General features: G+C 55.3%; 54 protein-coding genes and 1 pseudogene (1 of these 55 running past the window's edge). 32 read left to right on the top strand and 23 right to left on the bottom strand.

Annotation, left to right across the window (positions count from 1 at the left end; genetic code table 11):
* From ACUTJJ_RS05260 to ACUTJJ_RS05240, 5 genes are all read right to left on the bottom strand, one after another.
* On the bottom strand, positions 1 to 463 hold the 5' portion of the coding sequence (locus ACUTJJ_RS05260) for a recombinase family protein (protein WP_445541513.1). Its footprint begins 173 nt before the window's first position; only the first 463 of its 636 coding nucleotides appear in the window; the start codon lies at positions 461 to 463; the stop codon falls past the left edge of the window.
* 179 nt (positions 464 to 642) lie between these two features.
* Entirely contained in the window at positions 643 to 1320 is a 678-nt protein-coding gene (locus ACUTJJ_RS05255) for a hypothetical protein (protein ID WP_445541512.1), read from the bottom strand.
* Between the two features lie 124 nt (positions 1321 to 1444).
* Positions 1445 to 2620, bottom strand: a complete 1176-nt coding sequence (locus ACUTJJ_RS05250) for a hypothetical protein (RefSeq protein ID WP_445541511.1) — start codon at positions 2618 to 2620, stop codon at positions 1445 to 1447.
* 73 nt (positions 2621 to 2693) lie between these two features.
* Positions 2694 to 3008, bottom strand: a complete 315-nt coding sequence (locus ACUTJJ_RS05245) for a hypothetical protein (RefSeq protein WP_445541510.1) — start codon at positions 3006 to 3008, stop codon at positions 2694 to 2696.
* Complete coding sequence (locus ACUTJJ_RS05240) at positions 3005 to 3385, bottom strand: hypothetical protein (RefSeq protein WP_445541509.1); 381 nt, start codon at positions 3383 to 3385, stop codon at positions 3005 to 3007. The genes ACUTJJ_RS05245 and ACUTJJ_RS05240 overlap by 4 nt, the downstream gene beginning before the upstream one ends.
* Positions 3386 to 3983: 598 nt before the next feature.
* On the opposite strand from ACUTJJ_RS05240, the gene ACUTJJ_RS05235 reads away from it, so the two are divergent.
* A complete protein-coding gene (locus ACUTJJ_RS05235; RefSeq protein WP_445541508.1) occupies positions 3984 to 4724 on the top strand; it encodes a hypothetical protein in 741 nt (246 codons plus the stop codon).
* A gap of 25 nt (positions 4725 to 4749) precedes the next feature.
* On the opposite strand, the gene ACUTJJ_RS05230 is transcribed toward ACUTJJ_RS05235, so the two are convergent.
* The 3 genes from ACUTJJ_RS05230 to ACUTJJ_RS05220 form a co-directional block, all read right to left on the bottom strand.
* Positions 4750 to 5064: an endodeoxyribonuclease gene (locus tag ACUTJJ_RS05230; RefSeq protein ID WP_445541507.1), complete on the bottom strand. Its 315-nt coding sequence runs from the start codon at positions 5062 to 5064 to the stop codon at positions 4750 to 4752.
* Positions 5061 to 5513: a lysozyme gene (locus ACUTJJ_RS05225; protein ID WP_445541506.1), complete on the bottom strand. Its 453-nt coding sequence runs from the start codon at positions 5511 to 5513 to the stop codon at positions 5061 to 5063. The genes ACUTJJ_RS05230 and ACUTJJ_RS05225 overlap by 4 nt, the downstream gene beginning before the upstream one ends.
* Before the next feature lie 114 nt (positions 5514 to 5627).
* Entirely contained in the window at positions 5628 to 6116 is a 489-nt protein-coding gene (locus ACUTJJ_RS05220; protein ID WP_445541505.1) for a hypothetical protein, read from the bottom strand.
* Between the two features lie 594 nt (positions 6117 to 6710).
* On the opposite strand from ACUTJJ_RS05220, the gene ACUTJJ_RS05215 reads away from it, so the two are divergent.
* The 9 genes from ACUTJJ_RS05215 (at position 6711) to ACUTJJ_RS05175 (ending at position 12114) form a co-directional block, all read left to right on the top strand.
* Positions 6711 to 7547 (top strand): hypothetical protein, encoded by an 837-nt coding sequence (locus ACUTJJ_RS05215; RefSeq protein WP_445541504.1) that lies wholly within the window; start codon positions 6711 to 6713, stop codon positions 7545 to 7547.
* Positions 7544 to 8278, top strand: coding sequence for a hypothetical protein (locus tag ACUTJJ_RS05210; protein WP_445541503.1), 735 nt, complete (start codon positions 7544 to 7546; stop codon positions 8276 to 8278). The genes ACUTJJ_RS05215 and ACUTJJ_RS05210 overlap by 4 nt, the downstream gene beginning before the upstream one ends.
* Positions 8279 to 8552: 274 nt before the next feature.
* Entirely contained in the window at positions 8553 to 8858 is a 306-nt protein-coding gene (locus tag ACUTJJ_RS05205) for a hypothetical protein (protein ID WP_445541502.1), read from the top strand.
* Between the two features lie 682 nt (positions 8859 to 9540).
* Entirely contained in the window at positions 9541 to 10188 is a 648-nt protein-coding gene (locus ACUTJJ_RS05200) for a hypothetical protein (RefSeq protein ID WP_445541501.1), read from the top strand.
* Between the two features lie 124 nt (positions 10189 to 10312).
* Complete coding sequence (locus ACUTJJ_RS05195; RefSeq protein ID WP_445541500.1) at positions 10313 to 10600, top strand: hypothetical protein; 288 nt, start codon at positions 10313 to 10315, stop codon at positions 10598 to 10600.
* Positions 10597 to 11082: a hypothetical protein gene (locus tag ACUTJJ_RS05190; RefSeq protein WP_445541499.1), complete on the top strand. Its 486-nt coding sequence runs from the start codon at positions 10597 to 10599 to the stop codon at positions 11080 to 11082. Before ACUTJJ_RS05195 ends, ACUTJJ_RS05190 begins: the two co-directional genes overlap by 4 nt.
* Complete coding sequence (locus tag ACUTJJ_RS05185) at positions 11082 to 11501, top strand: hypothetical protein (protein ID WP_445541498.1); 420 nt, start codon at positions 11082 to 11084, stop codon at positions 11499 to 11501. The genes ACUTJJ_RS05190 and ACUTJJ_RS05185 overlap by 1 nt, the downstream gene beginning before the upstream one ends.
* Positions 11498 to 11731 carry a hypothetical protein gene (locus ACUTJJ_RS05180; protein WP_445541497.1) on the top strand — a complete coding sequence of 78 codons (234 nt, stop codon included), beginning with the start codon at positions 11498 to 11500 and terminating at the stop codon, positions 11729 to 11731. The genes ACUTJJ_RS05185 and ACUTJJ_RS05180 overlap by 4 nt, the downstream gene beginning before the upstream one ends.
* Before the next feature lie 32 nt (positions 11732 to 11763).
* The gene (locus ACUTJJ_RS05175) at positions 11764 to 12114 is read left to right on the top strand and encodes a hypothetical protein (RefSeq protein ID WP_445541496.1); all 351 of its coding nucleotides are present in this window, start codon (positions 11764 to 11766) and stop codon (positions 12112 to 12114) included.
* Between the two features lie 726 nt (positions 12115 to 12840).
* On the opposite strand, the gene ACUTJJ_RS05170 is transcribed toward ACUTJJ_RS05175, so the two are convergent.
* Entirely contained in the window at positions 12841 to 13179 is a 339-nt protein-coding gene (locus tag ACUTJJ_RS05170) for a DUF2958 domain-containing protein (protein WP_445541495.1), read from the bottom strand.
* Complete coding sequence (locus ACUTJJ_RS05165; protein ID WP_445541494.1) at positions 13176 to 13325, bottom strand: hypothetical protein; 150 nt, start codon at positions 13323 to 13325, stop codon at positions 13176 to 13178. Before ACUTJJ_RS05165 ends, ACUTJJ_RS05170 begins: the two co-directional genes overlap by 4 nt.
* 268 nt (positions 13326 to 13593) lie before the next feature.
* On the opposite strand from ACUTJJ_RS05165, the gene ACUTJJ_RS05160 reads away from it, so the two are divergent.
* The 4 genes from ACUTJJ_RS05160 to ACUTJJ_RS05145 all read left to right on the top strand — a co-directional run bounded on the left by ACUTJJ_RS05160 (position 13594) and on the right by ACUTJJ_RS05145 (position 18942).
* The gene (locus ACUTJJ_RS05160; RefSeq protein WP_445541493.1) at positions 13594 to 14757 is read left to right on the top strand and encodes a M20 aminoacylase family protein; all 1164 of its coding nucleotides are present in this window, start codon (positions 13594 to 13596) and stop codon (positions 14755 to 14757) included.
* 479 nt (positions 14758 to 15236) lie between these two features.
* Positions 15237 to 16490 carry a glycosyltransferase family 4 protein gene (locus ACUTJJ_RS05155; protein WP_445541539.1) on the top strand — a complete coding sequence of 418 codons (1254 nt, stop codon included), beginning with the start codon at positions 15237 to 15239 and terminating at the stop codon, positions 16488 to 16490.
* Positions 16487 to 17749 carry a glycosyltransferase family 4 protein gene (locus ACUTJJ_RS05150; protein WP_445541492.1) on the top strand — a complete coding sequence of 421 codons (1263 nt, stop codon included), beginning with the start codon at positions 16487 to 16489 and terminating at the stop codon, positions 17747 to 17749. The genes ACUTJJ_RS05155 and ACUTJJ_RS05150 overlap by 4 nt, the downstream gene beginning before the upstream one ends.
* Before the next feature lie 17 nt (positions 17750 to 17766).
* A complete protein-coding gene (locus tag ACUTJJ_RS05145; RefSeq protein WP_445541491.1) occupies positions 17767 to 18942 on the top strand; it encodes a glycosyltransferase in 1176 nt (391 codons plus the stop codon).
* Here the strand turns inward: ACUTJJ_RS05145 and ACUTJJ_RS05140 are convergent.
* The 6 genes from ACUTJJ_RS05140 to ACUTJJ_RS05115 all read right to left on the bottom strand — a co-directional run bounded on the left by ACUTJJ_RS05140 (position 18906) and on the right by ACUTJJ_RS05115 (position 25422).
* Positions 18906 to 19514, bottom strand: a complete 609-nt coding sequence (locus ACUTJJ_RS05140) for a putative colanic acid biosynthesis acetyltransferase (protein ID WP_445541490.1) — start codon at positions 19512 to 19514, stop codon at positions 18906 to 18908. The two genes, ACUTJJ_RS05145 and ACUTJJ_RS05140, sit on opposite strands and share 37 nt — an antisense overlap.
* A gap of 3 nt (positions 19515 to 19517) precedes the next feature.
* The gene (locus ACUTJJ_RS05135) at positions 19518 to 20795 is read right to left on the bottom strand and encodes a hypothetical protein (RefSeq protein ID WP_296067897.1); all 1278 of its coding nucleotides are present in this window, start codon (positions 20793 to 20795) and stop codon (positions 19518 to 19520) included.
* Positions 20792 to 21418: a YdcF family protein gene (locus tag ACUTJJ_RS05130; RefSeq protein ID WP_445541489.1), complete on the bottom strand. Its 627-nt coding sequence runs from the start codon at positions 21416 to 21418 to the stop codon at positions 20792 to 20794. Before ACUTJJ_RS05130 ends, ACUTJJ_RS05135 begins: the two co-directional genes overlap by 4 nt.
* A 79-nt stretch (positions 21419 to 21497) precedes the next feature.
* Entirely contained in the window at positions 21498 to 22646 is a 1149-nt protein-coding gene (locus tag ACUTJJ_RS05125) for an MraY family glycosyltransferase (RefSeq protein WP_445541488.1), read from the bottom strand.
* A gap of 252 nt (positions 22647 to 22898) precedes the next feature.
* On the bottom strand, positions 22899 to 24245 hold the full coding sequence (locus ACUTJJ_RS05120; RefSeq protein ID WP_445541487.1) for an apiosidase-like domain-containing protein: 1347 nt from the start codon (positions 24243 to 24245) through the stop codon (positions 22899 to 22901).
* Positions 24223 to 25422 carry a glycosyltransferase family 4 protein gene (locus tag ACUTJJ_RS05115; protein WP_144577597.1) on the bottom strand — a complete coding sequence of 400 codons (1200 nt, stop codon included), beginning with the start codon at positions 25420 to 25422 and terminating at the stop codon, positions 24223 to 24225. The genes ACUTJJ_RS05120 and ACUTJJ_RS05115 overlap by 23 nt, the downstream gene beginning before the upstream one ends.
* 269 nt (positions 25423 to 25691) lie before the next feature.
* Here ACUTJJ_RS05115 and ACUTJJ_RS05110 point away from each other — a divergent pair, with 269 nt between their 5' ends.
* The 3 genes from ACUTJJ_RS05110 to ACUTJJ_RS05100 all read left to right on the top strand — a co-directional run bounded on the left by ACUTJJ_RS05110 (position 25692) and on the right by ACUTJJ_RS05100 (position 29613).
* The gene (locus ACUTJJ_RS05110) at positions 25692 to 26924 is read left to right on the top strand and encodes a polysaccharide pyruvyl transferase family protein (RefSeq protein ID WP_445541486.1); all 1233 of its coding nucleotides are present in this window, start codon (positions 25692 to 25694) and stop codon (positions 26922 to 26924) included.
* A gap of 221 nt (positions 26925 to 27145) precedes the next feature.
* Positions 27146 to 28657 carry an oligosaccharide flippase family protein gene (locus ACUTJJ_RS05105; RefSeq protein ID WP_445541485.1) on the top strand — a complete coding sequence of 504 codons (1512 nt, stop codon included), beginning with the start codon at positions 27146 to 27148 and terminating at the stop codon, positions 28655 to 28657.
* Entirely contained in the window at positions 28654 to 29613 is a 960-nt protein-coding gene (locus ACUTJJ_RS05100; protein ID WP_445541484.1) for a glycosyltransferase family A protein, read from the top strand. Before ACUTJJ_RS05105 ends, ACUTJJ_RS05100 begins: the two co-directional genes overlap by 4 nt.
* Positions 29614 to 29642: 29 nt before the next feature.
* Here ACUTJJ_RS05100 and ACUTJJ_RS05095 read toward each other — a convergent pair whose 3' ends face one another.
* Together ACUTJJ_RS05095 and ACUTJJ_RS05090 are read right to left on the bottom strand one after the other, a co-directional pair.
* A complete protein-coding gene (locus ACUTJJ_RS05095; protein ID WP_445541483.1) occupies positions 29643 to 31910 on the bottom strand; it encodes a response regulator in 2268 nt (755 codons plus the stop codon).
* Positions 31911 to 31947: 37 nt separating this feature from the next.
* A complete protein-coding gene (locus tag ACUTJJ_RS05090) occupies positions 31948 to 32175 on the bottom strand; it encodes a hypothetical protein (RefSeq protein WP_445541482.1) in 228 nt (75 codons plus the stop codon).
* A gap of 488 nt (positions 32176 to 32663) precedes the next feature.
* Between ACUTJJ_RS05090 and ACUTJJ_RS05085 the strand changes: the two genes are divergently transcribed.
* The 4 genes from ACUTJJ_RS05085 to ACUTJJ_RS05070 all read left to right on the top strand — a co-directional run bounded on the left by ACUTJJ_RS05085 (position 32664) and on the right by ACUTJJ_RS05070 (position 37556).
* Complete coding sequence (locus tag ACUTJJ_RS05085) at positions 32664 to 33392, top strand: LuxR C-terminal-related transcriptional regulator (RefSeq protein ID WP_144577587.1); 729 nt, start codon at positions 32664 to 32666, stop codon at positions 33390 to 33392.
* 215 nt (positions 33393 to 33607) lie between these two features.
* A complete protein-coding gene (locus tag ACUTJJ_RS05080) occupies positions 33608 to 35011 on the top strand; it encodes a glutamate-1-semialdehyde 2,1-aminomutase (RefSeq protein ID WP_445541481.1) in 1404 nt (467 codons plus the stop codon).
* Positions 35012 to 35128: 117 nt separating this feature from the next.
* Positions 35129 to 36199 (top strand): NAD-dependent epimerase/dehydratase family protein, encoded by a 1071-nt coding sequence (locus ACUTJJ_RS05075; RefSeq protein ID WP_445541480.1) that lies wholly within the window; start codon positions 35129 to 35131, stop codon positions 36197 to 36199.
* A 13-nt stretch (positions 36200 to 36212) separates the two neighbouring features.
* On the top strand, positions 36213 to 37556 hold the full coding sequence (locus ACUTJJ_RS05070; RefSeq protein WP_445541479.1) for a DUF4910 domain-containing protein: 1344 nt from the start codon (positions 36213 to 36215) through the stop codon (positions 37554 to 37556).
* Positions 37557 to 37560: 4 nt separating this feature from the next.
* Here the strand turns inward: ACUTJJ_RS05070 and rfbC are convergent, their stop codons facing one another.
* Positions 37561 to 38088: a dTDP-4-dehydrorhamnose 3,5-epimerase gene (gene rfbC, locus ACUTJJ_RS05065; protein ID WP_144577579.1), complete on the bottom strand. Its 528-nt coding sequence runs from the start codon at positions 38086 to 38088 to the stop codon at positions 37561 to 37563.
* A 306-nt stretch (positions 38089 to 38394) separates the two neighbouring features.
* Here rfbC and ACUTJJ_RS05060 point away from each other — a divergent pair, with 306 nt between their 5' ends.
* The 7 genes from ACUTJJ_RS05060 to ACUTJJ_RS05030 all read left to right on the top strand — a co-directional run bounded on the left by ACUTJJ_RS05060 (position 38395) and on the right by ACUTJJ_RS05030 (position 45816).
* The gene (locus ACUTJJ_RS05060; RefSeq protein WP_445541478.1) at positions 38395 to 39687 is read left to right on the top strand and encodes a methyltransferase domain-containing protein; all 1293 of its coding nucleotides are present in this window, start codon (positions 38395 to 38397) and stop codon (positions 39685 to 39687) included.
* Complete coding sequence (locus tag ACUTJJ_RS05055) at positions 39684 to 40496, top strand: glucose-1-phosphate cytidylyltransferase (RefSeq protein WP_063950129.1); 813 nt, start codon at positions 39684 to 39686, stop codon at positions 40494 to 40496. The genes ACUTJJ_RS05060 and ACUTJJ_RS05055 overlap by 4 nt, the downstream gene beginning before the upstream one ends.
* Positions 40493 to 41146 (top strand): PIG-L deacetylase family protein, encoded by a 654-nt coding sequence (locus ACUTJJ_RS05050; protein ID WP_063950130.1) that lies wholly within the window; start codon positions 40493 to 40495, stop codon positions 41144 to 41146. The genes ACUTJJ_RS05055 and ACUTJJ_RS05050 overlap by 4 nt, the downstream gene beginning before the upstream one ends.
* 85 nt (positions 41147 to 41231) lie before the next feature.
* Positions 41232 to 41942 carry a response regulator transcription factor gene (locus tag ACUTJJ_RS05045; protein WP_445541477.1) on the top strand — a complete coding sequence of 237 codons (711 nt, stop codon included), beginning with the start codon at positions 41232 to 41234 and terminating at the stop codon, positions 41940 to 41942.
* Between the two features lie 54 nt (positions 41943 to 41996).
* On the top strand, positions 41997 to 44159 hold the full coding sequence (locus tag ACUTJJ_RS05040; RefSeq protein WP_445541476.1) for a GumC family protein: 2163 nt from the start codon (positions 41997 to 41999) through the stop codon (positions 44157 to 44159).
* 3 nt (positions 44160 to 44162) lie between these two features.
* Positions 44163 to 45422: a polysaccharide biosynthesis/export family protein gene (locus tag ACUTJJ_RS05035; protein WP_445541475.1), complete on the top strand. Its 1260-nt coding sequence runs from the start codon at positions 44163 to 44165 to the stop codon at positions 45420 to 45422.
* A gap of 79 nt (positions 45423 to 45501) precedes the next feature.
* Positions 45502 to 45816 (top strand): hypothetical protein, encoded by a 315-nt coding sequence (locus ACUTJJ_RS05030; RefSeq protein WP_445541474.1) that lies wholly within the window; start codon positions 45502 to 45504, stop codon positions 45814 to 45816.
* Between the two features lie 369 nt (positions 45817 to 46185).
* On the opposite strand, the gene ACUTJJ_RS05025 is transcribed toward ACUTJJ_RS05030, so the two are convergent.
* Positions 46186 to 47178, bottom strand: coding sequence for a GDP-L-fucose synthase family protein (locus ACUTJJ_RS05025; protein ID WP_445541473.1), 993 nt, complete (start codon positions 47176 to 47178; stop codon positions 46186 to 46188).
* Positions 47162 to 48232, bottom strand: coding sequence for a GDP-mannose 4,6-dehydratase (gmd, locus tag ACUTJJ_RS05020; protein ID WP_144577567.1), 1071 nt, complete (start codon positions 48230 to 48232; stop codon positions 47162 to 47164). The genes ACUTJJ_RS05025 and gmd overlap by 17 nt, the downstream gene beginning before the upstream one ends.
* 313 nt (positions 48233 to 48545) lie before the next feature.
* On the opposite strand from gmd, the gene ACUTJJ_RS05015 reads away from it, so the two are divergent.
* The 3 genes from ACUTJJ_RS05015 to cydB all read left to right on the top strand — a co-directional run bounded on the left by ACUTJJ_RS05015 (position 48546) and on the right by cydB (position 52357).
* Complete coding sequence (locus ACUTJJ_RS05015; protein ID WP_445541472.1) at positions 48546 to 49451, top strand: class I SAM-dependent methyltransferase; 906 nt, start codon at positions 48546 to 48548, stop codon at positions 49449 to 49451.
* Between the two features lie 487 nt (positions 49452 to 49938).
* Positions 49939 to 51363 carry a cytochrome ubiquinol oxidase subunit I gene (locus ACUTJJ_RS05010; protein ID WP_445541471.1) on the top strand — a complete coding sequence of 475 codons (1425 nt, stop codon included), beginning with the start codon at positions 49939 to 49941 and terminating at the stop codon, positions 51361 to 51363.
* Positions 51353 to 52357 carry a cytochrome d ubiquinol oxidase subunit II gene (gene cydB / locus ACUTJJ_RS05005; protein WP_144577560.1) on the top strand — a complete coding sequence of 335 codons (1005 nt, stop codon included), beginning with the start codon at positions 51353 to 51355 and terminating at the stop codon, positions 52355 to 52357. The genes ACUTJJ_RS05010 and cydB overlap by 11 nt, the downstream gene beginning before the upstream one ends.
* A gap of 400 nt (positions 52358 to 52757) precedes the next feature.
* Here the strand turns inward: cydB and ACUTJJ_RS05000 are convergent, their stop codons facing one another.
* Both ACUTJJ_RS05000 and ACUTJJ_RS04995 read right to left on the bottom strand, forming a co-directional pair.
* Positions 52758 to 53534, bottom strand: coding sequence for an MOSC domain-containing protein (locus ACUTJJ_RS05000; RefSeq protein ID WP_445541470.1), 777 nt, complete (start codon positions 53532 to 53534; stop codon positions 52758 to 52760).
* Between the two features lie 20 nt (positions 53535 to 53554).
* Entirely contained in the window at positions 53555 to 55240 is a 1686-nt protein-coding gene (locus tag ACUTJJ_RS04995; RefSeq protein ID WP_445541469.1) for an FAD/NAD(P)-binding protein, read from the bottom strand.
* Between the two features lie 552 nt (positions 55241 to 55792).
* Here ACUTJJ_RS04995 and ACUTJJ_RS04990 point away from each other — a divergent pair.
* A pseudogene (locus ACUTJJ_RS04990) lies at positions 55793 to 56177 on the top strand (hypothetical protein); the annotation flags it as partial.
* Between the last annotated feature and the right edge of the window lie 234 nt (positions 56178 to 56411).

The following is a 56411-nucleotide window of genomic DNA, read 5'->3' as shown; positions in this document are numbered from 1 at the left end:
CGATCTGCTTGCGTAGGCTAGGCTGAACACCACCCAATTTAACGCCACGATCCTTGGCCGCCTGTAACGCCGATTTTACCCGCTTGCCGATCTGCTCCCGTTCTTCTTGTGCCACCGCTGCAAGGATACGAATGAGCATCGGAGTTGCATGTTCGTTGTCACATGCGATGAAGTTCACGCCGCTCTCTAACAGGCAACTGACCAAGTGCGCGTTACGTGACAGGCGATCCATCTTTGCAATGACCAGCGTGGCATTGTTCGTCTTTGCGTGGGCCAGTGCGGCATCCAGTTGAGGTCTGTGGAACTTGCCACCGCTCTCGATCTCGGTGAACTCCGCAACGACAGTTCCCTTTGCTGCGGCATAATCCGCAACGGCTTTGCGCTGCGCTTCAAGTCCCAATCCGCTTTCGCCCTGGCGCTGCGTTGAGACACGATAGTACGCGACAAACTGCTGTGGTTGCATCGGTTGTATTCGCTCCATTACAATCAATTACTGTTGACTGTAATGCTGCCGAAAAACGTAAAGGGCAAACACATTGATAGGCTTGCCCTTTGATCGCAACGGCTTAACATTGCCTGTCTCTGGAAATTATTCCAGTTTATTGGTGCTGTTGGCTGGATGACAGTTGACAATTTTTTTTGTTATGAAGTTGATTTTTGGCAACCCACGTCGATACTATTAGGCAGTTTCAAGTATGGCTTAAACCGTTCGTAGAGCGGAGTTTCGCGAAGATTCTCGTATAAGAAAATCCGCAGATCGGTCTCTTCATCATAATAAGTCAGTAACAAGTTTTCGTCATCGACAGACCAAGATGGACGACCGCGCTTTGGTTCATTTACTTTTATGAATGCCGACTTGATCCGCAGGCTCACAGATTTGTTGAGCAACTCTATAATCCACTTATAGACCTCGTCCGGGTAGACGAACTGTGCGTCGTAGAGAGCGAGTTTCAGTTCAGTCAACATCTCGTCAGTGACGGTAGTCATGAACCCCTCGCTTGCAGCCACCAATCTATCGAAAACGAACTTTCGTTTGTCGTAAAGCGCGAGTTGATGATTTGCCTGAATGCTGGCGTAGTTTAGAGCCGCTTCCTTTACGCGTGCTTCTTGGTTTCTGTTGCTGTCCTCAATCGCAAGACGAAGTTGCTCGCGCTGCAAAATATAGGTCGCGGCTAAGCCGACGAATGCTAAAGGCGCGAAAACGCCCGCAAGGAAATCGCCCAAGTTTGAAAGGCCTGCGCAGTCGGTCAGCCGTTTCAGCAGAATCGGACCCTCGACGCATTGGAGATCGCCCACTGCATCCAGTTGAACAACGCGCATTACGATCAAGCCGAGGACCACTAGAATTACTGTCCCTATAATAGTGGCTTTTCGACCTACAACTTGGCCGTATGAATTATCGTCGCGGACCAATTGTTGCTCCATATTTTGGCTTTATGTTGAATTATCTAATTGGTGGCGGGTATCGTTCGACCTTCGAAACCATACCGCGCATCTGCTGTTCAAAACGAATATACCGTTGAATAAAGGCGCTGAAATTCATGTCATGAATGCGAAACAATTCCCCACAGCCAACACCGAACTCTAAGTGGACGTGGCTCAGCCACCCCCGGTGTTCGGGCTCGTCCATGAACAAATCTAGAATGCGTCGAGTAAGTGTTTCTGTGATCTGGGGATAAAGGCCGAAACCCGTAGCATAGATGTTTTTTGGTTGAGCGCTTCCGTTAAATGTGGGTTTTACCCGAAGCAGGTCCAAGTTTTGATTGTTAAAGCCAAACCCAAGGAAAATTAGATTTTTGCAGTCGTTGACGGCTTCATGGATGCTCCACACTTTGCCAGCGTCGTGGGCCTGCTCCGTGTACGTGTGGATGTTCTCCGCAATCTTCGAAATCTGGTCAGGCTGCCCAGAGCCCACGCCGAAACCGAGCCTATCTCTGCCGGGGCTTCCGGAAACTAATGCGAGTTCGCCTAGATAGCCGTATGGATGAACTATTCTGATATTTGCGTTTACGAGCCTCAGGCTGATGTCTATTGGGATTCGATAGGCATCCGAAATTGTTTCAGCCAGATAGACCTCTATACAACGATCGTAATTGAAGCAGATGATGGTGATGTTTTTACCAAGATCACTATAGTCTGCCACGCCGTCTGAGAGAATTCTAAAGAAGTGGCCTATCCACGTGTAGTCGGGGTTAACCAAACGCCGTTTCTCGTCACCAAGCACAAGGTTCGGATCTACCGCAAAATTTTTCCAAATATCAGGAGAGAGCGTCGAGTAACGTTCTGCCTTAAGAACCTCAAGCGCGATCAGGACCTTGCCCCAATACGAGATATTCTCGTCTGCTGCGTGGCGGTGGATGAAGGCATCTATACTAACCGCCGTTTGAATACCCTCGTGGATGTCCTTAAGCGCCTTCTCCGCCGCGACTTGGTCCGCTCCGACCGTGCATCGAGTGTATAGTAGTTCCCGCAACACATTTTGACTTAGGTTTTCGCGATCATAGGCCTCGATCATTGCCGTCTTTTTGATCTCCGCAGCGAGGCCGGTCCCTATCGGCAAGCCAAACTCAGCGCTCGCTCCAGCACCGATAACAAATGTTGTTTTCTCTCTAAAAGCCATAACACACCAGTCGCTGCAAACTTCGCACAGTAGTTGCGTAAGTTTCTTCTAAGTCAACCGTTTTGCAACGGCTTCAACAGGCAAGTTTGAATAGCATCGCGTCTGCTTTGCTGGCAAACTCAACCTCTGCATATGATTGCTCGCCGAGCCAGTACGCCTTTACAACTCGGCAATTGATCGTGTTGTCGCTAGTGCGGCAGATTAATGCGCGGACATGTGAGGCGACAAGGAACTCATAGAGCAGCGTGAATTGTGCGTCGTCCTGATAGTCTTCCAAAGTGATCATATCCCCTATCGGCTCACCGCTTGGATAGAACGCAAAGATGACTGCGAGGGCATCAGTTATGATCGTATTGTAGTCCACGCTGACGTTGATCGTGTGCGTCATTGATCGTCCTTGTCCTTGGACATGTCGAGCGCATCTCTTGCATCAGCGAGTATGCCGACCTTTGGGAGTTTAGGATTTGCTGCCCAACGCTGCGCTACACGAACAAGACCCTCAGCGATTGATAGCCCGATCATGCCGAGTACGAACGCAAGCCCGCTATTCGCCGCTGCATCCAGCAGATCGAGGCCAAGCCATCGTGCGACCAGCGGGGCCAAATAGACCGCGCATAGCGATCCTGCGAATGCGCCGCTGACCACTTCGAATGTGAACTTTTTACCTTGGATGGCGATGCGAACGATTGCACCGGCTAGGCCAGCGAAGAAGTGTGCGGGGTTAATTCCGATAGCCGCGAGAAGCGCGGTGAGTGTTTCAAACATGATGGGTTGCCCTTAAAATCGAACCCATCCGATTGAGAGTTCTGCTCGATTATTTAACGGGATCGAGCAGTTTGGTGCTTCTAAGATCGGCCATGCGTGGTTTGGCGACCAACAAGTGTTAATACTATATATAGTACGCTTGCCATTCCAGCGACGAGGTGTACGAAACAACTGTTCGCAGATCATAACTGCCGCACCGACAACAAATCGAGGCACCCGATGAAATGGATCTACTCAAAGGGACGAGGTTTCCAGTTAGAAATATCGCAGCGCATGGTCTTCACCATTTACGCGCTCACGATCTACTTAGTCCACGGCGGAAACGCATTGCCAGACCTCACATCGATCCGACGTGCGGTAGCGGTGGTATCGGGCTGGTAAAAAGACACCATTGCGACTTCGTTGCGCTCGCCAGACCTCCCACTCTTTCGCTTGCAAGTCTTCGTGCTCATGGAGACAGGTTGAGCAGTTGAACAAGCCATGAGCCTAATTCATTCACCTCTTGCTCTGGTAGTATTTTTCTGCTCATGTATCGCAGCAGTATATCAGTGAGAAATCTTTTTCATTATTCGAGCCGTTAATCTTGTTGAGGGGAAAAATGAGCATCTTTGCGAGAATCTTGTTGGCCTTTGCATTTACGTCATCCGCGACTTTGGCAAGCGCTACTGCGCCCGACGAAGAAATTATCGCCTTGATGGAGAAAAACGGATTCCACGGAGAGACGCCACACGTAAAGATGATTGGCAGGGAAGTAAAATTTAGCCAAGGCGGTGAATTTACCGCAATCGTCGATTACGTTGGTAGAGATGCATCAGTAAAGGTCAAGGGAGTTTTCTCGGACAATAGCCTAAAAATAGTTGACACGGATTTCGTGGGCAATGGAAAACGTATACAGGTCGGACTTGGTTGTAATTTTACTTTTACCGAAATGTACGACGAAAATGTCGGAATGGAAGGCACTTACACTGGCTGCGGGGGCGGCACAGCAGTTAAGAAGGTCAAACTGTGGTTTGGCACGAAAGAAGACGTTCAAAAAAAGATAGCGGCCTCAGACAACTCGTATTACAGCGAATATGCGGTTGCCGCAGTCGATTATGTTGAGAAGAATTGCGATTATCTGGCTATTGACGATGCACAATTCGGCGCCGCTTTAAGCAGCCGGGGATATAACGCAACGACTGCCCGTCAGGGCAAGTATTATAAAAGAAATTCGAAAAACTATCAGGATGCTAAAGCACAGGGCACCGATGTTTGCCATGAAATTCAAGCAGCATTCATAGTCACTGTACCAAAAGACATGCAGCGCATGATCTTGCGTCGCGACAACCCCTTTCGTTGATCTTTAGCGGCAACCTCGGCCTAACTCAGAGTTGCTGCCATTTGATCCCGTTGGCGTCGCACCAGTCGGCGTAGGTGGTCTTGCTTATCTTGGTGATCGTCTGCTGCGCATTCTGGAAAACGATGGTCACGTCCCAATCCGGGTGCTGCGCTTTGATAGCCTTGTGCTTGGATCGGTCTTCGGCTGTGAAACGGCCTTTCGCTTCAACAATCTTCTTCGCCTCAACGTCGATGAAGTCGGGCAGGTATTTCTTTTGGACCGTGTATGTGAGCCGTAGCGCCTCATAAGCGTATTCGGGTCCAAGGGTCTTTGCGACCTTCTGTTCGAACCTGTTCCTCATGGCTTTTTCCAGAGGGCAATTTCGGCCTGACGACGCCTCGTAAGACCAGCAAGCGGCTTGAGCACACCTTTCACCCTGGCCTTATTCCATTTGAGCCACGACCTCTCAATGTCGGCTGTATTGGCCTTAGCATTGATGAAGCCGAGTAGTGGAGAACCGGCAAGCTTGGCTTCTCCGAGATTGTACGTCCACGACACCAGAGCGCCGCGCTGGTTCTCGGTCAATTTGACCTTCACCAGTTCGTCTACGGCCTTCTCAAATCGGGCCACGTCCTCGACAAGCAAACGTGTTGCTTCTGCCTCGGTGATCGTCTTCCGACCTACATCGGCCCGTGTCAGACCCTTCGTGGTGCCATAGCCAATCGTCGGCACGTTAGCGGGGCAAAGGTATGCGGTGAGTTTCAAGCCTTCGAAGGACTTGATGAGATCAATGGATGCCTTGTTCAACATCGACTATTTAAGCCGACGTTGAACCTCTTACGTTTTGACCCACCATTGAAAAAGCGCGCTCTTTCGAACGGGCCTTACTGAGTCAACTTGTGAGTGAAGCTGCGCTATCAGATTTTAAAATGCGTCCAGATGGTAAGAAGACAGTTTGAAGATTTGTGCGTCAGCCGCATCAGGAAACCCAATGAATGCGAACGTGGATGCCCCTGAGTAAACGTTTGCCGTTCCAACATTGATTAGGATGCGCACGAATGACTTTTTGACACACATCATTTCAAGTTCGAGCAGCAGGCATTTTTGCTCAACGCTCAGATCGGTCAAGGGTCGACCACCGACTTCTGTGAAAAGTTCGAACAACATGTGTGTCGCGGGCAGCGCTGGTTCGACGCAGGCTTTGATCACATCCATCATTTGGAGCGGTGTGAGATTTAAGCCCCCATCAACATTCTGCAAATCCAGTTTGATGATTTGTTCGCTACCCACATAACCGTCGATTATGCAATAATTGCGTTGCTCGATCCCCATATTGAGAACCATTTCAATCTCAGCGAATGACGCGGTTTGAGTTAGATTTTGTCCCATGATTGTTCCTTCTGTATTGCCCAAGCGTATTGCCGTTGGGCTTATTATCGCAACCTAAAAATACCATTAGAATCAGGCTGTTACGGATCACTTTGCTCTCATGTTCCGTACACTTATTTATCTACATCGCTGCATATCGCGCTCAAACAGCATCAAAAACGGCCTTTTTGATTTGCGGAGAGAGCGACAGCGAACGTAGCTGCGCAGCCTTCACTTTGAGTGAAGTATTGAATAGATAAAATTATAATAAAATTCCAAATTTGATGTTAATTTCTCAACGCTCACTCAGCAGTGAAGAATTAAATGAATTTATACTGTATTTTTTTGTTGACGAAACCAAATTCCATGGTAGAACGCCCATGTCTGATTGAGAAATCAATCGACTGTTCTTTGAAAATTGACATTCGCGCGAGCATTCCACCGTCTGGGGTATGCCGTTCAAATCGGCACGACCCTCAACGTTTTGCGTTGAGGCGCATCGGAGGCGGGTTCGGATGACATTTGTCATTCGAAGCGGGCGCCAAACTTGGGGCACTCAGGACCGCGCTCATACAGAGCAAGTCTGCTTCCAAGGCCCACTGGCATGGTGCTGGTGGGGAGAGCGGAAGGAACGCGCAAATGTCTCCAGTAAAGAATACCTCTACAACCGCATTCGTTGTTGCGAATGCAAATTCCCTTTTGCAGCAGGCAAAAGAAGCCATCGTTGCGATGAACGCCGCCGAGGCCCGTAGCCGCAAGTCTATGGCCAAGATGGTCGCTTCTTTTGTTGAAATGGGCGAAGCCTACCTCAATATCGAGCAGGTCACTTCCGCAATCGATGCCGAATGCGTCAAGCATGGCATCGAGCCGGTAAATCTGGACAATGAGAAGTGGAAGGGTAAGAATCCGAACGTTTACCTACCTATGATGAGCATCATCGATGGTACGTGGCGTGACGTGACGAACTCCACCACTGGTAAGCCGGTCAAGAACGCAGATGGCAGCGTAAAAAAGAAATGGGCGCGTAATCGCTCTTTTGAAAAGTACGCAAGCGTCATCCGCTTCTTCGTCAGCAACGGGATCGGCCATGACAAAGTGGTCGATATTCTGACGGGTGACGATTGCATCCCGATCGAAGGCTTCGAGAAAGGTGTTAAACCACGCATCAGCGATATCGTTGCCGCTGATACAGTCCAGCAAAAAGGTGCGCGTCGCAAGACAACCATTTGGACCGAGGAAGCACAGACTGCCGTGAGCGTTTTCGAGCCAGTTGCCAAATTCAAAGTTGGCGACGACGCTCTGAAGTTGCTCCACGTCAGCAACGGGTATGCTGCTGTGATCGTTCACATCGAGAACGGCGAACTTTCAATCCTCTTCAATAGTGGACTTGAAGGCGATGCCCTTTATCGGGTGATCAACAAGCAGGTCAAATCTTTGAACGATGGCAGCGATGCTGCGATCCAAGAGGCGGCATGATGCGGTTTGGTAGAGGCAAAAACAGAGGGGCGGTTTATTCCGCCTCTTCTTCTATGTTCGTTAGCCCCTTCAACAAACGCGTCAAAGAGCAACTACGATTGAACAGGCTGCATGGTCTGCGAGGTCGGCTCTTGGCTGGACAACCCGTCAGGGAAGACGAGTTTGATCATATCTTCGATGGTGATGAACTTGAGGCAATAGATCGCCTCTGTTGTCAACTTCTGATGGATTACGGTCAACTGAGAAAGCCAGAAGACGTTTGCCCAGCGTATCTACGCAAGAACGTTTTCAGCGGCTATCACGTGGTCATCAACTTGCAACGGATCATTCGTGAGTTTGCGCAGCTGCGCAAACAAACATGGATGTCCGAGGAGAGATTGAGAGCGGCGAGAAATCGCCTCCGCAACGAGTTTCGTCGTGAGATGATCGAGGTTCGGTACCTGCGCTTTTTTAGCCAGACACTCACGGAAGACGACAGGTTCTACCTGCAAGACCCGCTGGCTCTCCCAGATGTGCCGGTTAAATGTGACTTTCCGAGTATCAGGACATCGCATGATTTTGCTCGTCGCTTTCCATGGCGGCTGCAATTTCGGTCGAAGTGGGACTTCAACAACTGGCCTCACCGCGACACACTCAAGATCCTGCCGTATCTCTGGTACGTCGAACACAGTCTCGATCTGCCTTACACGCATATCGACAGGTGGGACTTTAAACCGAAATTCAACTGGTGAATGGAAAGTCCCGACTTATTCGGGACTTTTCTCACGCCGTTTGTTGTGAAGCGAACGACATGTTGAAAAAGAAGAAGTCAGTCAAGCCCACGCTGGGAAGCGCAGGCACACAGCACCGTGGTAGGAACTCATCCTTATGAGGGACAGGCACTTAGACTTCGAATCGTCGCACGGTGCACCAAGTCAGCAAATTGCTGAGTTCAACAAAGGCGTCCAACTTGGAACCAACTGCTCGCGGTTGGTGGCGTTAGTTCTGCATAATAAGGAAGTTTCAATGCAGAATATAAAAACAAGTATCTTTGCGATCCCGGCTTTGGCCGGAATCGTAGGCTCGATTAGGTCGTACCCTGATCCAAATGGTCTATTGGTCGCGTTTCAGTTAACTAACGGATACGCTACAATTGGGTTTGCGAAAACACCGCTTGTCACTCTGCTACTTATGCAGTTGCCTGATGGCAGTTACAAATTCTGCAACGTACACCTGCATCCAACGGGTGCAGAGGTTGCGGCGTTCGACCTCGCGATAATTGATCGTGTTGCAGCAGGTATTATCGCTGACTTGTCGCTCTTCTATCCTTGAAAAAGGAAGGAACAACAACGTTCGGATTTTAGGTGAGCCTTAAATCGAATTGACTGACTTCATCAAAGAGGCCCCGGCTGACAGAAATGTCACCGGGGCTTTTTGCGTTTCTAGGCTTCTCGTAAAGTGAAGCAAAACGATGTTGCCCAAAAACCGGCACTCACTCAAACTCACTGGAAGCCGAGGAGCGGAGCGACCACAAACATCACGAAGTGGAGCGGAGCGACCAAAAGCAATGGCTATGCCGCTAGCAGCAAAGTGGAGTTCCCCAAATGGGAACGAGCGACAGCGATTGCGAGTAGCAGAGTAAGCGGGTTTGAGTGCCAACGAAAAACGCGAAGCGATGCGTGAAGCCGCATATGAAGTGCGGAGTGATATAGCCCAGAGGACTTCTATATCTATGATATAGATGTTCTTTGTGTTTTATTACTTCGTCCTACTCATTTATATTATAATGGCTCTAGGTCACCTACTACTCGACTGACGCTCAAATCCCCATCATGCGATAAATATCAACGACCACAGCGGCGGTCATAATCTCCATGCCCACTTGCCGGAACTGCTCTCTCAAAATTCTAGTTCCGGCATAATCATGAATAATAACATAGGTTTAGGTCATCTATCATAAATAGAGACAGAAGCGCGGTGAGAGAACGCTTCGATATAATAGATGGAGATTTCAATGAAACATATTCAACCCGACAATAAAATATCTGCGCAAGACGTATTCAATCGCATCCTCGAAAAAGAAGATGAGGCTGAGATTAAAGCAGCCGTCACAGATAAGTTGATGGCTCAATTCGGTCGTTCAAAAAGATATCAAGAAAATCGCGGTGTAACGTTCACGCTTACATTTGATGAGTTGCTTTCCAAGATCACACCCTCGCGCTGGAAGCGAATGGAAAACAAGATGCGAAGTGGCGAGTACGACGACTTCATGCGAAGCACGTATGGCTACGTCATCACATGGAAGAACCGTGAAGCGCTCAACTCCAAAAACATGAACGCCGAGACAGTCGCATTTCTCAATCGCGAAGATAGCAAACTAAACTCCCGCTTCATCAAGGGCGATAAACACTCGGATAAGGCCAAAGCCGCTATCGGCAATGCTCGTCGCGGCAAGAAGATGAGCGATGAAACAAAAGGCAAAATCCGAGCCAAGAAAGTTGGCGTGAAGCAGGATGCCGAAGTCGTAGCGGCCCGCGCTGCCAAACTCAAAGACAAGCCCAAATCGGGGGAACACAAGGCGCGTATGGCCGAAGCAGCGCGTCAGCGTTGGGCAAAAGTCCGAGAAGCAAAGGCCGCTCTTGGAACGTCAGAGCATAAATAAAACGAACGCAGCGTTGTCGGAAACTCGATGTGTTTCGAGTGGCGACGTGGTGTTTAAATCTTCTTTCTTGATGGACCCACACGCTTTCCGACAACGGCGTGTGGGTTTTTTCATGGAGGAAATAATGAATAACAAAACTGAAAACGAAGACCTTAAACGCGCTCTGATCGACGCACAGAACGCAATCGAAAAGGCGCTCAATCATTTTCGAGCAACGGCTGAAAGCCGCACACAGGCAGTTCTCAAGTCAGAGATAAAAAACGCAGTCAACGAAGTTCTTGATGAACGAAAAAAGAAAGAACAAGACGACGCATGGGCTCGTCTGCAAATGCTCCACGGCAATAAGATTTCAGATCAACAAATTTCCGCGGACCGAATTACAACAACTCACTTGGGAGGCAACCTAAGATGAGCATTTCAACGAACACATTTGAAGACATTTTCGAAGTCGTGCAGGTCGTCATCAAGACGCATCCAGATCATGTCGCACTTGATCCAATTGCGGACCTCAAGGCGAAATCAACAGTACGCATCCCCTACACACGTAAGCCGAAATTGAACGTTTCATCGGCGTTCATGACGATCAAGAAGTCTTATAAAAATTGGCTAGGTCTACTGCTCGGAGAGTTGCAGCATTTCGTTGTAGGCGCACAAGCCGACATCACGATCATGCATTCGAGTGCCAGCGCAAAGAGCAGCACCAAGCGTGCTGCGCAGACATGGTACGAATTCGTCAAAGAACTGTATGAGGACAAGATTGCCCATCGCGGCGATGTCAGCGAGGCGCAAGCGCGTCAGTTGGTCAAACTTATCGACTTACTTTCCAGCAGCGGTTTCAAACTCAAGGGCTGTGGTTCAATCGAGTTTGTCGATGAAAATGGGCAGGTGCTGTGATGATTAAATCTATTTGGCCCGCGTTCGAAAATCTCTTTGGTCCATCAAAGAAGGATCGAGATTACGAACAAATCATCAGAAACCAAAACGCGACCTCTCGCATCCACCTGATGCTCACATTCGCGACCTTCAACAGCGACATAATCAGCAACATTGCGATTAAAGCCGACTTCCTGAACACCTACACAAACAGACCTGATGCGCAACACTGGCACAGCCTCGCTGAAATCGTGCGGCGCTATGCTATTTCACCTCAACAGAAATCGGCCTTCTACCAGAACTACGATGATGTTGGGGCGAAAGAGTATTGTGATTTTACATACGCCCACATGAGCGAAGTCAAACATATGCTTGCGGCATTCGCAGATGGTCAACGCTTCATCGTCGCGAAACTTTCCTACGATGGAGGTGCTGCATGACGATATTAGTTCGACCGGAAGGAATAAGCGACCGTATTTGGTCGGCGATCAAAGCGGATCACGACGAGATCGTTGGGCGAAGGGCAATGTGGGGCTATCAGGAACTCGCTGACAAAGGGGGCGAGTTTCAGCGCCACTACAAAGAAATGTTCGAAATGCTTTGGGCCAAGTGGGCTACTGCCCAAGAGAAAGCGGAGCGAGAGGCCGAAACCATTCGAGGCTCATGCTAAAGGGGCTTCTGCCAAGCAAATGGGTGCTGCTGTTGATAGCAGCGCTCGTCGTCGCTTGCGTGTTTCTCTACCAGCGCAACGAAACAAATAAGGCCACCCTTCGCACGGCACAGGTCGAACTCAAGCAGGCGCAAAACGATCTCAAAATCCAGACGCAAACAATCCTGGCCTTGCAGCGTGATGCGACAGTTCAAGCCCACCTGATGCAGCGAGCAGACGCGGGTATAGCCGCTGCTAGAGAACTAGCCCGCAAAGACACACAGGCGCTCACACAGCGCGATCTGGGCCGGGAAGCAAACGTTGACGCACACGCGTTAGAGGCAGCGCTGAACACGCAATTCTCGCGATTGCTGCGCAACATCGAGGCGATCTCAACTAAATAAGTGCAGACGGATAAGAAAAACAACAACCGTTTGGCTGCTCGGCGGGGAGAACAATCAGTTCTCTCCGTAGTCATTTCCGACGACGCGAGCATAAATAATTCGCAGCAGTTTTGCTCATATACCTGCTGTTTCCTCCTGTAGCCCTCTCGACATGAAATACGGTCGGGAGGGTTTGTCTTGCCCTTTAGCAGCGCTGGAAACATGCTCCGCGCAATTTCAAAGGGAAAACAAAATGGCCGTATTAATCGAGTGCTTGAAATGCGTTGGGCTTGTCGTGATGACCGGCATCGAAAGGATCGTTGTCTACGCGATCTACACTGTAGTTGAAATGCAGGATCATACAGCGGGGGCTTTGTTCAGCGGCCTAGCGCTCTGCTATGTAGCGTATACGGGCTGGAACACTCTGTTGTTGCTCGGCACTCGTTGGATCGAGTTCGCAACAAGCCGAAATTGAACATTTCCACTCATGTTTGCAACGGCTTAGGACTTTGGTCCCTATTTCAGCGGAACCTAAATAGTCTCGACATGTTTTTGCGGTGGGGAACATAGGGACAATTTAATGCCAGATCAGCCATATCGCTTAACCCGATATTTGCGTCACGACCAGATAAAGCAGGCCGCAAAGCCCGCTTCGTCTAGAACCGTACAAACCGACGATGCCTTCAATGACCTGTTGAAGCGTTTGGCCGACGTTGATCCGGCCAAACTGCCCTGCGATAACGACAACTAGATCTCGACTACCTTGCGCTCACGACGCGCAGCGCTGGCATATTCGGACAGTGGCTTCGTGGGATTGAAATGTTCATCCCGCTCGATCTTCAGCCCATACGGGCCTTCAACGAACATCACTTCGCGCAGGCTCACATAGCCTAGTTCTGGCTCACCAAGGCCAAGATCACACAGGCCAAAGCAGGTATCACCATCCTGCTCCATTTCCGTGAGCAGCCATGTTGCAGCACCCCAAGGTGCGAACCATTTCACAACCGGTATCAAATCTGTGTCACGCGCTGTTGCGTTGTTTTGCAGGAGTTTTGCGCGGAGTTCAGGTGTAAGCAGAACACTCACGCTGTCACCTCAACGCTAGCCATTCCCATGACGACGATCGCAGCAATGCGCTCGATCAGTTTGCGCTCTGCACGCCACTCGGCTACGCTTGAAAACGTCTGATCAAACTGAGCACCATCAATCTTGCCCCAAACCCGAAAACCCATTCTCTTAACTCCTATAGGTTGCATTTACAACTCAGAGTTAAAGCCGTTTGATTATCAGGGCGAGCAAAGATTGCTTTGCAGATCAAATCTTTTCGCGGTAACAAATGAAAAGAAAAGTCAATCGATGCAACGGCTTAGCGCGGGTCTGTTTATGTTGTAAAGTTAGTATCTTGCAAGTACATTGATTACGTCAATTATGCGGCGCACTATCCACCACGGAGGATGGAGTTTTACGACACGCCGTACCGATGAACCCAGGAATGAACGAATGCCGATTTTGAACAGAGCCGCCGAACTCCAGCAGGAAGTCAGCGAATGGCGGCATCACCTGCATGAAAATCCCGAGATTTTGTATGACGTCGAGAACACCGCGGCCTTCGTTGCGGAGAAGCTGAAGTCCTTTGGCGTTGACGAAATCGTGACCGGGATCGGGCGCACAGGTGTGGTCGGAATCATCAGGGGCAATCTTACAGGCAACCGCACGATCGGCTTTCGGGCAGATATGGACGCGCTGCCCATCGTCGAGGAAACCGGCAAAGCCTGGGCATCGAAAACGCCCGGCGCCATGCACGCCTGCGGCCACGACGGCCACACCGCGATGCTTCTCGGCGCAGCGAAATACCTCACCGAGACCCGCAATTTTGCAGGCTCGATCGCTGTCATTTTTCAGCCGGCGGAAGAAGGCGGCGCCGGCGCGCTCGCCATGGTCGAAGATGGCCTGGTGGACCGCTTCGGCATCAACGAAGTGTATGGCATGCACAATATGCCGGGCATTCCGCTGGGTACCTTTGCCATCCGCAAGGGCGGCATCATGGCCGCACCTGATAAGTTTTCGATCACCGTCAAGGGCCGCGGCGGCCATGCTGCCCAGCCTCACCGGACCATCGATCCAATCACCATCGGCGCGCAGATCGTCGGCAACCTGCAAATGATCGCCTCACGCAACGCCGACCCCATCCGCTCGGTTGTCGTCTCCGTCACCCGGTTTCACGCGGGCTCCAGCCATAACATCATTCCCAACGAGGCGGTGATTGCCGGCACGGTCCGCAGTCTTGACGAAACGGTGCGCGATCTGGCGCAGGAGCGCATCAAGCAGATGGCGGAAGGCATTGCGCTTGCCAATGGCGCGGAAGCGGACGTCCTCTATGAGCGCTATTGCCCGGTGACGTTCAACCATTCCGAAGAGACAGATCACGCCATCGCCGTCGCTCGGGACGTGGCCGGTGAGCGCAACGTCGATCCCGATGTCGATCCGTCCATGGCAGGCGAAGATTTTTCCTTCATGCTGAAAGAACGCCCCGGTTGCTTCATCTTCATCGGCAACGGCGACTCAGCGGGCCTCCACAATCCCGGCTATGATTTCAACGACGACGCGATCGCTTACGGTATCTCCTATTGGGTCAAACTTGCCGAGCAACGGCTTGCGGCCTGATTGGGCTGGAGGACGCCGAGCGCGAGATAGTACGAACCTCAGCCGCAGTTTAAGTTGAGGTTCGATTGGCAGGCGAGCCAGATCGCGCCACCCAAGCGATGCTGGTGATGCCAGTGGGTTTGCCTGCATCGAGAAACAAAAAGCTGACGTCGACGGCAATGCTGAACCCGTGGGCAATCGGGTCTAGCGTGGGCCTGCCATGCCGGCTAATGGCGGCTGCACCCGGCAACGGCCCGAAAGCAGCGTGCAAAGGAGACCGAGCCTCTGCCTTTCAAATCGCTAGCATTTTTGTGGATTCGATAACCCATAAGGGCGTCATCCGGCATTCCGCTACCAAAAGGATAGGAAGGCGCCAACTTTGGAGTATGGGCCTCTCCGTATCGTGAGTTCATTAGTCCTTACGACCAGCTTGCCGCCCGTTTTAGCGTCGCCAAGAATGCTCCTTCAAACGGAAGATTTGGGGAGAAAAAAGCGTGAGGATGATCTTCCTGAACAGATACGGCTTTCCCGACCAGTCGGCAACGAGCCGCATGATATCATCGCTCGCCTTTTCAATGGCCCAGCGCGGACTGGATGTGATTGTCGTTGCAAGTCGCGAAATCCATGATCACCCGGGCAGCGTATTGCCCGCAACTGAGACAGTTCGAGGGATTGCTATCGTACGGCTGGCGAGCGGCCGTTTCGGTCGGCACAGCCTTATGCGCCGCAGCATTGATTATCTTCTCTTTCAGGTGCTGGCATTCGTTTGGCTCCTGCGCAACGTTCGGGCGACGGATACGGTGGTTGTCTGCACCGATCCTCCGCTCCTCTCCGTCATGAGCAGCGTTGCGATCCGCCTCAAGGGGGCGCTCATGGTGAACTGGATCATGGACCTTTTTCCGGAGACAGCAACGGAGCTTGGATTTTTCAGGAAACGCGCACGGTGGGTTGGGCCATGGCTGACGCAGCTGCGCAACTGGTCTCTGCGATCCCCCGGCATGGTTGTCTGCCCGACCGACAAGATGGCCGAATTCATTTTCACGCAAGGCATCTCAAAAGACCACGTCAGCGTCCTGCATCACTGGTCGGATGGGGAGGAAATCTATCCCGTCTCGCCCCAGGATAACAGCCTGCGGAAAGCGTGGGGACTGCAGGATGTGTTTGTCGTGGGTTATTCAGGAAACTTCGGGCGGGCGCATGAGTTCGGCACTATGCTGGCAGCGGCAAAACGTCTGGAGCACCGGGCAGATATTCGGTTCCTTCTGATTGGCGGCGGACACCAGCACGCGGCTGTGAAAACTGCCGTTCGGGATCTCGGTCTTCAGAACGTCATCTTCAAGCCGCTGCAGCCCGTCGAGAAACTGGCTGAAAGCCTCAGCGTTGCTGATGTGCATCTCGTCTCACTGCTGCCGGAACTGGAACATTGCATCATTCCAAGCAAATTCTATGGCATCCTGGCGGCCGGGAGGCCGACAATCTTCGTTGGCGATCATGATGGAGAGGTGCCGCGCGTTCTAAGAGCCAAAGGGTGCGGCAGCAACGTCGAGATCGGCGAGACCGATAAGCTCTGCGGCATCATCGAAAAGCTCTGCGACGACCCGAACACCACGGCGGCAATGGGGGATGCGGCAAGGCGGCTGCTTTGTACCGACTACTCCCGAGAAAGGGCGGCAGACGCCTGGGAAGGACTGATCGCCAGGCTGCGGACTGTCGCGCCTTCCGGGGCGCCTCTCGCTCAAGGTATCTCGCCATGAAAGACAAAGTCGTCGTCAGTCAGCTCGGCGCCCGCATGCATTATGCCGTACCGAGAATATTTGCATCCGCTGGCAGGTTGGCACATTTTTATACCGACATATGCGCGACCAAAGGCTGGCCGAGAATCGTCAATTCGTTTCCGGCGACGTTTTACCCGCCACCGGTCAGACGTTTGGCGGGTCGCCTGCCCAAAGGCGTGCCGACGGCGCTGACGACCGTGTTTTCCGGCTTTGGCCTCCGTTCCGTTCTGCGCCACATGCGCGCCAGAGACGTTGTGGAAGAGACCTCCCACGCGATCTGGGCCGGATCAGTTTTTTCAGAGATGGTGGCCCGGCGCGGCTTCCATGGCGCGGCTGGGCTCTATGCCTTCAGCGGCGACGCACTTGAACAGATGAGGGCAGCAAAGCAACAGGGCCTCTGGACCGCAGTCGAGCAGATGATCGCGCCCCGTGACGTTGTCGAAATGCTTTTGGCACAGGAGATGGCGCGGTTTCCCGAATGGACCGGCCCGGCGCAGGATAATCCGCACGCGCGCCTATTCGCCGACCGGGAGAAAGCGGAGTGGCAGCTTGCGGATGTCATTGTCTGCCCGTCGGAATTTGTTCGCAAGCACGTTGTCGCGTGCGGTGGGCCGCAAGCCAGGTGTGTTGTCGTTCCCTATGGGGTCAATGCTGCCGCTGCGATCGACAGACAGGCACGCATGCCAGGACCGATCAGGGTTCTGACCGTGGGCGAAGTCGGGTTGCGCAAGGGGTCGCCCTATGTCGTGGAAGCCGCCCGACTGATGGAGGATCGTGCCCGTTTCCGGATGGCGGGCCGCGTTCGCGCACACGATGACGTCAAGCAACAGATATCGCAGTGGGTTGAACTGAGAGGGATCGTGCCGCGCGCGCAGATCATCGAGGAGTTTCGGTGGGCGGATGTCTTCCTGCTGCCGTCGCTTTGCGAAGGGTCTGCGACCGCCGTCTATGAGGCGCTGGCAGCCGGCCTGCCCGTGATAACAACGGAGAACACCGGCACTGTCGTGCGCGATGGCATCGAAGGTTTCATCGTTCCTGTCTGCGATGCAGAAGCTATCGCAACTGCCGTGCGTGCGCTCGCCGACAATCCCGAGCTGAGGCGGACCATGTCCGCCAATGCCCTTCTGCGCGCGGCCGAACATACAGTGGAGTCTTATGGGGAACGGCTTCTCGCTGCGCTTTCCGGGCCACATCTGTCGAAGCCTTCGGGTCTTTGCCTGGCGGATGAAGCGCGATAGCTGGGGAGCAAAGACATATGAAGATCATCCACGTCATCGCTGCGATCGATCCCAAATACGGCGGGTTACAAGCCGTTGCCATGCGCCTTGCCGCCGCACAGGCGGGCCTCGGCCTTGATGTACATATCGTCAGCCATGGCGACGCCGCGATTGAGGCACAGGTCAAGGAAATCGGCCGCAGCATACCACATTTCGAGCATGTCCACTGGCACCTGCTGCCGCCGGCCGGGAGCATGGAGACGCTGTTCTGCTTCAGTGGCCGACGTGTACTGAAAGCCCTGCTGAAAGATGCCTCTTTCATGCATATTCACGGCGTCTGGGAGCCCTTTCTGCTCTATGCTTCCAGGCTCGCCCGCGCCGCTGGCGTACCCTACTGCATTTGCCCGGCCGGCATGCTGGATCACTGGAGCCTCGGGCAGCGATCGTGGAAGAAGAAGATCGCCTTGATGCTTTGCTATCGCAAGATGCTGAACGAGGCGGCGTTTCTGCATCTGCTGAACATCGATGAAATGGCAGCTGTTGCGCCGCTGAAATTCCACGCACGCAATCTGATCATACCGAACGGCGTCTTTGCCGAGGAGTTCGATCCTCTTCCCGCCCGGGGGCATTTCAAGCGGAAAATTGCCCTGGCGCATGGCAGGCGTTACATTCTGTTTCTGTCCCGCCTCCACGTCAAAAAGGGTATCGACATTCTTGCCTCGGCCTTTGCGGCTATCTGTGAAACCTATGTCGATGTCGATCTCGTCGTGGCAGGCCCACCGGGTGGAGCCGAGGGCCAGTTCATGCATCTGGTCAACAAGCTAAATATTCGCAACCGCGTCTTTATGGTCGGGGCCATTTACGGTGAAGCAAAGCTCCAAGCCATGGTCGATGCAGACTGCTTCTGTCTGCCAAGCCGACAGGAGGGTTTCAGCATGGCGATCACCGAAGCGCTTGCCTGTGCCACACCTGTGGTGATCACCGACCAGTGCCACTTTCCCGAGGTGGGTTCTGCCGATGCCGGGGTCATCGTCGCGGTTGACGCAGCCGAAGTTGCCAAGGGCTTGGCAACTGTGCTCAGCAACCCCGCCAAGGCGAGAACGATGGGTGAAAACGGTCGCCGGCTTGTGCTGGAAAAATTCACCTGGCCGTCTATCGCCCAAGCGACGCTGGAGGGCTATCGGCTGAGCGCCTTGGAGGCCGCCGCGTCTTGACGGCGGGAGCCGACGGGTCTTGCCGGGTTGCCGACATAGATCGTCCACGGCTCCAGAGACTTCGCCGTGACAGCGCGTGCGCCGAGCACTGCCCCCTTGCCGACGACGACACCGGGACCGACGTAGGCTTCCGCAGCCACCCAGGCGTCCTCCTCGATCACCAAAGGCCGCTTCACCAGTGGAAACGCGCTATCCTGAACATCATGCGACCCGGTGCACAGATGGGCACGTTGTGAAACCGAGGCATAGGGGCCGATGGTGATCATGTCGACGTTGTAGCAGATCACCCCAGGCCCAAGAGATGAATGACGCTCCATGACGAGGTGCCCCGGCCACCACACAATCACGCTGGAATACACCATTGCCGTGGCATCCAGGCGCGCGCCAAAACTGCGCAGGAGAAAATTGCGCCAACGGCGCATCGGCGGCGGCGTCCAGCTGGCGAGAAGCCGCCAGACGATCATCCATCCCAGCCGTTTCAATCGGAAATGCAATGCGAAGGTCGGACCTCCGAAACGCGGCAGGGGCGTCGTCGCATGCTGAAAACCGGGATCGTCGTATCGTGAACGCATCGCCTATCCTCCGGCCTGAGACGTCAAAGATGGTATTTCGTACCGACGCTGCTGTACGCGCGCGGGTATGACGGCAAATGCCAGCGCCGGCGCTGCGAACATCAGCATATGCACCCAGACCATGAGAACCCAGTCGGTCTGGTGCGATATGGCGTGCATGGAAGGGATGATAGACAGGAGATAGGTGAATTGCGCGGCGAACTCGCCCGTGTTGGCGGTCACCCAGATCCGGCGCACCAGATAGGCGAGCAGGAAAAATTTGAACGCTCCCAGATACCAGAACGATCCGAAGGCGTCCGCCATCCCGGTCTCCGTCGTGCCGAGGACCGGATTGTAGTCACGCGATTGTACCGGTACCGGCAGCATGAAGGATTGCTTGACCTCAACGCCCACGAGTTGCGCGGGCACGAAGTTGAATACCAGCCTGTTCCAGTGAAACTTGCCGTAATCGAATTGCAGCGTGTTTGCGGTATTGTCGATCCGCATGATCGCATTGCGCATCTCGTCGCCGCCATCCCGGAAGACTTTTTCAAGATTGCCGATGACATCTATTTTCTTGATGTCATCCCAGACCGGCGCGTCGTTGGCCTTGGTGATGGCGCGGTAATCGCCCATGCTGTTCATCGTGAGCGTGCCGAGAACAAGCGCAATGATGACGAAGATCCGCGGGATGGCCCATCCCTTGTAAAACCACCATGCCAGCGCGAACATCATGATGAGTTCCACGGCTTCGGCGCGCTTTCCGGTGATGACGATGCGATCCAGATAAAAGACCAGATCAAACGCAAGGACGGCCAGCGCCAGCCAGGAAAATCGTCGCGCAAGGCAAAGCACGGCAATGGCGAGACCATAGCTCAACAGCCGCGAAAAGAAGATGTACATGACAGGGACACCGGTCATCTGCACTGCGATGGTCAGCTCTCCCGGCAGTCGGCTCAGCATGAAATAGAAATAGGCGCCGGCGACTGAAAGAACGGCTGCGACGAGGAGCAAACGTGTCTCATCGAAATCGATCCGGAAGAATGCAAAGGGTCTCGCCTTTCTGCTCCATCCCCACCAGCACATGAAGAGGCACAGCATCATGAAGATGGCGGTTCTGGCAAACGCGCCTTCCGGCAGGAATCTTTCAGACGCAAGGCCGGGAACCTGGGGCAAGATGAAACTGAACGTGATGACGCCCGTCAGGAAAGGGAACTCGTAAATTCGTTCCCGGCGCATCATTCCCCAACAGATGAGCAGGACAACACCACCGAAGAGGCAAAAAACCAGAAGCGTGTTCATGAGGCAAGTCCCGCTTGAACCGGCGGCAAATCCCGCACGAAACTGCTCCTGAGGTCGTAAAAGACTGTTTTGGCGTATTCTTTGAAAACCTGCACACCGTCGGTGCTGAAGGCAAGCCGCCACAGCGGCACGGCTCTATGCGCAGGAAGCGAAATCCACTCGATTTGAGGCATCACAAACCGAAAACGCTTCACCGCGCGGCGTGAATGAAACCAGCTCGTGACGAGGATGGCGCGCCTTGCTCGCATTTCAATCAGTATCGGCTCTGCGAAGGTCGCGTTTTCCCACGTGCTGAGCGACAGACATTCTTTCGATATGGCTTGGACATTGACCCCCAACCGCACCAGCATGTCACGGATGAAGTCGCAATCCCCATAGCCCGTCACCAGAACGAGGGGCGCTAGTCCGTCATGCCAGAGTTTCGCCGCCTGAGTAGCTCGAGGAGGCCCGTCACCGCCGAGAACCACGATGACATCGGCTTGTGCGGGCGGATCCTCCACGACGAGAAGAGATCCTGCGGAAACCAGGGACAGCCCGTACAGGCCGACCGCACTGAAGATGATGATGCCGAGGCAGTTCCAGTTGCGTTTAGGCAGCCAGTTTTTTTCGATGTTGCGCGACATGCGCCAATGCCAGGTCCGTTGTTTCAAAACGGGCTTTGAGGGACTTCGCGTTCCGGGCCACGGCGATTTCATGATGCCATTACTCTTCACTCGGCGCTTGTATCGCCCTTGGCTCCGTCGCGGCGGTGGCAGCGACCGGGAGACGTGCTGCCTCGCGGTAGAGATCGAAGTTGCTGCCCCTGTGAAGCCAGGTTTTTGAGAAATAACCCGTCGCGGCAAGGACGAACGCGGTATGAAGAGCAATCGGTATCAGAAGGCCGGCTGCCATCATTTCCGCCGGAACACCGGCTTTTATTCCGGCAAAACCGATGCCGCCGCAGATGAAGGAAATAACGACCAGCGTGTTCGTTGCCGCTGCCGGCGTAAAACCGTAATCCAGAAGCAGATGATGAAAGTGCCAGCGATCGGCTGACATTGGACTGCGCCCGTGCATGATACGACGGACAATCAGGCTGAGCGTATCGGTGATCGGCAGAATAACGATCCACAACAAAGCCGGAAACGAGACGGCACTGCTCTTGGTCGCCAACAGGACGATCACATAGGCAATCGTCGCACCCAGCGCAGTACTGCCCGCATCACCGAGGAAGATGCTCGCCCGTGCACGCCATGGACCACGCATGTTGAAAACCAGAAAAGCACAGAGGCATACGCAGAGTGCCTGAAGCGGCGCGATGATGTCGCCGACACCGGCGAAAATCGCCACGATCATCAGCCAGATCAGCGAGACACCTGCCGTGCCGCCAGCAAGCCCGTCGACGCCGTCGAGCATGTTCCACGAATTCACCAGCCCGGTCACGAAGAGAACGCCAATGACGAAAAACAAAGGCAGGAACAGATCCGAATGCTGCGTGAAGAGAACGCCGACGGAGAGAGAGCCGATATTGGCGCCGCCTACGAGAGCAATCGCCATTGCCAGTTGCATGACAAGGCGTCCTGCTGCGGGCAACGGCCGGCGATCATCGACGACACCCATCAGCAGGATGACGGCCAGTCCGAGCCAGAAGTTCATGCCGAGAGCGGCGCTCCACCCGCCGACGAAGGCGGAAACAGCAAAAGCGGAAAAGATCGCTATTCCACCGCAAAGCGGAACGGCGCCGGTGTGGCGTTTACGAATTAGATCGGGGCGATCCACGAGCTGATAGGCGACGGTCAGGCGCCTGAGAACTACGATGAGGGACACGCACAGGACGAAAGTAGCGATGGTGTTGAAGAATATCCCCGACATGTCTGATCCCCCCGATGAACCTCGGCGGAGCATCCGCAAGACCCGCCTCCTGCCGATCCTAAAAAACACCGGCCCTGAGGGGTATGCGGGCAAAAGGCGTGTGAAATCCATCAAAGGGAGGGGGTGTCGACATCAATGTCTACCCTCCCTACCCCCGAACCGGATCGACCATCGAAAGAGCTAGGTTTGAGACCTTGGCGACAAGAGGCCAGAAAGGGCCGACTCGGCGGCGAGTGGAGCTGTTGCGGGCGATCATTCCTGAGCTGAGAGAACGGCGATCCAGTCCTGGAAGCCAAAAGCATTGGCCGATGCCGGCACCGTTATGTTGCGAAGACCGCTGCGGCCAAGGCGAACGATCGGTTCGATATAAAGTCCGTTCGACGGATCGTACCATTGAAGCACCTTCTCGCCTGCCGCCAAACTGCCGAGATCAATCGCAACGGAAGGCGTGTCGAGATAGATCACGGCGAAAGAGCCATCCCTGTCACGCGCCGCAAATGCGCCCGCATCGCCTTTCAGCAGGCTGCCCTGATCGGGCACGAGCTTCCACCATGCCAGTTGCCTGAAAAGCGTTGCCAGATGCGTGATGCTTTGCGCACCACGGCTGCTTAACGAGCTTTTCCAGCTGTCCTTCGCTTCATAGAGCCCGGCGGCGGAGAAATGCCATACCGGATTGTTACCGAAGACCTGGCCGCCCGCTCCCGAAAGCAGCGCACCATAGGCAATGAGACGAACCTGCCGTTCCTTGACATTGTTCTCGCCCTCATAGGCGCTTTCGATGAGGAAGAAAGGGCGTCTCGGTCCAGATCGGTACCGATTGAGCACCGCCGCCGCGACCTCGCCGTACGTATAGACCGAATCGATATCGAGCCAGGAAGCGTCGCGCCAAAAATCATTCGTCACCGTATCGGGATTGCCATGCACGGTCTGTAATGCGGAGGGGTCAGTTTCTCTGATGCCCATGGCGACAGCCGTCACCAGAGCACGATCGGGCGGATCATAATCGCCGCCCTGGACCCAGATGATGTTCGGGTACTTCGCAAAACGTTGGCCAACATATCGTCCATATTCCCGCAGCTTTTCAGGCCCGGCCGCGACCATTTCCTGATACCATCCTTCCGGGCCACCGCGTGCGCCGCTATAGGCCGGACAGAGAAGCACCAGCATGTTGCGACGAGCGGCTGCCTTTATGACTTCTTCCGCCCTGTCGAAATAGGCCTCGTTCGGTTGCCCGAAGGCATCGCCTTCGAAGGGTCTTTCGCCGTAGAAGTTTGCTGGCGCCTTGCGGGAGAACTGGTGCTCGATCAACGAAACAAGGACGGTGTTAAACCCCTGCCTCTTTCGGGTTTCCAGATAAAATTCCGTATCGGAGATAGACGTATCGCCGATGAGCGACCACGCACTGTCCCCGACGATCAGGAATGGCAAACCCTTGCTGTCTTCGAGATAACGCTCGTCCTGCGCCCTCCTCAGCGGAAAAACGCTGTCCTGTGCGATACAGGCCGAGGACATGCATAGCCAAAGAAGGAGGAAGGCGCGCAAATGTCCAAGTCGGCCATGATAGCTGATCATCGCTTCAGAGCCGTTCACGAACGACACGCAGCCAGTTTTTCAAAGGCAACGGCAGATAGGTTCTAAGGCCGGGTCGCAACCCCGCGGGAATGGACCAGTCCTCCATTTTGAGCACTTTCGACAGGCCGGGACGATCGTTCAGCGTCATGGAAATGACGTCGTGATAGCGAGCAGCCATCCGCTCGATGCTGAAGCGGTTCAGGACCATTTCCTTTCCCGCGATCGACATCCGCTCGAGAAGGTCGCGATCGGCGTGCAAGCGCGCGATCGCATTGGCCGCTGCCGTATAATTGCCGATCGGAAACAGGAAGCCGTTTTGGCCCGGCACGACAATCGTATCGGTCACGCCGCGAATATGAGACACGACCGGGACGCAGCCGCCGGCCATTGCCTCGATCATCGTCATGCCAAGCCCCTCGAAGCGGGACGGCATGATGAGAACATCATGGCTCGCCATGATGACTGGTATGTCTGAAAGCTGCACGGATCCTGCGTAATTGACGCGACCACCATGGCGGTCCAGCCTTCGTCTGAGCTTGCCCATATCCGGCCCATCTCCGACGATCGTCAGGCGCACCGCCTCGGGCGACCCGTCCAATATTTCCCGCAGCCACATCACGCCTTTCGATGCATCTTCAATACGGCCGACGAAAAGAGCCTTGAGTTCCGGCCCCCGGTTGACGCGCCGAACCGCCTGGCGACGAAACGCATCGCTGTCCACTGCATTCGGGATTGCGTAAGTGCGATCCTTCGAAAAGCCATTGCGCGCGATGAGATCGGCGCAGCACCGCTCCGATACGCCGATCGTGACATGGGCATAGTCCCGCACGGCGCGGGCGGCCGCATATGTTCCAGGCGAGATATTATGGACGACGAGGATACGCAGGATACCCTCGGGCAGATAGCGCGCGATGTTTGTCTGCAACTGATCGCCGAGAACATTGACGATCACACCGTCGAACCCGCCTTCTTCGATGGCGGTCGCCATGCGCGCTGCACATTCGCGTTCGCTGAGATTGACGGGCATGCGCAGCAATTGCCCGAATGCCCTCTCACCCTGCAGATCGAGTGGCACGCCGTAAGTTTCCTTGCATACGCCGAGCCATCGCACGTCCATGCCATAGTCGGCGAGGCCTTTGCGAAGATGTTTGAAGACGGAATAGGTGCCGCCGATATGGGGAAGGACAAAATAGGCAAGCTTCATGGCGCACCCTCGCTCATTCATCCACAGCCATGCCGCTACGATCAAAGGCGGATGGTTCGAGTAGCGGCTAGTGCGACATACTAAGAAGCCACGGAATGACAGTCAGTTGCATCTTAGGCTTAGCTGTTTCTTCTTTTGAGAGGTTTGCGTGGCTGAAACTATACGTTTGGCGTAAGAGGCGACCCGAAGGACGGTGTGGGGTCGTGCTGATCCAAGGGATATCAATGCCATATCGAGCGTGTCGGCGCCGGGCTGCGATGGGAAAATAAATGAGGATCACTCTCCTTGGACAATTTGGCTCGGGCAATTCGGGCAATGACGGGTCGCTGGAAGCCATGCTCCTTTATCTGCGCAGGATGAGGCCCGATGCCGATCTCCTATGCATCTGCGCAAGTCCGACAGTCGTAAGCGCGAAGTTCAACATTCGCGCGATGGGTGCCGGGGGTCCTCCTCTGACCAATGCCTGGATGAGGCAATTGGACAAACTACTCGGCAAGGTGCCTCGACGGCTCATGCTCTTGGTCAGCGCCCTCTTGAGTTTCGACAAGCCTGACCTGATGATCATTCCGGGAACCGGCATCCTCGATGATTTTCAGGAAAGGTGGTTCGGCTGGCCCTTTGTCGTATTTTGCTGGTGTCTCGTCGCCCGCCTTCGCAACACGCGGATCGCCTTCGTCAGCATCGGCGCCGGTCCAATGAAAAGCCGTCTCAGCCGCTGGTTCCTGCGCTCGGCCGCACAGATGGCCTCCTATCGATCCTATCGGGACGATTTCTCGCTCAACTACATGAAAATGATCGGTGTCGATGTGTCGCGAGACCACCGTTACCCCGATATCGCCTTTGATCTTCCCGTTCCCGTGCCCCACCGGCAAAACCTGGCCAACGGCGCTATGAACATAGGCGTCGGGGTCATGGACTATCGCGGCTGGCGCCACAATGATTCCGACTCCGTCAGGATCTACACGACCTACATCCACAAGCTCTCACGGCTCGTGAGCTGGTTGATCGGTGAAGGACACCGGATCACCCTTTTGATGGGGGACATTACTGACAGGGTTGCCTGTGCGGATTTGATGTTTCTGCTGACGGATATGCTCTCCGAGGACGAGCTGGCCCAGATCGACATCAGCTCGGCCGCAACGCTGCGCGATATCATGCAACAGATGGCGGCAATCGACCTTGCCGTCGTGTCGAGATATCATGGAGCGGTCTGCTCCCTGAAACTCGGAAATCCGACAATATCCATAGGTTATGCCCGCAAGTTCGATGATTTGATGACTGATTTCGACCAGGAGAGATTCTCCCGGCATATCGACACGTTCGAAGTCGAAGAGGTCATCGAGCTGGTGAAGGAGATACTCGCTGGAGCAGGAGCTGTGCGGCAGCGGATTGCCCGCGCCAATGATCGCTTCAAGCGCCAGCTCACCGAGCAAGAAGCGCTCCTCGGTCGGGAATTTCTCTCAATCGACGCCGTTGCAACACCGCAGAGCGTTACGACTTAGACGCAGGGTCTCGCAACATGATGCTGTCGACGTCACAGCCGAGCTCTTCATTATCCGAAGGGAGTAGACCGCACTTTTTCGGAAGGCCTTCAGCACACAGTCTCCAAACTGTTTACCCCCAGGGATCCGGCAGCCATCCCAACGGTCAGATGTGCAAGGTCCAGGTCCCACTCTAATTTGACGCGACCGTCGACTATCGGCGACGCTGTCGGAGCCCATCGATGCACAAAGTCCGCCGCGCCTTTTTCATGGCAATGCTGGAACAACACCTCGGAATCGCGATCAATTTCGCTTTGATAGCGATCGTATCGAGACTGCTCTCGCCAGCGGAAGTTGGCTTTGCCGTCATCGGTTACGGGGTGACCTCGGTGATCTTCGCCTTTCGCGAATTCGTTTCTTCCGATTTCCTCATCCAGCTCGATGTCGTTGAACGCGATGACATTAACACGTCGCTCACATTGCTGCTCCTGGTCAGCGGCTTTCTCGGGATCATTCTTTATCTGTGCGGACCGTATCTGGCGAATTTTTACCACCAGCCCGGTCTCCAGCACTATCTTATCGTCGCAATTGCCGCCGTCATGGCCGAAAGCCTGGGCATGCCGGCGTTCTCGATGCTGCGTCGGCGGCTGGCCTTCGGCACCATCGCACGCGTCCGAACCATCGGCCTCGTCGTTATGGCGGTCGTAACAATCTTCACTGCCAGCAAGGGAGGGGGCTTCGTCAGTTTCGCTCTCGGCCTGCTCGTCGGCAACAGCGTTGCGAGCGCCCTTGCCGCCTATGCCGATCCGGCCCAGCGCAAAGCGCGCCTTTCACTCAAATCGTGGCGCCGCATGGCCGAATTCGGCCGCTTCAGGGGCGCCTCCACCATCGTTGACAAGCTATACGAATCCCTGCCGCAGCTCGTCCTCGGGTTTGCCATGACCCCGACAGCGGTGGCCATCTACAATCGCGCCAACACCGTCTGCTCCATTCCCGACCGCATCTTCCTCTCGGCAATCTTCTCCTTCGCGTTTCCGGCGCTCGCCGCCGAAGTTCGCGAAGGTGGAGATGTCCGCAGATCCTATCTGCGCGCCCTCAGCTACATCACCGTGCTGTATTGGCCATCGCTGATCATGGTCGCCATTCTCGCCGATCCCATCGTGCGCCTCGCACTTGGAGACCAGTGGCTCGCCGCCGTCGCGATCACACGCATTCTCGCACTTGCGTCGATCTTCTGGTTTCCAATGGTTTTGACAACGCCGTTGCTGATCGCTCTCAACGCCAACCGGGAGGCTTTTCTTGGCAATTTCGTCTGCCGCAGCGTCTCGGCAATCGTGCTCTGCTCTGCCAGCTTTTTCGGCCTGACCGCGGTAGCGCTGAGCCAGTTCGTTACCCTGCCCTTCCAGATGCTTGTCGCCTTCTATCTGGTAAGACGCCATGCGCACTTCAAATTGCCCGAACTCTTCGCGGCCATCGGGCCGAGTGCAGCCGTGACCCTTGCCGCGATTGCGGGACCGCTTGCCATATCCGCTTCGATCGGATTCCGCTTCGATTATTCCCTCGGCCAGGCTGGCAGCGTCATCCTGCTTTCGGTGGCCGGTTGGGCGGCCTGCCTGCTTCTTCTGCGTCACCCACTCGTCAGCGAGATACGTTCGACGCTCCATGCTTTCGCCGGACGTCCACGCAGGGCCGGTAGACCTCCTGCGCCAGCTTCCATTTCAGACACCGTCGTTTCCGCAGCGGCTGAACCATGAGCAGCATCGATATCGTCATTCCCAATTACAATTACGGTCGCTTCCTCGAGGGATGCGTACAAAGTGTCCTTGGCCAGAACATATCGGAAATGCGTATCCTTATTATCGACAACGCCTCCACGGACGACAGTGTTGCGATCGCCCGGTCCCTCGCTACCGCGAATCCCCTCATCGAGACGAGCCTGCACCCCATCAACCTCGGCGGTCACGCGTCTTTCAACGAAGGCATCGATTGGGCTCGGGCGGACTATTTCGCCATCGTCTGCGCTGACGATATGCTGTCGCCTGGAGCACTCGCGCGCGCAGTAGAGGCGCTCGACGACAATCCCGGCGCGCATATGGCGTATGGCCGGACCGCCTTCTTCCGTGACGACGCCGAGATAGCCTCAAGCATTTGCAGCGATGCCGATGGCATGCAGCTTCATCGCGGCATCGACTTCATCGCCAGGATTTGCGCGACGGGACGCAGCCCGGTGCCGGGTCCACTCGCCGTCACCAGAACGCATATCCAGCACCAAGCCGGTCATTACCGGCCAGCACTGCGCCATACCGACGATGTTGAGATGTGGATGCGGCTCGCGGTGCTGGGTGATATCGTCGAGCTGGATGCCGTGCAGAATTTCACGCGTATCCACGGCGCCAACCAATCGGCCACTCTTGACAACGTGCTCGGCTGGAACACCGAAATGGAGGCTGCGCTCGAAAGCTTCTTTGGCAATGAAGGGGCTTTCCTTGAGAATGCCGAAAACCTGCTGAAACGCGGTCGCGCGAGCCTGAGCGACCGCGCCTATTGGTGCGCCCTTTCCAATCTGCTGCGGCGCCGGCCCGGCGCGCGTGCCCTTCTCGCACAGGCTGTTCGCCTCAGACCCGCTTCAGCATTTCTGCCACCGGTAAGGTATCTTATGCGTCGACCAGACGCGTTCCATCGCATTTGCGCGGCAATCGCCCGCCGATAACAATCGCCCGCCAGTTGGTGTTATTGAGCCTATTCTTCGGCATTCAGCACAAGGCGCAGCAGGGCCGGCAGCGAAGCGGATTTCGTTCGCCGCATGATGGAGGCGCGATGATTTTCGACAGTGCGCTGACTGAGCTTCAAATCGGCAGCAATCACCTTGTTGGCCTGTCCCTGAACAATCCGGTCGAGGATCTGCCGTTGCTTGCGGGTAAGCATCGCCAGCGTGGCGCGCGCCGTTTCGCGCCGCTCTTCGCGCTCGTTCGCATCGCGCGATCGCTCGAAGGCCAAGAGTACGCTGCGATATATGTCCTGGTAAGAAAAAGGCTTCTCGATGAAATCGGCCGCACCATAACGCATCGCATTTATTGCCATACGGACATCGCTGCGACCCGTGATAACAATCACCGGAAACCGATGGTGTCTTTCTTTCAGCAAACGCAGCAATTCCATGCCGACCATGCCGGGCAAATAGGCGTCGACAAGCAGACACCCTGATCTGTCTGGCTTATAGTCGGCAAGATATTCTTCCGCCGAAACATACGTTGCGACCACCCAGCCCTCACCTTCGAAAAGAGCGCGCAAATTGTCCCTGATGTCTTGCTGGTCGTCGATGACTTCGATGAGCCTGCCCCTGATCGGCTCCATCAATTCAGCTTCGCTTACCTGCGCTGCTCTCTCGCCGGTTTGGCGAACGACCAAAGTCTCAACCGCCTGCACCACGTCCTTGAGTTTTGCCGGCTTGTGCAGATAGGGAATTTCGTGCTGAGCAAAATCGCTCAGCGTCTTGCCTGAAATATCGCCTGTTAGGATGAGCGCCGGAACATTGCGGAAGAGTACCTGCCGGATTTCTTCAATCACAGCGATGCCATTGCTACCGGAAGGAAGATTGTAGTCTGCGAGAATAGCGTCGGGGATGAACTTCAACCCCCGAACAATAGCGGTTGCTTCGGCAGCCCCAGAGGTCGCAGCGACGACGTATCCAGCTTGCTCCAATCCCATCTTGAGCAGATCGCGCATCCCGTTATCGTCTTCGATGATCAAAACCGATGCGGACGAAAGGGCGCCAGCTTGACGCGACCGGCCATTAACGGTCGTGCGCATTTGCGCAAGCGGCTCCCCTGCCGGAGCCCGATCCATCTCGATCATGAATGCGGAACCTTTATGCAATTGCGACCGCACCGCAATCTTTAGTCCAAGAAGGTCGCCAAGCCGCTTGACGATCGACAATCCCAGTCCCAACCCACCGTCTTCCGCACCATCAGGTACATTGAGTTGCAGATATTCCTGAAAGACGTCCTCGATGCGATCGTCGGGAATGCCTATTCCGGTGTCCCACACGTCGAACCGAACCTTTGCACCGTGGCGGCGACAGCCAACCAGGATCGTGCCACTCGGCGTGTACTTGATTGCATTGGACAGAAGATTGCGAACGACCTGCTCGAAAAGACGGGGATCGGTGCGAACGGCAAGGCTGGACGGGACGACACGGAGTTGCAGCCCCGCCGCCTGAGCGGGATAATAGAACTCCCTGAAAAGCTTTCCTAGAAGATCGTCAATCGGGAAGCTCACCATCTGCGGTTCCGCCATCCCTGCTTCGATCTGGTTGATATCTAGAACAGTGTTGAGTATGCCCAGCATCGAAGACAGCGTTTCGCCCATCCTCTGGACGAAAATGCGTGATTGTCCTTCACCCACACTTCTTTCCAAAAGCCCATGCAACAGCTTCAAGGTCTGCAGCGGCTGCCGAAGATCGTGGCTTGCCGCAGACAGGAATCGCGACTTTGCCTCGGTCGCCCGTTCAGCGGATTTCTTGTCAGCCTCCCTGCTCTCGGCGATCTGCTTCTGCGCGCTTATATCGATGAAGGTGATGACCACTCCATCAATCGTTTCACCCGCGCCCTGACAGGGTTTGACGCGGCGGACATACCAGCGCCCATCGGGTCCTTCCACCTCTCTCTCGATTGGGGTGCCTTCGAGGAGCGTCGCCGTCGCATCGGCGTGAAGCGTGACGTCGCCGTCAAACCCGCGAAGGTCCGACAGGGGGCGGCCGACATCGGACGAGAGGATGTCGAAAAGGGAAAGGATAGCCGGTGTGAAGAACCGTATACGAAAACCGGAATCCAAAAAAAGCGTTGGTACATCGGTGCTATGAAGGACATTTAGCAGATCGTTGGAAATCGCCCGCTGACGCTCCAGGGCTTCTTGCAATTGATTATTGCGGACTGTCAGATGTTCATTGAGGGATTCCAGTCTCTTCCTCGAAGTAGAGAGTTCCGCCCACATCTCTGATCCGGACAAGGAAGCGGTCTCCACCGCGACAGTAGAATGTGCCTTGTCACCATCCTTGCTGCGTCCCGCCATAGTCGTTCTCGTTAAAACTGATGCCCATCCAATAGAGATCGACTTTTTCAAGCGTCAGGTTCGGGGCATCAACGATGCCTTGAAAGCAGTCATCGAGGCCTTGGAACACCTCGTCCTGGCTACAGCCACCAAATCCCATCATCGGCAGGGACGCAGTGAGACCGATGGTCAAAAAGGTGCATTCTCCCAATTCGATCAGCACGCACAGGTTGTTCCCATCCCCAACCAGTGCCTGAACGAAGGATGATAGATCAATCCCTCAGCAATTATAATTCATCCATTATAGTTAGTAGCGCCACACGAAACATGATGATGGCCTGAAAGAATTATATTTCCACAGTTCTCGCGTGTCTGATTGCCTGCTAACATCATGACAGATTGAACGTCACTTCGAGCTCTCAATCAAAAGTGAGTAATTTCCGAATCTTTTCGAGTTGCGATACTCCATTGTAGGATGCCTGAAGTAGAAATTTGGATAGTGCCGCGTCTGTTGATTTCTGGCGGATTTTAAATTCCAAAAAAAATTGAGACCGCAATAAAGGCTCTTCCGAAGTTCTGGTTGATGAAGACGTTCCGGGTTGAATTCCCTGCGACGTCCGTTGTGCGGAATCATAGAAATAAACCCTGAGTTGCGCTTCTGTCGAGCCTGACAGACCCGCAAAGTTCTTTTTAGAGCGGATAGGACTTAACATGCTGACCTCAGTTCCCAACAACGGGCGCAGCCAGTTCTCATCAAATTTCCATATGGTTGCGCATTCGAAACCCGTGGAAACCAAGGTCAAAAAGCTGGCGATCATCGACGACCGCGCGCTCGACCGTGAGTGTCTGGCCCAGAGCCTGATCGCCTATGGGCTTGATATGGAAGTCGAGCTGTTTTCATCACTCGATGAGTGGCGACATGCTCCGAACGGCCATCATAACGGCATCCTGGTCAACGTCGGTCGCAGCGATCTTTGCGATGAGGTATCCCTTCATGAGTTGAGGGAATTCATCGCGGATTTCCCTTACCTTCCGGTCGTCATTCTCGCGGAAAACCGTGATCTGCGCCAGGTCATGAGGGCGTTTGATGTGGGAGTGCGAGGATACATTTCCTCCGCGATAGGATTGGCAGTGTGCGTGGGCGCCATCTCGCTGGCACTGGCGGGCGGCGCTTTCGTATCGGCTGAAAATCTCAGCGATCTCAGGCAGTTGCTTGTCGTTGCGGAAGGCAAGGAACGCCAACGCACGGCCATGTTCACCCAGCGCGAGGTCGATGTTATCAACGCTTTGACGCAAGGCAAGCCGAACAAAATCATTGCCTACGAGCTCAATCTTCGCGAAAGCACCGTCAAGGTGCATATCCGCAATATCATGAAGAAAGTGGGCGCTAAAAACCGCACCGAAGTGATCTTTAAAGTTTCTGATCTTTTCAAAAATTAATGTCCGGTGTCGTGTAACTCAATGTTGTCGATCCGTCACTGCCTGCGGGTATCGCAACCTGCACGAAGCAGACGCATCGGATGGGTTTTGCCGAGAAGTTTGTCCGTCTCTTCTAAGCCTTTCGGCTAGCGTTCCCAACTAAAAGACGGCGTAACGGCAACCGAGCCAGATGCGGTAATCTCCAGTCATCGGATATCTGGACCCGGGACTGCGCCATGCACTCTTTCGTCGACAATTTCGAAAACTCGGATCGACTGCGCCAGCGCTCCCGCTACCTTATACCGGGCGGTGCACATACCTATGCCAAGGGTGACGACCAGTACCCTGTCCTGTCTCCCGGCTTCATTGAAAGGGGCTATGGCTGTCATGTCTGGGATGTCGATGGAAATGAATATATCGAATACGGCATGGGCAACCGGGCCGTCGGCCTAGGCCATGCTTATGGCGACGTCGTCGAGGCGGCGCGCGCGGAACTATACCGCGGTTGCAATTTCACGCGCCCGTCAAAGATCGAGGTGGATTGCGCTTCAACCTTCCTCGACACGATCCAGACGGCCGAAATGGTTAAATTCTGCAAGAACGGTTCTGATGCGACATCCGCCGCGATACGACTTGCACGGGCTGTTACAGGCCGCGACCTGATCGCACGTTGCAGCGACCACCCGTTTTTCTCCACCGACGACTGGTTTATCGGAACAACGGAGATGAATGCAGGCATTCCTCAGGCGATCCAGAATCTGGTCCTTGGCTTCACTTACAATGATCTTACGAGTGCGCGCAGTCTGTTTGACCGCTTTCCAGGTCGCATAGCCGCCTTCATTCTGGAGCCGTCGCGCGGTGAACCGCCTCGGGACCGGTTCCTTCACCAACTCCAGGAGCTATGTCACGAAAACGGCGCGCTTTTCATTCTCGACGAAATGATCACGGGCTTCCGCTGGGACGCGGGGGGAGCGCAGAAGACATACGATATCGTCCCAGACCTGTCCTGTTTCGGCAAGGCGCTGGGGAATGGCTTTTCGATTTCGGCGCTTGCTGGCAAGCGTGAGTTCATGGAACGAGGCGGTATCGATCAAACCGATGCCCCCCGTGTCTTCCTGCTTTCGACGACGCATGGCGCGGAAACGCACGCGATGGCAGCGGCCATCGCAACCATGCAGGTTTACACACAGGAACCCGTGGTCCCACATCTGGTCCGACAGGGAAACGCGTTGCGTGCCGCCATCAGCCAGATCGCAATCGCGCACGGGCTCGATTCCTACTTCGGTATTCAGGGCCACTCCGCCTGTCTCAGCTACTTCACGCTCGATCAGACTGGCAAGCCGTCTCAGGCGTTCCGCTCGCTCTTTCTGCAGGAAACCATCCGACGCGGCATTCTCGCACCGTCTCTCGTTGTAAGTTACACGCATGGGGACGAGGATATAGCCAGAACACTTGACGCCATAGACGGGGCGCTAGGGGTCTACCGAAAAGCGCTGGAATACGGCGTTGACAAATTCCTCACGGGACGCCCGTCCGAGGTTGTATTTCGACGTTTCAACGGCGGATCGCAGCATCAGGCCAGCCATGGGCTGAAGATGGCCGACATGGCCGAGTTATCGGAAAGCATCCAAAAGCCTTAACCGGTCGGGGCACCTAAGCGGTTCGCATTATCGCTACAGCCGCTTTGCGCGGTGCATCGATCTCGCCTGAACAGATACGCTCGTTGCAATCGACATTGGATCTTGAGGGGAAGTTTCATGCACGTTCTCGTCACCGGGCATCGCGGATATATCGGCTCCGTCATGGTACCCATCCTGCGCAAGGCGGGCCACGAAGTTCACGGCTACGACACGGAGTTCTACCACCGCTGCGCCTATGCGCCAGGCGGACCTTTGCCGAAGGTGCCCGGCGTGTGCAAGGATATCCGCGATATTACGCCTGCGGATATGGAAGGTTTCGACGCTGTCATTCATCTTGCTGCCCTGTCAAACGACCCGCTGAGCAATCTCAATCCGGAAATTACCTATGAGATCAATTATCGCGGTAGCGTTCGGGCAGCGAGAGCCGCAAAGCAGGCAGGCGTCAAGCGTTTCATCTTCGCCTCGTCGTGCAGCAACTACGGTGCCGCTGGCGAAGGGCTGGTCAATGAAACGGCAGAGCTCAAACCTGTAACGGCTTATGGCACCTCCAAGGTCTTGGCGGAGCGGGAAATTGCGAGCCTCGCGAGCCCCGGCTTCTCGCCCGTCTATATGCGCCCGGCAACGGCATATGGCCTTTCACCCATGCTCCGTTTCGATATCGTACTCAACAACCTGACGGCCTGGGCGGTGACGGAAGGACTGATCTTCCTGAAATCCGACGGATCGCCATGGCGTCCAATCGTTCACATCGAGGATATTTCCTTAGCCTTTCTGGCAGCGCTTGAAGCTCCAACGGATGTCATCCACAATCAGGCGTTCAACGTCGGACAGGACGCGCACAACTATCAGATCAGAGAGATTGCCGAAATCGTCGCCCTCACGGTCCCTGGATGCCGGCTGCAATATGCCAGCGACGCGAGCCCTGATACCCGCTCCTACCGTGTCGATTTCGGCAAGATCGCCCGTGCGCTTCCGGCGTTCAAACCGACGTGGACGGCCGCTGCAGGTGCCGAGCAACTCTACCGGGCCTACAAGAGCTCCGGCCTGACAATGGCCGAATTCGAGGGCCCGCACTATCAGCGGATCGGCCAACTTCAGAAGCTCATCGGCGATAAGGATATCGACAGCAACCTGCGCCGCCCCATGGCCGCGCCGCGCCAAAGCGTCGGTATCGCAGCATCGGTGTGAAGGGGAGGAGGCGATGGGCAGGATGGAGCCTGGTGCCGAACTGACGACCGATGCAATCCGGGAAATAACTATTGGCCAGACTATTCACGATCTCGCCTCCCGCCTCTTTCCGATCTGTCGCAGTATCACGGGCAAAGGTGTGTGCGAGACGATCGATATCCTTAAAGACTATATCGATATCGAGCAGCACGCCGTTCCGAGCGGGACGCGGGTTTTCGACTGGACGGTGCCGCCGGAATGGATCGTTCGGGACGCCTATGTGAAAAACGCGGCGGGACGCAAGGTGATCGATTTCCAAATGTCGAACCTGCATCTCATGAACTACAGCATCCCTCAACGCCGCGTGATGCCGCTCGCCGAACTGCGAGCACATATTTATACCCTTCCGGAACAACCCGACCTCATTCCCTACAAAACAGCCTATTACACGGATGCCTGGGGCTTTTGCATGTCGCATAATGACTTCCTCAAGCTCGAGGAAGGCGACTATGAAGTCGTCATCGACACCGAAAAGACGTCAGGCAATCTGTATTACGGCGAATATCGGCATGTCGGACAAAGCACCAAGGAAGTGCTTCTCTTCGCGCATATCTGTCATCCATCGCTCGCAAACGACAATTGTTCCGGCCTCGCACTGCTCACATGTCTTGCTGCCGGCCTGAAAGGCAGAGACACATATTACAGCTACAGGTTCGTCTTTGCGCCCGGAACCATCGGCTCCCTGTCATGGCTTGCCCGGAACGAAGAGGGGATATCGAACATTGCGCATGGTCTTGTGGTTTCCTGCATTGGTGACGGCGGCGGGCCGAACTACAAGCGTAGCCGCCGGGGAGACGCAGTGATCGACCGGATCGCCGCCTGCACCCGCTGCGGCGAGGATCGCAAACCTCTGGCAATCGCCGACTTCATTCCCTATGGCTATGACGAGCGGCAATTCTGTTCGCCGGGCTTCAATCTGCCGGTCGGACTGCTGCAGAGAAGCTCTTTCGGAACCTTTTCCGAATATCACACCTCGGCCGACAATCTCGACTTCATCAGGCCCGAACACCTTAACTCATCCTTTTGGATGATCATGGACATGATCGAGGCTCTCGAAGGCAACTGGACGCCGTTGAACCTTAGGCCGAAAGGTGAGCCACAGCTCGGAAAATACGGGCTTTTCCCTGCGATTGGCGGCCACAAGACGAACGACGACCGCACCATGGCCTATCTCTGGATATTAAACTACGCCGATGGAGATAACTCGCTGCTCGATATCGCCGAAAGGTCCAAAATCCCCTTCGTCGATATTGCGAGCGCGGCAGGCAGGCTGCTTGAGGCGGGCCTTGTATCGAATCTGGGTTTCCTGTCGCGGTAGACATTCATTGCCAGGCCGCCCAACCGAGGTCCTTTTCCGAGATGACAGAAGGAGGCGCAGGCCATTCAACACCGATCGCGGGTTCGTCATGGCGTATCCCCGCTGCACTTGCTTCGGCATAGGGCACCGAAATCAGATAAGACACGGCAACATCGTCGCTGAGCGACTGGAAACCATGGGCAAAACCCTCGGGAATGTAGAACTGCGCGCCGTTTTCGGCCGACAAGACCGTCCCCACCCATTGCAGATAGGTGGGCGAGCCGCGACGCAGATCGACAGCGACATCCCATATCGCACCTTTGACGCAGGAAACCAGCTTAGTCTCCTGATGCGGCGGTCGCTGGAAATGCAACCCTCGAATGGTGTGCTTGAGCTTTGATATGGAAAGGCTGTGCTGACTGAAGTCCGATACCAGCGCGTTACTCTCAAATTCGCGTTTACAGAACGTCCTCGCAAAAGAGCCTCGGCTGTCATGCACGGGCACCGTTTTGACGACCCAAAGCCCCTCGATTTTCGTCTTCTCAAACAGCATTCGGCGCTCCTGATGCGACCCCGTATTCAAGAAGAGTTCGCCGCCATTTCAGCGGCTACGGAATACAGCCACAGGCATCACCATACCCTGAAGGCCGGGGGGCAATTAAGTCACCCTTTCAGTTGCGGAAACCCGGCGCCGGAGGCACATCCCAGAGGATTACAACATAAATCTACGGCTTATGGATGACGTTTTCGAGCCGAATGCAGTATCGTCACCCACCCTGATCCATAGTATTTTTTCCAGCTAATAAAAGAATTTCTGAAATTCGCTCGAAAACACTGCGATGGAATCAGGGGACGTCAGATGAATAATGAGGCAGTTTTTTCCGCAAGACTGAGCTCGACGCATCACGTTGGGCTTTGCCGCCTTTGTAGCGCGCCATTGGTGCATACCTTCGTTGATCTTGGAATGTCTCCGCCCTGCGAAAGCTTCGTCGCAGCTGATGCCGCCAATGACGTCGAGCCGTTTTATCCGCTCCATGCATTCGTGTGCGATGAATGCTTCCTCGTCCAGCTTCAGGAATATGTAGCGCCGGAGAGTATTTTCACGGAGTACGCGTATTTCTCTTCGTTCTCGGACAGTTGGGTTGCTCACGCGAAGCGGTACTGCGACATGGTCATCGAGCGCTTCGCGCTGGACCAATCCAGTTTCGTTGTCGAGCTTGCCAGCAACGATGGTTACCTGCTGCAACATTTCCTGACCAGCAACATTCCGATGCTCGGAATTGAACCGGCGGTGAACGTCGCGAAGGTGGCAATCGGGAAAGGTATTCCGACACTGACGGAATTTTTCAACGAGGCTCTGGCAACCGATATGGCGGCCAGGGGACAAAAAGCGGATCTCATCATCGGCAACAATGTCCTTGCCCAGGTGCCTGACATCAACGATTTCGTTGCCGGCATGAAAGCCCTGCTCAAGCCTGAAGGCGTGATCACCCTTGAGTTCCCGCATATCGAAAAGCTTATCGCGGAAAACCAGTTCGACACCATCTATCACGAGCACTTTTCCTACTTTTCATTGCTGACGATAGAAAAAATGGCTCACCGTCATGGACTCAAGGTTTTCGATGTCGAAGAAATCCCAACACATGGCGGTTCGCTGCGGGTCTTTTTCTCGCACGAGGACAGCATGTTTCACCGTGAAGCCCGCGTCGATAGCCTCCTGGAACGGGAATTGAATGCCGGGCTCGACAGAATAGAGACCTATACGGCCTTCGCCGAAGCCGTGCGTCAGACCAAGCGAAACCTCCTGTCTTTCCTCATCCGTCTCAAGGAGATGCGCAAATCCATCTGCGCCTATGGCGCGCCGGGAAAGGGCAATACGCTGCTGAATTATTGCGGCATCGGCACCGATTTCATCGATTTTGCGGTTGATCGCAACCCTTACAAACATGGACGCCTTACGCCGGGAATGCATATCCCAATCCGGCCCGTCAGCGAAATCGAGCGCATGAAGCCGGATTACGTCCTCATTCTTCCCTGGAACCTGAAGAATGAGATCGTTGCACAAATGCACGACATCAGAGACTGGGGCGGGAAATTCATCGTTCCAATTCCAGACATATCCATCATTGATCCGAAGGAGTTGGCACAATGAAGGTCGTCTTGTTCTGCGGTGGCAGGGGTACCCGCATCAGGGAATATTCTGAAAGCGTCCCTAAACCACTGATCCCGCTCGGCTCTCAACCGATCATGCGACACGTCATGCAATATTACGCCCGTTTCGGGCACGAAGACTTCATCCTCTGCCTCGGCTACAAGGCGCATGTCATAAAAGAATTCTTCCTGAACAGCCGGCCGGAAAGTTATGCCGATTGCGTCATATCAAGTCCCGGACGCGTGGAATTGCTCGAAGAGCTGCCGAGAGATTGGCGCGTATCGCTGATCGATACGGGGATATGGCGCAATATTGGCGAACGTCTCTGGGCCGTACGTCGTCATCTCAAAGGCGAGAAGATGTTTCTCGCCAATTACAGCGACGGCCTGACCGACGTCGATCTCGACGACATGATTGCCCAATTCGAAAAGAGCGACAAGCTCGCCTGCTTCTTGGCTGTCAGGCCGCCTCTCACCTACCATCTGGCGGAGATCGACGAGAGCGGAAGGGTGCGGGAATTTCGGTCGTCGGAAACATCCGAGATGTGGATCAACGGCGGCTACTTCCTGATGCGTCCGGAAATTTTCGACTACATGCGCGAGGGCGAAGAACTCGTGCTGGAACCGTTTTCCAGGCTGATTTCTGAAGACAAATTGATGGCCTACAAACATGAGGGTTTCTGGCGATCTATGGATACGCTGCGCGACTGGCAGACGTTGGAGGCGATGGTGGAACGCGGCGACATGCCATGGATCGGCGACGGTGCGTCAATGGCACGCAAATCGCCAAACACGAAGCAACTGCCATGAAAAACATATCCCTCGCCTCCGCCGGTGATCGCCTGTCGATCCTATGTCTGGGAGCTCACTCCGACGACATTGAGATCGGCGTCGGAGGCACGGTCCTCAGTCTGCTTTCAAAGGGTGTGTTGCTTGATGTCCATTGGTGCGTGCTCAGCGCCGGCAACGAGCGCGCCCTGGAGGCACGCAGTTCTGCGGAAGCTTTTCTGGCAAAAGCAGCATCCTATTCAATTGAACTTGCATCGTTTCAGGACAGCTACTTCCCCTCGCAGAGCCGTGAAATCAAGTCATGGCTGCTGACATTGCGCGACAAAGTCAGTCCCGACGTCATATTCACACATAGCCGCGAGGACGCGCACCAGGATCACCGCGAGATCAACAGGATCACATCCAACATCTTCAGAAATCACCTGATCATGGAATACGAAATCCCGAAATGGGACGGCGATTTCGGCAGACGAAACGCTTACGTGCCATTGAGCGAAGACGCGATGAATATGAAGGTCGAGCTTCTCCTGGAACACTTTGGAACACAGAGATCCAAGGACTGGTTCGATGCGGATACATTTCGCGGCCTGGCGCGGCTGCGGGGAATGGAATGCCGTGCGCCAACACGTTTTGCGGAGGCCTTTACCGTCAGGAAACTGACGCTCGCCTGAAACAGGCGAAAGCCTGCGCACGGTACGACATCAATGTTTACGAAAATCAAAAGAAACCAAGAACAATACAGGGGGCATTTTCGTCATGATCCATAACCGTATTTCCGACTACCCGCCGCAAGAGGTACCGCATCCGCAGGCCGCCGCACATGCGGCTGCCTATATCGGGATATTTGATCGTCGCATGCTGGAGCGGGAATGCCTCGCCCATAGTCTCAACTATCAATATGCAGACAGGCGCATCCTGACCTTCTCAGATCTGGAAGAGTGGGAACAGGCACGCACGGAAATCGGCATGCCTGCTGCAGTTCTGGTCAGTGTTTTGCCCCGTCCGCCGGCAGAGACAAACCGCGAGCTTGCGGAGATCGTCGCTGCCGTGTCGCCGGCCGCCGTCGTCGTGCTCTCCGACGATCAGGACATCAATACCATTCTGGATACGATCGCTCTTGGCGTGCGCGGTTACATATCAAATTCCGTCAGTATCGAGGTCTGCGTCCAGGCGATCAGTCTTGCAATCGCAGGAGGCCGCTTCATACCGGCAAGCAGCGTCATGAACATGAAAAGCCTGTTCGGCCTGAGGGCGCACGCATCCCTGCCACCGGCGAAATTTACCAGCCGTCAATCGGCAATTGCGGAGGCCCTGCGGTGCGGAAAGGCGAACAAGGATATCGCTCTGGAGCTGAACCTTTGTGAAAGCACCATCAAGGTGCATATCCGCAATATCATGAAGAAGCTTGGAGCAACAAACCGCACGGAAGTCGCGTGCAAGATCGGCGACATGGCGTACGACCGTTAATCGGACGCCATCTGCCGACCGCTACCGAACGCTGCACTTACAGCAGGAACCGTTATGATCCAGTCGTCATCATCTCCGGGTGAGCAGGAAGGTATTTCCCGCTTCCTATCCATCCTGCGGGAGCGGCGCAGGGCCGTCTTCATCTGCTTTCTCGTCAGTTTCGCAGTCGCGGCAATCGGCTATGCGCGAACCCCGATCCGTTACAAGGCCGAGGCGACCCTTGCCCTTGACGTCCGCAAGCTTCAGGCGCTTCCCACCGAATCCGTCGTCTCTCCGCTGCCTCAGGAAAGCCCGGTGCTTCGGACCGAACTTGATATCATCGGGTCGAGGTCCATGGCCGAACGGGTTCTTGTCATCCTGCAAAAAGATAGGCTGCTGGAAGGGCGTCAGCCCAACCAAGCCCGGACGGACACGGACGCGATCATGCTTGGCAACGACGCCGAGACATCGAAAATGATCGATACCCTCATGACCAACGTTCGCGTGATGAATGATGGCCGGTCTTATACGATTTACATATCCTATTATGCCAACGATCCGGCGCTTGCCGCGAAAGTCGCCAATGCTTTCGGGGCAGCCTATATCGACTATCAGATCGACCTCCAGACGACGGCAACACGGCGCGTCAGCGCGTGGCTAGGGGAGCGGCTGGTCAGTCTGCGAACAGAACTGGAAGAGTCCGAACGGCAGGCGTCGCAATTTCGCGAAAAATCCGGATTGATAGACACAGGCGGTCTTCCCCTGCAGGCGCAGCGTCTTTCAAGCCTGAACGTCGAGTTGACGACGCTACAGGCCAAGCTGGCGGGGTCAAGGGCACGCCTGGCCACAGCGCTCGAACTTCAGAAAAGCGGCAATGGCCTCGGGATCACCGAAGTTCTGTCGTCGCCATCGATCCAGCAGCTAAGGGGCGAGCAGGCAAAGGTCATCAGAGCCATTGCGCAGATCGATGAAAGCGGTGCAACCATGAGCCCGGAGCGACCGCAATTATCCTCCCAGCTCAGTTCACTCAACAAGCAGATCGATTCGGAGATCGCGCAGATCATTGCTGCCTTGCGCAACGAGATCGAGGTCAGTGAAAAACAGCGGCAGGAGGTCGAGGCGAGCCTCATCGATGTGCAACGCGCGATTTCCACGACAGATATGGCAATGGTTCAATCCGGACAACTTGATCGGGAGGCAGCAGCAAACCGCTCGATCTACGAGACATATCTGGCGCGCTACAAGCAGACAATCGAACAGGACGGTATCGCAACCGCCGAGGCGCGGATCATATCGAGCGCCATGCCGTCCCGAAAACCGACCAGTCCTGACAAGCGCCTGTGGGGTTTGGTTGCACTTCTTCTGGGCTGCGGCAGCGGGTTGGCAGCAGCTTTTACCTTGAACTTTACGGACCGGTCTTTCGGCTCCGTCGCGTCGCTTCAACAAAAAACCGGACTGAACGTTATCGGGCGCATTCCACGCTTTTCCTTCGGAGAGTTCCAGAACAAGTCTGGGACATTCAGTAACGCCGCGGCGGACTTTTACAGCGCTTTCGCGGATCTTCAGACCCACCTGCAATTGGCAGAGAGCAAGGCAAAGGTGATCGCCTTCACGTCTTCGGCCGATGGGGAAGGCAAGACATTCGTGATCGCCAACCTTGCCAGATCTCTTGCGATGAGCGGCGTGAAGCTTTTGCTGATCGATGCCAATCTGCGAAACCCCGCTCTCGGAGGCGAGTTCGACGTGGGATCGGCCTCGCATGTCGCCCATGCGGTAAGCCGTGAGGTGTCCCTCGATAGCATCGTACAACGCGATCAGGCCTCGGGGGTCGACATCATCGTCGCCGAGAAAAACGATCTGCCGCCAAATCTTGTTCTTGGAAGCAAGCGCTTCGCCAGCCTGATTGCGGAGGCGCGGCAGAGATACGAACTGATCTTAATCGAGGCCCCATCCGCTGCCCATGACCTCGACCTGTTGCGGATCGCCACCCTGTCCGACACGGTTTCCTTTGTGGTCCGGCAGGACGTCACCGATGGCACGGGAATGAAAAACGCCGTCATCAGGCTACGGGTCGCGGGCCGACCGATCGCGGGTGTCATCCTCAACGCAATACGACGCCCGAGACAGCGCCACGCCGCGGTCTGGCCAAGGTTTTTCCGAGACTGGAATAGTCATTTCAAGCTGCGGAAACGGCCGACCAGCCTGCGGCCGCCAGCTGTCGTTCATAACGAGAGGTGAAACATGCGCGCCGCGAAAAAGTCCAAAGCCTTTTCACTGCTGATCGCCTGCACCACTTTTCTGTCTCTCGCCGTTTGCGAATTGCCGGCCGCTGCAGAGGGAACGGACTACAAGGTCGCTGCCGGCGACGTCTTGACGATCTCAGTCTATGGTGACGATGGTCTGACCGGCCTCTTCCCTGTCAGTGCGGATGGAACGATCGGTTATCCGCTTCTTGGCAACGTCAACGTTGTCGACCAGACGGTGAACGAAATCGGGGTGCGGATCAGCCGCGAGCTGGCAAGCCATGTGGCAAACCGCTCCGTTGCCGTTGCGGTCAAGGAATATGCTCCCATCTTCGTTGTTGGCGACGTCCAGAAACCGGGAAAATATGAATACCGTCCCGGCATGATCGTGCTTGAACTCTTCGCGCTGGGCGGGGGATTGCGCGAGTCGAACGCACAGAGGGATACCTCGGGCATACAGTTGATTGCCGCCCAGCAGGAATATGAAGACATGTCGATGCAATTACTGTCGCAGGATATCCGGCGCGTTCGGCTGGAAGCGGAGCTTAACGACACGGAATTCGAATATAAGGGCGATGAAATCGGGCTTGTTCGAGATCGCGCCGCACTGGAGAAGATCGTGGACTCTGAAAAAAGCCTCTTCCGCCTTCGCCTCTCGGCGCAGCAGGACGAAAAGACCAACCTCGAGGTCCAGCGGCAGAACTTCATTCAGGAAATCGACACGCTTCAGAAAAGCAACGTCATGCGCAGCCAGCAACTTGAACTGCTTGACATGGACGTCAACGCCTCGAAGGAACTTGTCACGCGCGGCGCAGCCTCCGAGGCCGCCCTGAGAGAGCGCAAACGCGAACTGCTGTCCATGAACCAGCAGGTGCTGGAATCCACGTCGTTCCTGGCGCGTGCGCAACAAAACAAGAGCGAGGTAGAGCGGCGTATCCTGGAACTGAAGAGCAAAAGGCATAATGACGCCGCGACCGAATTGCGGGAGACTTCCCTGGACATCATGCGCCTGAAAAAGAAACTGGCCTTCAGCCTTCAATCTATGGCGGAGATCAGCTCGACTGCGCGGCGGGTTTCCAGCCTCGAGGACATGATCCAAACCAATTTCTTCATCGTGCGTCAGGTTGCCGGCACTTATCGCGAAATAGCTGCGGACGAGCATACTCAGGTCCGGGCAGGAGACGTCGTTCGCGTCCGCCTGTCGGTATCACGCGGAGACCCGGTTTCGGAGCCCATCGTCACAGGAAGCGTCAACTAGAGACACGCGTGTCGCCGGGCAGGCTCGCGACGTCCTTCGGAGCGGGGAACCGATTGGCCAAAGTAGCAGGGAGACGGAGATGGAATCTGCGCTCGTTCCGGTTGGTTATCATATGGTCAGGCGGCGTGCCGTTATCATTGTAAACGGCGCAAGAGGGCTGCGGCCCATCCATGTGACGCAAGATGCCCTGAATGATATCCAGTCTCCCCCGCAGTGCGATGTGCAACGTCTGGCGCAATTCGTCGACGTTTTTGCAACAATTGCGGCATGCGAGATCGAGAAGGGAATGTTTGCTTTCGATGGACAGATCTGGATCACGGCGACCGACGTCCGAGACTGGCTCAATTTAAACGACGGAGAACCAATCGGCCGGGTAACGTCTCCCAAAGTCTGAAGCTTTGTCCTGCCCTCGGCAACCAGAAGGCGAAAAGTTACTAAAAATCAGATGGATAGGGTTCATCCTACCGCTTATAGCCAGATTGATCCGAAACGATAAAAGCGGTTTGTAAGAGTAACCCGTCGCCCCCTGATACTTTGGCGGGTCCCTGGTAGCCGGGAAAAACTGGTCACTGGGAGGGGCTCGCTCGTTCGGTCGGGCGAGCCTATTTTACGTTTTGCACACCGTCGCTAGCGCCGCGCAAATCTTATTATGTCGACGTGTTCAGATTGAAATTTGCAGGAATATCACCCCAGCCGGACTGGAGACGGAGATCGGTCACCGCTTATGGAGCACGGAACGATCGTCGTCCGGCTTTTGGGCACGTTAAATGGCTTGTCGCAACACGTCCGGTTGCAGCGACTTCGGTTGTCGCCACCACTCATACAAATCCCGGATGCCATCTCTAAGCTCGACCGTCGAGTGCCAGCCAAGCGCGTTGAGCAGCGAGCAGTCGAGCAGCTTTCTGGGGGCTCCATCCGGTTTGCTGGTGTCAAACACGATCTGCCCATCGTAGCCGACAATATCTGCGATCAGATGCGCGAGATCGCGGATGGATATCTCCCGCCCCGAGCCGATATTGATCAGCGGAAAACGGGCCGGTGATTTCATGAGAAAACAGCAAGCATCCGCCAGATCGTCCACATGAAGAAATTCACGCAGAGGACTACCCGTGCCCCAGAGAACGATCCTGTTCTGACCGCTGATTTTCGCTTCGTGCATTCTCCTGATCATCGCAGGGATGACGTGTGAGCTTTGCGGATCGAAATTGTCGTTCTGCCCATAAATATTGGTCGGCATGACGGAGACGCAATTCAGGCCGTACTGGCTGGCATAGAACTGGGAAAGCTTGAGCGCCGCGATCTTCGCAATCGCGTAAGCCTCGTTGGTCGGCTCCAGCGGACCTGTCAGAAGGGCGCTTTCCTTGATCGGCTGCACCGCGAATTTCGGATAGATGCAGCTTGAGCCCATCCAGAGAAGCTTTTCGACACCAAGGTCGGCGGCGGTTTTCATGATATTCATCGATATGAGGGTGTTGGTGTAAAGAAAGTCTGCCGGATGGGCTGCGTTGGCTGCAATACCTCCGACCTTGGCGGCAGCGACAAAAATGACCTCAGGTCTTGCTGCGGCCATCCACCGCTCCGTCTCGTACTGTCGGGTCAGATCAAGTTCTTTGCGAGAGACTTTGAGGATTTCGCAATTCTCGCGCTGCAGCCGTCGCACAAGTGCCGAGCCGACCATTCCCGTATGGCCGGCAACCCAGACGCGCTTCCCATTCAAGCTGAACGGAATTCCTTGCGATTCATGCGACGAATTCATTTCTTCCCTCTTCCAACATCACGAGGCGCAGATCCGCTTCGACCATTTCCTGAACGAGGTCGCAAAAGGAGGTCGTGTGGCTCCAGTCGAGTTTCCTGCGCGCCTTGCTGGGGTCGCCGAGAAGAAAATCCACTTCCGCCGGGCGAAAATATCTGGGATCGATTTCGATGATCGTATCGCCGGTTTTGGCATCGTACCCCACTTCATCGCTGCCATCACCGTGCCACTCGATGGTTTTACCAACCACCCCGAAAGCAAGCTCAACGAACTCCCGCACCGTATGCGCCTCGCCGGTCGCAAGCACATAATCCTCCGGCATTTCCTGCTGCACGATGCGCCACATGCCTTCGACATAATCCCGCGCATGCCCCCAGTCCCTCTTGGCGTCCAGATTGCCAAGGCGCAGCTTGCTCATGAGGCCGCGTTCGATAGCCGCGACACCGCGGGTAATTTTCCGCGTGACGAAAGTCTCCCCGCGAATGGGGCTCTCATGGTTGAAGAGGATGCCGTTGGATGCGTGAAAGCCGTAACTTTCCCGGTAGTTGACAGTCATCCAGTAGGCGTAGAGTTTCGCCGCGGCATAGGGGCTTCTTGGATAGAACGGCGTTCCCTCGTGCTGGGCAACGGTGCCCATCCCTCCGAATAGCTCCGATGTGGACGCCTGATAAAACCGGCAGCGGTCGCCAAGGTTCAAGATGCGCATGGCTTCCAGCAGCCTGAGCGTGCCAAGGGCGTCTGCGTTGGCCGTGTATTCCGGCGTCTCGAAGCTGACCTGGACGTGGCTCTGGGCGCCAAGATTGTAGATCTCGTCGGGCTGGACCTCCTGGATGACGCGGCACAGGTTTGTGGCATCCGTCAGGTCACCGAAGTGCAGCCGAAAGCGAAGGTTTTCCTCGAAGGGATCTTGATAAAGATGATCGATCCGGCCTGTATTGAATGAGGATGACCGCCTTTTCAGGCCGTGCACAATATATCCCTTGGCAAGCAACAATTCACTGAGATAAGCGCCGTCCTGTCCCGTCACGCCAATAATCAAGGCTCTCTTGTCAACCATCCACCACATCTCCCAGCGGTTCCGGCCCCGGATGGCGCCCCCATAAAAATATAACGAGGCCCTGTTCGTCGGCAGCATACCAAAAGGGAGAGGACGGCCGGTCAGAACTGCCCGATTCACGATCCACCATGTCCACATCTGCCTTTAAGAGGAGGCAGGGTGGCTATCCTCGCTTCCGACTTAAGCCTTTTGGCCGAGTTGCAGGTCGCGCAGGCCGTGCCAGACTTCGAAATACAACGCCGGGTCGCGCACGATCGCTACAATAGCAGCGATCGCGAGACGACATCATCTACGGTTCATGGAGACGGATTGGATGGGTACGTTCGCGACCACTTACGAGAAAGTGCAGAACTTCAACTGGGTGACGCGCTTTCTGCATGCGGGCCGCTATCGAAAGCTGCTTGAGGTTCTGCAATCAGTGCAGAAGGACGTCGGCAACCGCAAGGTCAAAATACTGGATATTGGCTGTGGTCCTGGAACTGCGGTCGGGCATATTCTGGAAAAATTTGACATCGATTATGTCGGTATCGACTACGATCCAATCTTTATCCAGGCCGCGCGCAATCGCTACAGCAAATACGAAAACTGCCGCTTCATCGTCGGCGACGCTACCGACGAGAGCCTTTACGAAACGATCGAGGCCGACATTGTCATCGCTCTGGAAACGCTTGAGCACATCCACCTCAACCGCACGGTCCGCGTCATCGAGCATGTCTGCACAATCGTTCGTCCCCGCATTTTCCTCGTCACGGTGCCGGTCGAAGTCGGGCCGGCCGTATGGATCAAAAACTGGGGCTCGGCCCTCATGGGCTACGATCGCCAATCGGGCAACCTCAAAGAAACCTTTTGGGCAGGCCTATATCGACTTGATCGAGTTCCCCCGCACCATTCGTCACATCAGGGCTTCGACTGGCGGTGTCTGGCGCAGCTAATCCGCGTCAACGCGCCCTTGCGAGAGATCCACAGCCTGCCCTTCTCCTTCGTTCCACGCGCGCTCAGCCCCAACGTCGCACTGATCGCCGAGCCCGCAAAATCAACGATCGATCTGGCAAACGATGACCCCGAGGCATGGAAGATCAACCATGGCCACACAGCCTCGAAGCGGCAGCACAGTGTTCGCGATGCGGATGCCGCCCGTCACGCTAGGCTCCCTGTATCATGGCCAATGCGCCTTAAAGGCCTCGCGGACCTTACCAATGCGCGACGGCAGCAAGAGTAAGGGCTATCAAAAAGCAAGCTGGGGTCAAGGACGCGATTCATGACCGATCCGGCCGTGCCTCTACGCGCAATGTGGGATATCAAGGATTGCCCAGCTCGCCTCGATCCACATCCTGAGCTAAAAGCTGATTTTGCCGAACGGGCAAGAGGCACTATTGCACGCCTTCTTAGACCATAGAGCTGACGCGAGCGCCGTGAGCCATTGCATACGCTCAGACTGGCGCCTACCGAAAAACAAATAGTTCTGCGATAGCCTCATTCCACGTCTGACCACGGATCCCACCTCCTGCAAAACGGCGAGACAGAGCTGTGGCTTTGGGTTCGATGGAGCTGCGACGTGGCAATTCGACGCGCGACGTCGGGAAGGCTTGGCCACAAATCAAGCTCGCTTAGCATGGCGGATCATGTCGTTTGCAGAATCAATCGACACCTCAGCTGGAACCTCGATGCCGGAATGAAGTTCGAGGGTCTTCAACAATGGAGTCGTCATGACCTTCCTTGGTCTCGAGGCCGAAATGCTAGCACGGCTACAGTTCGCGTTTACCGTCTCGTTTCACTTTCTTTTCCCCGCTTTTTCGATTGGGACGGCCAGCTACCTCGCCGTCCTGAACGCGCTCTGGCTATGGAAGCGTGATGAGGCCTATCTCAAGCTCTTTGAATATTGGAAGACCATTTTCGCGGTGACTTTCGCGATGGGCGTCGTGTCCGGGATCGTCATGAGCTATCAGTTCGGCACCAACTGGTCGGCCTTCTCGGACAAGGCTGGGCCGGTCATCGGCCCGCTCATGGGATACGAGGTCCTGACGGCATTCTTCCTGGAAGCAGGCTTCCTTGGCATCGCACTCTTCGGCCGAAAGAGGGTCGGTGAAAGAGCCCACATGGTGGCGGTTGCCATGGTGGCGATCGGCACGCTGATTTCTGCGACCTGGATTACGGCGGCTAATAGCTGGATGCACACGCCGGCCGGCTTCAGCATCGACGCCAACGGCGTCTTCGTGCCGGAAGATTGGTGGCAGATCATCTTCAACCCTTCGTTCCCTTACAGGATGACCCATACCGTCATGGCGGCATTCCTGACGACCGCCTTTGCCGTTGGCGCCGTCGGCGCCTGGCACCTGCTGAAGGACCGGACGAACCGTCAGGCGCGGATAATGTTCTCAATGGCCATGTGGATGGCGGCGATCGTCACACCGATCCAGATCGTCGCCGGGGACTTGCATGGCTTGAACACCCTCGAACACCAGCCTGCGAAGATCGCTGCGATGGAAGGACATTACGAGACGCACAAAAACGGCGCCCCACTCGTTCTGTTTGGTATTCCCGATGACGCGGCGGAAAGAACCCGCTATGCCGTCGAGGTTCCAAAGCTTGGCTCGCTGATCTTGACCCATGAGCTGAACGGCGAGATCAAGGGACTGAAGGAGTGGCCCCGCGACCAGCGTCCGCCGGCGCTTATGCCCTTCATCACCTTTCGGATCATGGTCGGCCTCGGCTTCCTGATGCTTGGCGTCGGGCTCTGGTCCCTTTGGGCGCGCTGGAAGGGGAAGCTGTACGACACGCCCTTGCTGCACCGCGTCGCGGTGGCCATGGGAGGATCCGGCTTCGTGGCTGTGCTTGCGGGATGGTACACGACCGAGGTCGGCCGTCAGCCCTGGACGGTCTATGGTCAGCTGCGAACCGCGCAAAGCCTGTCGCCGATTTCAGCTCCCGCAGTTGGGACCTCCTTGCTCATTTTCATCGCTGTCTACTTCGTGGTCTTCGGCGTCGGCGTCTATTATCTGCTGAAGCTCATGCGACGGCCGCCAACGCCGTTGGACGCAGATCAGGAGCTGGATGCCGGTCCGATCCGGACGGCGGGCATTACGCCGGGTGTTGCACAGGGTCATCGGATTGGAGACCGACATGCACATTGATCTTTCCTTCATTTGGGCAGGTATCATCGCATTTGCGGTCCTTGCCTATGTGGTTCTCGACGGCTTCGATCTCGGGATCGGCATTGTCTTCCCATTCTTCCGAAATCGACGCGACCGCGACGTCATGACCAATTCGATCGCGCCCGTCTGGGATGGCAACGAGACATGGCTCGTGCTCGGAGGCGGCGGGCTCATGGCCGTCTTCCCGCTTGCTTATGCGATTATCATGCCGGCGCTATACATGCCGATTATCCTCATGCTGGTGAGCCTGATCTTTCGCGGCGTTGCCTTCGAATTCCGCTGGCGCACGCACCATGAGTCCCACCTTTGGGACTTCGGATTCTGGATCGGCTCCTCGCTCGCTGCCATCATGCAGGGAATTTCGCTTGGCGCGCTTGTGCAAGGTATTGCTGTCGAGGGAAGGCAGTATGCCGGGGGCTGGTGGGACTGGCTTACGCCCTTCTCGATCCTGACAGGCATCGCCGTTCTCGTGGGCTACGCGTTGCTCGGGGCAACATGGCTCAACCTCAAGACTACCGGCGACATCCAAATTCGCTCGGCTAAGCTCGCCCGCCCCCTGAGCCTCGTGCTTCTGGCGCTGATTGGCGCCGTGTCGCTTTGGACGCCGTTTATCAACGAGATCTACTTCGAGCGCTGGTTCGGCTGGCCGACCGCCTTCTTCTCGTCTTTCGTACCGCTGCTCCTAGCTGCCTGTGCCCTTGCGCTCTGGCACGGCCTCAATCACGGCAGGCATCTGCAGCCATTTCTCTCGGCGCTTGGCATATTCGTCCTGACCTTCGCGGGGCTTGGTGTCAGCTTCTACCCCTACATGGTACCCGGCGTCCTCACGATCAGGGAGGCCGCAGCGCCTGAAAGCTCGCTCAAATTCCTGCTTGTCGGAACAGTTGTTCTCGTGCCGATGATCCTCGCATACACGGCCTATGCTTACTGGGTATTCCGCGGAAAGGTCGATCCTGAGGAGGGCTACCACTGATGAGGGACGGCTTCAGAAAGGTGCTTTGGTTCGTAGGGCTCTGGACGGCGGGCGTCGCAACCGTTGCGGCCGTGGGTCTGGTGATCCGCGGCGCGCTGCTTTAGGACGCCCTAAGGGTTCATTGCGGCCAAAGCGTGCGGCCTGACGCTCGTAAAATTTCAAGCCGTGGAGTGGGGATGCTGGACTCCGGTCTTAAGGCTACCCTTGCCGCATCGAGTTTCGCTCCGTCCGCCGCCGTCGCAAGCGGAGCGGACAGCGCCAAAATTCCGGCGCGCAAATTTGACGGGCTGGGAAGCTGTTTAGAAGCTGGAAAGCATGGTTCTGCGAACCTTCGCCGCGATGCCCGGAGGCTGCTTTTGGCGGTACACCGTTCACTGTGACTCTAGATGCTCCAAGGCTCTTACTCTGAGCCCGATATCTCGGTGCCCATCAGCTTTGCAAGCGCACCAGTCTCGACGTATCCCGTTTTGAGAGGATCACAATAGATACCAAATTTACGGCCAGTTTTTCTCACGATGGTTCTAAGAACCTCCGGCTGCTCCGGAAGCCCAGGTTGTGCAGCCAAAATCATGCCGCAACGTTTTGTCGCCTCGGTGACTTTCAGATCAAGGCCGCCGATGCTGATGATGTGACCTATCCAGCTATGCTCTGGAAATTCCGCCATATCTTCCGTCTCGAGCAGGACATTAGCCCGAAAACGCAGACGATCCACCGTGGTGTCTGGTGCCATCTGCTGAAGGTCCTCCAGCGAAGACGACGTAACCAAGTGGAGCGGCGACACGGAATATCGGTTCTTGATGGTCGGAAGTGAGGGTGCGAGTGGATCGTCGTCCATGTAACATCCGATTCCCACGTCAAATCCGAAATATTCTTCAAGCTCAGGCCGCAACTTTGGATCTTCCAGGTACAGGCGCTCTCCACTAGGAAACTCGACCCAGACACCGTGTCCATCGACTGCACTGCGCAGAAATAGCGCAGGCCTCCACCTGGCCTCTTGTTCCGGCGCAGCAACCTCGCCGCGCGTCGCGTCGAACAGGCCAAAACGACGGTCTCCATCGATTCCATGCAGTCCGATCTCCACGTGATCGCAGCGCTCTCCCTGCAGCGAACTTACGGGGAAGCGCCAGATTTCAGCGACTTTCCCTATCGACTGTCTTGATGGAACATTTGGGTTCATGCTCTGTCTTGTCCGCGATTTCAGGCCGTTAACAGCATGTCGGCCGTTCCGCTGTTTATGTCATCTAAAATAGCCTCTGCTGCCGTTCTGCCTAAGTCAGCAGCGCTGGTAATGCCTTGAACAAAGGGGTGTTTATGCAGAAGGAAAGGAATGGCGACGCAATATAGCCGGTTCGAATAAACGCCGACGTCTTTCGGGCGATAACATTCATCCACTTCTATTCCCCCGGTCCTTTTGGAGTTGAGACTTAACGTATCGTTGAAGAGTCCAATGTTCGTTTCAGGTGTTTTTGCCGGTTTGATCGCAGCATTTCTCACCAATGATGGGAAAGGAAGATCGTGAGCCGACAACGCCGTCTGGCCGGTTGCATCTATGAAACTGTCAAATGTCTCTTCCAAGCCTTTTCCCCTCACTCTTGCGCCCCGAGCAAGGCCGTCGGTGTCGATCTCGTAATCGTCTCCAAGCCGAATGATGTTCAGCCTGCCGGCGTTGCGAAGTGCAAGCAGACGCTTGATCGACAGATGCGGGACGGTGGCATATTCATCGATGAAAATGCTCTTGAACGACTTGTTGAACCGCGCGAGATCGACCGTGTCGAGGTGAGGAACTGCTCGAGCCACGATTTCATGGGTGATCAGTATCGCATAACGCCACCGCACCGTGTGTCGTCTCTGCTCATTTTGCTCGACTTCTGCGAGGTTCGCTGCGGCCCAGACAAAGGGGTCCACGCCTGATCGGCGTGAATAGTAGGCGTCGGCAAAGGTGTCGGACGTCAAGCCACTTAGACCGATTTCTGACGCATATTGAGGATCGGCGGTCGCGATCTCTTGCCGGAACAGGTCGAATACGCGGTCGAGAAGTCCGACCGTTCCGTTTTGAATCTCTGCGTCAACGGCCTCCTGCGTGCAAACCTTCGGCGTTTCGTAAGGTAACGGGCAGTAGAAATCTGCCTCCGGCAGAAGGCCCTTGCGCGACATCATCACGGCTGAAAAGTTTTCATTGCCGGTGGATGCCTGAAACTGCATGATGCCAGCGTCGTCATAGAAAAATGAGCCACACGATACCGCAACTGTTAAAAGTGCGTCGATACCGCTGAGCGACGTGCCAAGCACGCCAAGCCTGCCATGGCAAGAACTCTTGAGGGCGGCCGCAGGCCATGGCGACGAAAAGTAGCCAGGCCGCACCTCTGTTTTCTCGGGCCAGTTATGGCCTGTGGCCATGACGACATGGTCAAAGTAGGCGTCAAACTTGACCTCTGCCCCCGCAACACTCACTCGGATATCCTCGACGCCGAGAGATATATCGATGACGCGATGATTGGGGCGAATGTCGATCTGGTGACCATTCCTAACCCCATCTTCGACGATGGCGTTGAACTGGTCGTGAAAATAATCCCCCAGAACGAGCCTCGGATAAAATTCACGCGCGTTGATGGCATCCCGCACGATCGCGAAGCGATCCAGGTATTTGTCGTCTTGGCTAGAGAGCCAGTCCACCAGTGACGCGCTGAGCGGAGGTATTTCGATGCTCGGAATATTTGAAAGCATCACCGGGTCGTTGGCGCCAGGAAGATAAGGCGTTCCCTTCCCAGCCAACATTTCGGCTTCGTAAATTGTGATCGCCAGTGGAATAGGAGAACGGATTAAATGCTGAAGGGTAAATATCCCCGTCGGGCCGGACCCGATAATACAAATTCGACTTCCCATATGCGGCTTACTCCAATGCCACCCCTTCGCGGCACGCGAGTATAACGGCGCGCCGCCGAGACTGTTCCAGCACAGACGAAGTTTCAATTGGAGGCATATCGGAGGCTTGCACCGAGGATCGAGTGCAGGCAGGTTGTTAGCGCTCCCTCTGATCTTAAGGGATCATGTCCCATGAAGTGGTGTCGCTGGACGTCATCGCCGGCCCAGCCTGGGACCATTCTCGAATCCCACACAATTTCGATGTCATCAGGGTGCTACGACGACATATGCTTTGAGCAAGTCGAATTTCCGCGACGCAAATGGGGCGATCGATGAGTTTGAACCGCGCCGGCGTTGCCGCAGCGGTTCATGTGTGAATGCCCCGGCTCATGCAAACGCGAAGTGGCCGAGAAGATGATGGCTCTGTAGCGGGATAATCGCGAGGTTCTGCCGCCCAATGAGATTTTGCGCAAAGCGTCTGCTTATCTCGCGATGGCCCCGACAGGCGAATGCAAGCATTCGCCTGTCGGGTAAGAGGAGGCTCGATCGCCCATTGAAGCGATGATCTCCTTCCGATATCTGTCCATCCGGTACTCCGAGCGGCTGGCAGAAACTGACGCCTTCTGTCGAAAGTGTCGGCGACAGTTAAGACAATGGCCCCGCCGAAACAATCAACGGCCTCAACAAGGCTGAAGCGATCCGTGGGCGTGGACCCTGGCGAAGCTTCGAAACGGTTGAATTCGCCGCCTTTGAATGGGTCGACCGGTTCAACCACCGACAACTTCTGGAGCCCACCGGAAACATACCGCCAGCTGGGGCTGAAGAACGCTACTACGCCATGCTGGAAGAAACAGCCGGCCGCATACCCAAAACCCAACAGCCTCCGGCAAACCAAGTGCGGTTCAACCCCAAGGAAGCCCTTTCGGTGATGCCGGAGACCTCGAACCCATCTAGATAGCGTAATGACGACGCGGCGTGACGCAGGCGGCGCATCGCGAGCGCATGGGTCGCTACCGATTTCTACAGGGTTTCATGCGGCCCGGTCACGGGTGGTATGGCCGAGTCGCGAGCCAAGGAATTGGCCACATGATGCTCGCGATGGCCGATCGAAACGTGGTCCTAGTACCCCGTTTCGCGCCCCAACACAGAAATGCCCCCATGAAGGGCGGCATATCTTGTTTAAATATTTTGA

The organism is Agrobacterium sp. DKPNP3, assembly GCF_052686535.1.
The sequence above is the reverse complement of the archived record's forward strand: the minus strand, read 5'-3'. Positions and strand labels throughout refer to the sequence as shown.

Coding starts and splice junctions, on each gene's coding strand:
- ACUTJJ_RS05255 (WP_445541512.1), bottom strand. CDS start 1,320: ATGCGCGTTGTTCAACTGGATGCAGTGGGCGATCTCCAATGCGTCGAG.
- ACUTJJ_RS05250 (WP_445541511.1), bottom strand. CDS start 2,620: ATGGCTTTTAGAGAGAAAACAACATTTGTTATCGGTGCTGGAGCGAGC.
- ACUTJJ_RS05245 (WP_445541510.1), bottom strand. CDS start 3,008: ATGACGCACACGATCAACGTCAGCGTGGACTACAATACGATCATAACT.
- ACUTJJ_RS05240 (WP_445541509.1), bottom strand. CDS start 3,385: ATGTTTGAAACACTCACCGCGCTTCTCGCGGCTATCGGAATTAACCCC.
- ACUTJJ_RS05235 (WP_445541508.1), top strand. CDS start 3,984: ATGAGCATCTTTGCGAGAATCTTGTTGGCCTTTGCATTTACGTCATCC.
- ACUTJJ_RS05230 (WP_445541507.1), bottom strand. CDS start 5,064: ATGAGGAACAGGTTCGAACAGAAGGTCGCAAAGACCCTTGGACCCGAA.
- ACUTJJ_RS05225 (WP_445541506.1), bottom strand. CDS start 5,513: ATGTTGAACAAGGCATCCATTGATCTCATCAAGTCCTTCGAAGGCTTG.
- ACUTJJ_RS05215 (WP_445541504.1), top strand. CDS start 6,711: ATGTCTCCAGTAAAGAATACCTCTACAACCGCATTCGTTGTTGCGAAT.
- ACUTJJ_RS05210 (WP_445541503.1), top strand. CDS start 7,544: ATGATGCGGTTTGGTAGAGGCAAAAACAGAGGGGCGGTTTATTCCGCC.
- ACUTJJ_RS05205 (WP_445541502.1), top strand. CDS start 8,553: ATGCAGAATATAAAAACAAGTATCTTTGCGATCCCGGCTTTGGCCGGA.
- ACUTJJ_RS05200 (WP_445541501.1), top strand. CDS start 9,541: ATGAAACATATTCAACCCGACAATAAAATATCTGCGCAAGACGTATTC.
- ACUTJJ_RS05195 (WP_445541500.1), top strand. CDS start 10,313: ATGAATAACAAAACTGAAAACGAAGACCTTAAACGCGCTCTGATCGAC.
- ACUTJJ_RS05190 (WP_445541499.1), top strand. CDS start 10,597: ATGAGCATTTCAACGAACACATTTGAAGACATTTTCGAAGTCGTGCAG.
- ACUTJJ_RS05185 (WP_445541498.1), top strand. CDS start 11,082: ATGATTAAATCTATTTGGCCCGCGTTCGAAAATCTCTTTGGTCCATCA.
- ACUTJJ_RS05180 (WP_445541497.1), top strand. CDS start 11,498: ATGACGATATTAGTTCGACCGGAAGGAATAAGCGACCGTATTTGGTCG.
- ACUTJJ_RS05165 (WP_445541494.1), bottom strand. CDS start 13,325: ATGGGTTTTCGGGTTTGGGGCAAGATTGATGGTGCTCAGTTTGATCAG.
- ACUTJJ_RS05160 (WP_445541493.1), top strand. CDS start 13,594: ATGCCGATTTTGAACAGAGCCGCCGAACTCCAGCAGGAAGTCAGCGAA.
- ACUTJJ_RS05155 (WP_445541539.1), top strand. CDS start 15,237: ATGATCTTCCTGAACAGATACGGCTTTCCCGACCAGTCGGCAACGAGC.
- ACUTJJ_RS05150 (WP_445541492.1), top strand. CDS start 16,487: ATGAAAGACAAAGTCGTCGTCAGTCAGCTCGGCGCCCGCATGCATTAT.
- ACUTJJ_RS05145 (WP_445541491.1), top strand. CDS start 17,767: ATGAAGATCATCCACGTCATCGCTGCGATCGATCCCAAATACGGCGGG.
- ACUTJJ_RS05140 (WP_445541490.1), bottom strand. CDS start 19,514: ATGCGTTCACGATACGACGATCCCGGTTTTCAGCATGCGACGACGCCC.
- ACUTJJ_RS05135 (WP_296067897.1), bottom strand. CDS start 20,795: ATGAACACGCTTCTGGTTTTTTGCCTCTTCGGTGGTGTTGTCCTGCTC.
- ACUTJJ_RS05130 (WP_445541489.1), bottom strand. CDS start 21,418: ATGTCGCGCAACATCGAAAAAAACTGGCTGCCTAAACGCAACTGGAAC.
- ACUTJJ_RS05125 (WP_445541488.1), bottom strand. CDS start 22,646: ATGTCGGGGATATTCTTCAACACCATCGCTACTTTCGTCCTGTGCGTG.
- ACUTJJ_RS05115 (WP_144577597.1), bottom strand. CDS start 25,422: ATGAAGCTTGCCTATTTTGTCCTTCCCCATATCGGCGGCACCTATTCC.
- ACUTJJ_RS05110 (WP_445541486.1), top strand. CDS start 25,692: ATGAGGATCACTCTCCTTGGACAATTTGGCTCGGGCAATTCGGGCAAT.
- ACUTJJ_RS05105 (WP_445541485.1), top strand. CDS start 27,146: ATGCACAAAGTCCGCCGCGCCTTTTTCATGGCAATGCTGGAACAACAC.
- ACUTJJ_RS05100 (WP_445541484.1), top strand. CDS start 28,654: ATGAGCAGCATCGATATCGTCATTCCCAATTACAATTACGGTCGCTTC.
- ACUTJJ_RS05085 (WP_144577587.1), top strand. CDS start 32,664: ATGCTGACCTCAGTTCCCAACAACGGGCGCAGCCAGTTCTCATCAAAT.
- ACUTJJ_RS05080 (WP_445541481.1), top strand. CDS start 33,608: ATGCACTCTTTCGTCGACAATTTCGAAAACTCGGATCGACTGCGCCAG.
- ACUTJJ_RS05075 (WP_445541480.1), top strand. CDS start 35,129: ATGCACGTTCTCGTCACCGGGCATCGCGGATATATCGGCTCCGTCATG.
- ACUTJJ_RS05070 (WP_445541479.1), top strand. CDS start 36,213: ATGGGCAGGATGGAGCCTGGTGCCGAACTGACGACCGATGCAATCCGG.
- rfbC (WP_144577579.1), bottom strand. CDS start 38,088: ATGCTGTTTGAGAAGACGAAAATCGAGGGGCTTTGGGTCGTCAAAACG.
- ACUTJJ_RS05060 (WP_445541478.1), top strand. CDS start 38,395: ATGAATAATGAGGCAGTTTTTTCCGCAAGACTGAGCTCGACGCATCAC.
- ACUTJJ_RS05055 (WP_063950129.1), top strand. CDS start 39,684: ATGAAGGTCGTCTTGTTCTGCGGTGGCAGGGGTACCCGCATCAGGGAA.
- ACUTJJ_RS05050 (WP_063950130.1), top strand. CDS start 40,493: ATGAAAAACATATCCCTCGCCTCCGCCGGTGATCGCCTGTCGATCCTA.
- ACUTJJ_RS05045 (WP_445541477.1), top strand. CDS start 41,232: ATGATCCATAACCGTATTTCCGACTACCCGCCGCAAGAGGTACCGCAT.
- ACUTJJ_RS05040 (WP_445541476.1), top strand. CDS start 41,997: ATGATCCAGTCGTCATCATCTCCGGGTGAGCAGGAAGGTATTTCCCGC.
- ACUTJJ_RS05035 (WP_445541475.1), top strand. CDS start 44,163: ATGCGCGCCGCGAAAAAGTCCAAAGCCTTTTCACTGCTGATCGCCTGC.
- ACUTJJ_RS05030 (WP_445541474.1), top strand. CDS start 45,502: ATGGAATCTGCGCTCGTTCCGGTTGGTTATCATATGGTCAGGCGGCGT.
- ACUTJJ_RS05025 (WP_445541473.1), bottom strand. CDS start 47,178: ATGAATTCGTCGCATGAATCGCAAGGAATTCCGTTCAGCTTGAATGGG.
- gmd (WP_144577567.1), bottom strand. CDS start 48,232: ATGGTTGACAAGAGAGCCTTGATTATTGGCGTGACGGGACAGGACGGC.
- ACUTJJ_RS05015 (WP_445541472.1), top strand. CDS start 48,546: ATGGGTACGTTCGCGACCACTTACGAGAAAGTGCAGAACTTCAACTGG.
- ACUTJJ_RS05010 (WP_445541471.1), top strand. CDS start 49,939: ATGACCTTCCTTGGTCTCGAGGCCGAAATGCTAGCACGGCTACAGTTC.
- cydB (WP_144577560.1), top strand. CDS start 51,353: ATGCACATTGATCTTTCCTTCATTTGGGCAGGTATCATCGCATTTGCG.
- ACUTJJ_RS05000 (WP_445541470.1), bottom strand. CDS start 53,534: ATGAACCCAAATGTTCCATCAAGACAGTCGATAGGGAAAGTCGCTGAA.
- ACUTJJ_RS04995 (WP_445541469.1), bottom strand. CDS start 55,240: ATGGGAAGTCGAATTTGTATTATCGGGTCCGGCCCGACGGGGATATTT.